General features: G+C 44.6%; 54 protein-coding genes and 6 tRNA genes (1 of these 60 running past the window's edge). 38 read left to right on the forward strand and 22 right to left on the reverse strand.

What is annotated here, in order from left to right; genetic code table 11:
• Window positions 1–10: 10 nt before the first annotated feature.
• Window positions 11–103: transfer RNA gene (locus tag O3A65_06330), tRNA-Ser, on the reverse strand.
• Between the two features lie 76 nt (window positions 104–179).
• Window positions 180–1,421: an aspartate kinase gene (locus O3A65_06335; GenBank protein ID MDA1332087.1), complete on the reverse strand. Its 1,242-nt coding sequence runs from the start codon at window positions 1,419–1,421 to the stop codon at window positions 180–182.
• A gap of 114 nt (window positions 1,422–1,535) precedes the next feature.
• On the opposite strand from O3A65_06335, the gene O3A65_06340 reads away from it, so the two are divergent.
• Window positions 1,536–1,612 (forward strand) — tRNA-Arg (locus tag O3A65_06340).
• 37 nt (window positions 1,613–1,649) lie between these two features.
• On the opposite strand, the gene O3A65_06345 is transcribed toward O3A65_06340, so the two are convergent.
• A complete protein-coding gene (locus tag O3A65_06345) occupies window positions 1,650–1,922 on the reverse strand; it encodes a hypothetical protein (GenBank protein MDA1332088.1) in 273 nt (90 codons plus the stop codon).
• Window positions 1,923–2,104: 182 nt separating this feature from the next.
• Between O3A65_06345 and O3A65_06350 the strand changes: the two genes are divergently transcribed.
• A tRNA-Arg gene (locus tag O3A65_06350) sits at window positions 2,105–2,181 on the forward strand.
• 9 nt (window positions 2,182–2,190) lie between these two features.
• Window positions 2,191–2,511, forward strand: a complete 321-nt coding sequence (locus O3A65_06355) for a hypothetical protein (GenBank protein MDA1332089.1) — start codon at window positions 2,191–2,193, stop codon at window positions 2,509–2,511.
• Window positions 2,512–2,526: 15 nt separating this feature from the next.
• Here the strand turns inward: O3A65_06355 and O3A65_06360 are convergent, their stop codons facing one another.
• Entirely contained in the window at window positions 2,527–2,913 is a 387-nt protein-coding gene (locus tag O3A65_06360) for a VOC family protein (protein ID MDA1332090.1), read from the reverse strand.
• A 105-nt stretch (window positions 2,914–3,018) separates the two neighbouring features.
• Between O3A65_06360 and O3A65_06365 the strand changes: the two genes are divergently transcribed.
• Window positions 3,019–3,570: a thermonuclease family protein gene (locus O3A65_06365; protein ID MDA1332091.1), complete on the forward strand. Its 552-nt coding sequence runs from the start codon at window positions 3,019–3,021 to the stop codon at window positions 3,568–3,570.
• Window positions 3,571–3,612: 42 nt separating this feature from the next.
• Window positions 3,613–3,948 (forward strand): hypothetical protein, encoded by a 336-nt coding sequence (locus O3A65_06370; GenBank protein MDA1332092.1) that lies wholly within the window; start codon window positions 3,613–3,615, stop codon window positions 3,946–3,948.
• Between the two features lie 7 nt (window positions 3,949–3,955).
• On the opposite strand, the gene O3A65_06375 is transcribed toward O3A65_06370, so the two are convergent.
• From O3A65_06375 to lexA, 5 genes are read right to left on the reverse strand one after another with little or no spacing between them, the layout of a single operon-like run.
• Window positions 3,956–5,098 (reverse strand): PatB family C-S lyase, encoded by a 1,143-nt coding sequence (locus O3A65_06375; GenBank protein MDA1332093.1) that lies wholly within the window; start codon window positions 5,096–5,098, stop codon window positions 3,956–3,958.
• 5 nt (window positions 5,099–5,103) lie between these two features.
• On the reverse strand, window positions 5,104–8,205 hold the full coding sequence (locus O3A65_06380) for an error-prone DNA polymerase (protein ID MDA1332094.1): 3,102 nt from the start codon (window positions 8,203–8,205) through the stop codon (window positions 5,104–5,106).
• Window positions 8,202–9,626, reverse strand: a complete 1,425-nt coding sequence (locus O3A65_06385; protein ID MDA1332095.1) for a DNA polymerase Y family protein — start codon at window positions 9,624–9,626, stop codon at window positions 8,202–8,204. Before O3A65_06385 ends, O3A65_06380 begins: the two co-directional genes overlap by 4 nt.
• Window positions 9,608–10,246, reverse strand: a complete 639-nt coding sequence (gene imuA / locus O3A65_06390) for a translesion DNA synthesis-associated protein ImuA (protein MDA1332096.1) — start codon at window positions 10,244–10,246, stop codon at window positions 9,608–9,610. The genes O3A65_06385 and imuA overlap by 19 nt, the downstream gene beginning before the upstream one ends.
• A 14-nt stretch (window positions 10,247–10,260) precedes the next feature.
• Complete coding sequence (gene lexA, locus O3A65_06395; GenBank protein MDA1332097.1) at window positions 10,261–10,863, reverse strand: transcriptional repressor LexA; 603 nt, start codon at window positions 10,861–10,863, stop codon at window positions 10,261–10,263.
• Window positions 10,864–11,178: 315 nt separating this feature from the next.
• Here lexA and O3A65_06400 point away from each other — a divergent pair, with 315 nt between their 5' ends.
• The 5 genes from O3A65_06400 (at window position 11,179) to O3A65_06420 (ending at window position 17,114) form a co-directional block, all read left to right on the forward strand.
• The gene (locus tag O3A65_06400) at window positions 11,179–12,021 is read left to right on the forward strand and encodes a methyltransferase (GenBank protein ID MDA1332098.1); all 843 of its coding nucleotides are present in this window, start codon (window positions 11,179–11,181) and stop codon (window positions 12,019–12,021) included.
• Window positions 12,022–12,067: 46 nt separating this feature from the next.
• On the forward strand, window positions 12,068–13,744 hold the full coding sequence (locus tag O3A65_06405; GenBank protein MDA1332099.1) for a formate--tetrahydrofolate ligase: 1,677 nt from the start codon (window positions 12,068–12,070) through the stop codon (window positions 13,742–13,744).
• Between the two features lies 1 nt (window position 13,745).
• Window positions 13,746–15,551, forward strand: coding sequence for an FAD-dependent oxidoreductase (locus O3A65_06410; GenBank protein MDA1332100.1), 1,806 nt, complete (start codon window positions 13,746–13,748; stop codon window positions 15,549–15,551).
• Between the two features lie 132 nt (window positions 15,552–15,683).
• Window positions 15,684–16,244: an HNH endonuclease gene (locus O3A65_06415; GenBank protein ID MDA1332101.1), complete on the forward strand. Its 561-nt coding sequence runs from the start codon at window positions 15,684–15,686 to the stop codon at window positions 16,242–16,244.
• A 36-nt stretch (window positions 16,245–16,280) separates the two neighbouring features.
• Window positions 16,281–17,114 (forward strand): M48 family metallopeptidase, encoded by an 834-nt coding sequence (locus tag O3A65_06420; GenBank protein MDA1332102.1) that lies wholly within the window; start codon window positions 16,281–16,283, stop codon window positions 17,112–17,114.
• 227 nt (window positions 17,115–17,341) lie between these two features.
• Here the strand turns inward: O3A65_06420 and O3A65_06425 are convergent, their stop codons facing one another.
• The 5 genes from O3A65_06425 to O3A65_06445 all read right to left on the reverse strand — a co-directional run bounded on the left by O3A65_06425 (window position 17,342) and on the right by O3A65_06445 (window position 22,851).
• Window positions 17,342–18,490, reverse strand: a complete 1,149-nt coding sequence (locus O3A65_06425) for an acyl-CoA dehydrogenase family protein (GenBank protein ID MDA1332103.1) — start codon at window positions 18,488–18,490, stop codon at window positions 17,342–17,344.
• Window positions 18,491–18,495: 5 nt separating this feature from the next.
• Window positions 18,496–19,683: an acetyl-CoA C-acetyltransferase gene (locus tag O3A65_06430; protein ID MDA1332104.1), complete on the reverse strand. Its 1,188-nt coding sequence runs from the start codon at window positions 19,681–19,683 to the stop codon at window positions 18,496–18,498.
• 118 nt (window positions 19,684–19,801) lie between these two features.
• Entirely contained in the window at window positions 19,802–20,872 is a 1,071-nt protein-coding gene (locus O3A65_06435) for a COX15/CtaA family protein (protein MDA1332105.1), read from the reverse strand.
• A gap of 2 nt (window positions 20,873–20,874) precedes the next feature.
• Window positions 20,875–21,801, reverse strand: a complete 927-nt coding sequence (locus tag O3A65_06440) for a 3-keto-5-aminohexanoate cleavage protein (protein MDA1332106.1) — start codon at window positions 21,799–21,801, stop codon at window positions 20,875–20,877.
• A gap of 114 nt (window positions 21,802–21,915) precedes the next feature.
• A complete protein-coding gene (locus tag O3A65_06445; GenBank protein ID MDA1332107.1) occupies window positions 21,916–22,851 on the reverse strand; it encodes a 3-hydroxyacyl-CoA dehydrogenase in 936 nt (311 codons plus the stop codon).
• 293 nt (window positions 22,852–23,144) lie between these two features.
• On the opposite strand from O3A65_06445, the gene tsaB reads away from it, so the two are divergent.
• The 10 genes from tsaB (at window position 23,145) to O3A65_06495 (ending at window position 33,148) form a co-directional block, all read left to right on the forward strand.
• Window positions 23,145–23,831, forward strand: coding sequence for a tRNA (adenosine(37)-N6)-threonylcarbamoyltransferase complex dimerization subunit type 1 TsaB (gene tsaB / locus O3A65_06450; GenBank protein ID MDA1332108.1), 687 nt, complete (start codon window positions 23,145–23,147; stop codon window positions 23,829–23,831).
• On the forward strand, window positions 23,812–24,276 hold the full coding sequence (gene rimI / locus O3A65_06455) for a ribosomal protein S18-alanine N-acetyltransferase (protein ID MDA1332109.1): 465 nt from the start codon (window positions 23,812–23,814) through the stop codon (window positions 24,274–24,276). The genes tsaB and rimI overlap by 20 nt, the downstream gene beginning before the upstream one ends.
• Window positions 24,273–24,998 (forward strand): uracil-DNA glycosylase, encoded by a 726-nt coding sequence (locus O3A65_06460; protein ID MDA1332110.1) that lies wholly within the window; start codon window positions 24,273–24,275, stop codon window positions 24,996–24,998. Before rimI ends, O3A65_06460 begins: the two co-directional genes overlap by 4 nt.
• Window positions 24,995–26,074, forward strand: a complete 1,080-nt coding sequence (alr, locus tag O3A65_06465; protein ID MDA1332111.1) for an alanine racemase — start codon at window positions 24,995–24,997, stop codon at window positions 26,072–26,074. Before O3A65_06460 ends, alr begins: the two co-directional genes overlap by 4 nt.
• A gap of 38 nt (window positions 26,075–26,112) precedes the next feature.
• Entirely contained in the window at window positions 26,113–27,462 is a 1,350-nt protein-coding gene (radA, locus tag O3A65_06470) for a DNA repair protein RadA (GenBank protein ID MDA1332112.1), read from the forward strand.
• A 48-nt stretch (window positions 27,463–27,510) separates the two neighbouring features.
• Window positions 27,511–29,142: an acyl-CoA synthetase gene (locus O3A65_06475; GenBank protein ID MDA1332113.1), complete on the forward strand. Its 1,632-nt coding sequence runs from the start codon at window positions 27,511–27,513 to the stop codon at window positions 29,140–29,142.
• A gap of 96 nt (window positions 29,143–29,238) precedes the next feature.
• Window positions 29,239–29,988, forward strand: a complete 750-nt coding sequence (locus O3A65_06480) for an electron transfer flavoprotein subunit beta/FixA family protein (protein ID MDA1332114.1) — start codon at window positions 29,239–29,241, stop codon at window positions 29,986–29,988.
• Window positions 29,988–30,917, forward strand: a complete 930-nt coding sequence (locus O3A65_06485; GenBank protein MDA1332115.1) for an FAD-binding protein — start codon at window positions 29,988–29,990, stop codon at window positions 30,915–30,917. The genes O3A65_06480 and O3A65_06485 overlap by 1 nt, the downstream gene beginning before the upstream one ends.
• 36 nt (window positions 30,918–30,953) lie before the next feature.
• A complete protein-coding gene (locus O3A65_06490) occupies window positions 30,954–32,750 on the forward strand; it encodes an acyl-CoA dehydrogenase (protein MDA1332116.1) in 1,797 nt (598 codons plus the stop codon).
• Complete coding sequence (locus tag O3A65_06495; protein MDA1332117.1) at window positions 32,750–33,148, forward strand: acyl-CoA thioesterase; 399 nt, start codon at window positions 32,750–32,752, stop codon at window positions 33,146–33,148. The genes O3A65_06490 and O3A65_06495 overlap by 1 nt, the downstream gene beginning before the upstream one ends.
• A 148-nt stretch (window positions 33,149–33,296) precedes the next feature.
• Here the strand turns inward: O3A65_06495 and O3A65_06500 are convergent, their stop codons facing one another.
• The gene (locus O3A65_06500) at window positions 33,297–34,907 is read right to left on the reverse strand and encodes an electron transfer flavoprotein-ubiquinone oxidoreductase (protein ID MDA1332118.1); all 1,611 of its coding nucleotides are present in this window, start codon (window positions 34,905–34,907) and stop codon (window positions 33,297–33,299) included.
• Window positions 34,908–35,034: 127 nt separating this feature from the next.
• Between O3A65_06500 and O3A65_06505 the strand changes: the two genes are divergently transcribed.
• Window positions 35,035–35,460: a thioesterase family protein gene (locus tag O3A65_06505; GenBank protein MDA1332119.1), complete on the forward strand. Its 426-nt coding sequence runs from the start codon at window positions 35,035–35,037 to the stop codon at window positions 35,458–35,460.
• Here the strand turns inward: O3A65_06505 and O3A65_06510 are convergent.
• Genes O3A65_06510 through hpnC form a run of 4 tightly spaced genes read right to left on the reverse strand, consistent with a single transcriptional unit; the run spans window position 35,448 to window position 39,134 of the window.
• Window positions 35,448–36,200, reverse strand: coding sequence for an SDR family NAD(P)-dependent oxidoreductase (locus O3A65_06510; protein ID MDA1332120.1), 753 nt, complete (start codon window positions 36,198–36,200; stop codon window positions 35,448–35,450). The two genes, O3A65_06505 and O3A65_06510, sit on opposite strands and share 13 nt — an antisense overlap.
• Complete coding sequence (hpnE, locus tag O3A65_06515; protein ID MDA1332121.1) at window positions 36,197–37,483, reverse strand: hydroxysqualene dehydroxylase HpnE; 1,287 nt, start codon at window positions 37,481–37,483, stop codon at window positions 36,197–36,199. Before hpnE ends, O3A65_06510 begins: the two co-directional genes overlap by 4 nt.
• Window positions 37,484–37,488: 5 nt before the next feature.
• A complete protein-coding gene (gene hpnD / locus O3A65_06520) occupies window positions 37,489–38,322 on the reverse strand; it encodes a presqualene diphosphate synthase HpnD (GenBank protein MDA1332122.1) in 834 nt (277 codons plus the stop codon).
• Window positions 38,322–39,134 (reverse strand): squalene synthase HpnC, encoded by an 813-nt coding sequence (hpnC, locus tag O3A65_06525; protein ID MDA1332123.1) that lies wholly within the window; start codon window positions 39,132–39,134, stop codon window positions 38,322–38,324. Before hpnC ends, hpnD begins: the two co-directional genes overlap by 1 nt.
• 105 nt (window positions 39,135–39,239) lie before the next feature.
• Between hpnC and O3A65_06530 the strand changes: the two genes are divergently transcribed.
• From O3A65_06530 to O3A65_06570, 9 genes are all read left to right on the forward strand, one after another.
• Window positions 39,240–39,324: transfer RNA gene (locus O3A65_06530), tRNA-Leu, on the forward strand.
• A 94-nt stretch (window positions 39,325–39,418) separates the two neighbouring features.
• Entirely contained in the window at window positions 39,419–40,726 is a 1,308-nt protein-coding gene (gene tig / locus O3A65_06535) for a trigger factor (GenBank protein MDA1332124.1), read from the forward strand.
• Entirely contained in the window at window positions 40,723–41,346 is a 624-nt protein-coding gene (clpP, locus tag O3A65_06540) for an ATP-dependent Clp endopeptidase proteolytic subunit ClpP (GenBank protein MDA1332125.1), read from the forward strand. Before tig ends, clpP begins: the two co-directional genes overlap by 4 nt.
• Window positions 41,347–41,419: 73 nt before the next feature.
• Window positions 41,420–42,703: an ATP-dependent Clp protease ATP-binding subunit ClpX gene (gene clpX / locus O3A65_06545; GenBank protein MDA1332126.1), complete on the forward strand. Its 1,284-nt coding sequence runs from the start codon at window positions 41,420–41,422 to the stop codon at window positions 42,701–42,703.
• Window positions 42,704–42,777: 74 nt separating this feature from the next.
• On the forward strand, window positions 42,778–45,195 hold the full coding sequence (lon, locus tag O3A65_06550) for an endopeptidase La (protein MDA1332127.1): 2,418 nt from the start codon (window positions 42,778–42,780) through the stop codon (window positions 45,193–45,195).
• A 213-nt stretch (window positions 45,196–45,408) separates the two neighbouring features.
• Window positions 45,409–45,681, forward strand: coding sequence for an HU family DNA-binding protein (locus O3A65_06555; GenBank protein ID MDA1332128.1), 273 nt, complete (start codon window positions 45,409–45,411; stop codon window positions 45,679–45,681).
• 63 nt (window positions 45,682–45,744) lie between these two features.
• A tRNA-Val gene (locus tag O3A65_06560) sits at window positions 45,745–45,820 on the forward strand.
• 12 nt (window positions 45,821–45,832) lie between these two features.
• Window positions 45,833–45,909 (forward strand) — tRNA-Asp (locus O3A65_06565).
• Between the two features lie 83 nt (window positions 45,910–45,992).
• Window positions 45,993–47,909, forward strand: a complete 1,917-nt coding sequence (locus O3A65_06570; GenBank protein ID MDA1332129.1) for a SurA N-terminal domain-containing protein — start codon at window positions 45,993–45,995, stop codon at window positions 47,907–47,909.
• Between the two features lie 13 nt (window positions 47,910–47,922).
• Here O3A65_06570 and O3A65_06575 read toward each other — a convergent pair whose 3' ends face one another.
• From O3A65_06575 to gloB, 3 genes are all read right to left on the reverse strand, one after another.
• Entirely contained in the window at window positions 47,923–48,711 is a 789-nt protein-coding gene (locus O3A65_06575; GenBank protein MDA1332130.1) for an SDR family oxidoreductase, read from the reverse strand.
• Between the two features lie 221 nt (window positions 48,712–48,932).
• The gene (locus tag O3A65_06580; protein MDA1332131.1) at window positions 48,933–50,342 is read right to left on the reverse strand and encodes a transglycosylase SLT domain-containing protein; all 1,410 of its coding nucleotides are present in this window, start codon (window positions 50,340–50,342) and stop codon (window positions 48,933–48,935) included.
• A gap of 33 nt (window positions 50,343–50,375) precedes the next feature.
• The gene (gene gloB, locus O3A65_06585) at window positions 50,376–51,146 is read right to left on the reverse strand and encodes a hydroxyacylglutathione hydrolase (protein ID MDA1332132.1); all 771 of its coding nucleotides are present in this window, start codon (window positions 51,144–51,146) and stop codon (window positions 50,376–50,378) included.
• Window positions 51,147–51,176: 30 nt separating this feature from the next.
• Here gloB and O3A65_06590 point away from each other — a divergent pair, with 30 nt between their 5' ends.
• The 8 genes from O3A65_06590 to gltX form a co-directional block, all read left to right on the forward strand.
• Complete coding sequence (locus O3A65_06590; protein ID MDA1332133.1) at window positions 51,177–51,932, forward strand: methyltransferase domain-containing protein; 756 nt, start codon at window positions 51,177–51,179, stop codon at window positions 51,930–51,932.
• A 5-nt stretch (window positions 51,933–51,937) separates the two neighbouring features.
• Window positions 51,938–52,372: a ribonuclease HI gene (rnhA, locus tag O3A65_06595; GenBank protein ID MDA1332134.1), complete on the forward strand. Its 435-nt coding sequence runs from the start codon at window positions 51,938–51,940 to the stop codon at window positions 52,370–52,372.
• A 28-nt stretch (window positions 52,373–52,400) separates the two neighbouring features.
• Entirely contained in the window at window positions 52,401–53,108 is a 708-nt protein-coding gene (dnaQ, locus tag O3A65_06600) for a DNA polymerase III subunit epsilon (GenBank protein ID MDA1332135.1), read from the forward strand.
• The gene (locus O3A65_06605; GenBank protein ID MDA1332136.1) at window positions 53,109–53,279 is read left to right on the forward strand and encodes a DUF2256 domain-containing protein; all 171 of its coding nucleotides are present in this window, start codon (window positions 53,109–53,111) and stop codon (window positions 53,277–53,279) included.
• 233 nt (window positions 53,280–53,512) lie between these two features.
• Window positions 53,513–53,857 (forward strand): hypothetical protein, encoded by a 345-nt coding sequence (locus O3A65_06610; protein MDA1332137.1) that lies wholly within the window; start codon window positions 53,513–53,515, stop codon window positions 53,855–53,857.
• 397 nt (window positions 53,858–54,254) lie between these two features.
• The gene (locus tag O3A65_06615; GenBank protein MDA1332138.1) at window positions 54,255–55,685 is read left to right on the forward strand and encodes an aldehyde dehydrogenase family protein; all 1,431 of its coding nucleotides are present in this window, start codon (window positions 54,255–54,257) and stop codon (window positions 55,683–55,685) included.
• Between the two features lie 9 nt (window positions 55,686–55,694).
• Entirely contained in the window at window positions 55,695–56,162 is a 468-nt protein-coding gene (locus tag O3A65_06620) for a DUF3429 domain-containing protein (protein MDA1332139.1), read from the forward strand.
• 247 nt (window positions 56,163–56,409) lie between these two features.
• Window positions 56,410–57,671, forward strand: the 5' portion of a protein-coding gene (gene gltX / locus O3A65_06625; protein MDA1332140.1) for a glutamate--tRNA ligase. Its footprint extends 133 nt past the window's final position; only the first 1,262 of its 1,395 coding nucleotides appear in the window; its start codon is at window positions 56,410–56,412; its stop codon lies beyond the right edge, outside the window.

The following is a 57,671-nucleotide window of genomic DNA, read 5'->3' on the forward strand; positions in this document are numbered from 1 at the left end:
AAAAATAGGGTGGCGGAGAGTGAGGGATTCGAACCCTCGATAGGGTTCTACACCCTATACTCCCTTAGCAGGGGAGCGCCTTCAGCCGCTCGGCCAACTCTCCGTTCGGCGACGCGAAGAGCAAGAGCGTGCCGAGAGAGTGTATTCTAGTTGAAACTGCTTTCGGTATCTAGGCTCTGTTATTCCAGCTCGAAGGCTTGGTGGAGCGCACGCACGGCAAGTTCCATGTATTTCTCGTCAATGACGGCTGTGATCTTTATTTCCGAGGTTGAGACCATCTGTATGTTCACACCCTCATTAGCTAGTGCACCAAACATTTTACTTGCTACACCCACATGAGAACGCATTCCAACACCCACTAGTCCTATCTTACAAATCTTATCGTCCCCGACTAAATCTCGAGCTCCGATAACTGCTTGGACTGGCTTTAAAATATCAAGGGTTTTGTTTAAGTCGTTACGATGCACCGTGAACGAGAAATCTGTTTTTTTATCTGTACTGATATTCTGTACGATGACATCAACCTCAATATTAGCTTTTGCAATTGGATCGAGAATCTTGAAAGCGATGCCTGGTGTATCGGGAACCCCACGCATGGTGACTTTTGCTTCATCACGATTAAAAGCTATACCAGAAACTAGAGCGGCTTCCATAGTTCCATCATCCTCAAATGTAATTAATGTTCCTGATTGCGATTCTTCGTCAATCGAAATGTCGGGGTCAGTTAGACTGGATAGCACGCGTAATCTTACGCGATACTTCCCCGCAAACTCTACCGAGCGAATTTGTAATATCTTTGAACCTAAGCTAGCCATCTCGAGCATTTCCTCAAAGGTGACCGTTTTTAATCGGCGCGCATTTGGTACCACTCGAGGGTCTGTGGTGTATACCCCATCGACGTCCGTATAAATTTGACACTCTTGTGCGCCAAGCACTGCTGCAATAGCTACCCCAGATGTGTCAGATCCACCACGACCTAATGTGGTGATGTTACCCTCTGCGTCTACGCCTTGAAAACCCGCAACGACGAGGACTTTTCCTGATTTTAGATCGTCTTGTATTCGATTTTTGTCGATGTCTAGGATACGTGCTTTAGTGTGTGCATCATCAGTAAGGACGCGTATCTGTGCGCCATTATAAGATTTTGCAGGGACACCTAGTTCGATTAAGGCCATGGATAAGAGGCCGATAGTCACTTGTTCTCCAGTCGAACAGACAACGTCTAATTCTCTGCGGTCCGGTCTAGATTGAATGGACTTGGCTAAATCGATGAGACGATTGGTCTCACCAGACATGGCGGATACCACTACAACGATGTCATGGCCTGCATTTTTCCATTTCGCAACACGTCGGGCGACTTTTTTGATGCGGTCTGTCGAGCCTACCGAGGTTCCGCCGTATTTTTGTACAATTAAAGCCATATTAAATTCAAATTGAGTCTAGCGAGCAGGCATTTTAACGCAAGTTAGCCATGGTATTTTCATTTTGGTCGTTACGCTTAATACTGATTTTGTTATAATTTCTCACTCCATTATGCGCCCGTAGCTCAGTTGGATAGAGTACATGCCTACGAAGCATGGGGTCGCACGTTCGAATCGTGCCGGGCGCGCCACTTTTTTTTGGGCTTTTCAGCTCAAATTTTTTGGGTCTCAAACGAAGGCGTCCGCTCCGGATGAGTCTGAGTAAATTTTTTCTTCATTGTCTCGATCGACTAACCCAATGCTGGTCAGCGCCGTCATCAATGTGTTGATCCGGTTGAATGGGACTTTAGCTTCGTTGCAAATTTGTGCCGAACTTTTTGGGCTTTCAGCTAGTTTAGTAAAGACCTCGATATGTAAACCTGCAAATAGTGCTTTCGATGCCAAAAATCCAAGTGTAATTTTAGAAACATCTTCCGTGGTCGCTATTAAACTATTTTCCAATTGAGATTAAATCTCAAATATTCTTATTTTTTCAAAAGGCAGTCTACCACGCGTATTTTTTAATAGGCAGGAAGGAAAATAATGGAGTTAAACTTCATTCGCTAATAATTGTTATGAAGAGCTGATACGAGTTTAATTTTAGCGGTTTGCTGATAGAATGATGACGATGTTATATGCTCTACGCGCCCGTAGCTCAGTTGGATAGAGTACTTGGCTTCGAACCAAGGGGTCGGGAGTTCGAATCTCTCCGGGCGTGCCACTTCCTTGATTGCGTGGGCTAGGTGATGTTGCCCTTACGCTAGATGCTGCAAATTGCATTGAATTATTTGAGGAATTGCATGTGCCTATCTTCTTTGACCGACTTATCTTAGTTTGCTTTTTGGTCTTTCTATTTGGACCATTGGAGCAGGTCCATGCAGGGGACGCAGCAATTGAAATTCAAGAAGGTAACATCCACAACTGGATCAGGTACTACGAAAAAGAACTTGGCATTGAGATAGAGGATCCAGTACCTCAGGTTTTTGAAGCAGAGCGTATTGAGGTAGAACTTGAGCCTCAAGAAGCTTCGACGGACTCAACACAAAATTAGTCTCAATAAGATTTCTTACTGATTGGGTGTAGGCTCGGTCGGTGGGTAGTCGAGTTCGACCTTGGCGCCAGAAGGGTCGCAGAAAAACAGTTGCCAAGGATCTGTCTTCCTGACTTGCCGCAGAGAATGGTCAATTTTGTGTTGCTTTAGTTTATCGACGGTCTCTATTAGGCCAGTTGCGCTGAACGCAATGTGATCAATCACACCTTCTGGTGGTTCTGGAAGTGTTTTGCCGGCAATGACATGTAAAACTGCAGTCTTTCCAGCATAAAGCCACGCACCTGGAAATTTAAGTGGAGGTCGTTCACCAGGTTCTAAACCTAAAAATTCTTGATAAAAGGTGACCGTTGCATCAAGGTCATCCGTCAAAATTGTAAAGTGATTCATTGAGGTTGCTGGCATCCATCATTCCTTTGTTGAGGCGCGGTTATTAGACTTAAGCTTGACAGTAACAGTATTCTATCGATTATCGTACTCAATGTCGTACCAAACTCCTGGACATTCTTTATGCAGAATTGTAACGGTACTGTTTTTTTTAATAGGTGGCGTCTTCTTGCTCCGGTCTTGATCGTATTTATTGGTTTTTGTTTTGAGATTCCGCTTTCTCAATCAGAAGTTTTTCGTGGTGAGGTGGTTCGGATTGCAGACGGGGACACCATCACCGTCTTAATCAACGGTGACCGAAAAATAAAAGTGCGGTTTATCGGTATTGATTCACCAGAGCTGGATCAACCGTTTGGCGTAAAAGCTCGTGATCGCTTGACTCAGCTGATTCAGGGGCAGTCGATTATTTGTGATTGCGTGAAGCGGGACCGTTACAAGCGTTGGGTCTGCAGGGTTTTTTTTGATGATCTGGACGTCAACTGGGCATTGATCCGGGATGGATTAGCATGGTGGTATCGTGACTATCAGCAGGAGCAGGCACCAGAGGATCGTGTTCGCTATAAAGAGGCTGAAGCGTTGGCTAAGCAACAGAGAATTGGTTTGTGGGCTGACGACGCTTATCTACCGCCGTGGGAGTGGCGGCGTCAGGCGCGCGTGAAGCGTAACACGAAGTAATCGGTTAATCTTAGGGCTGTTTGATCTTGGGCTTATAGCGATATGAAATTAATACTGCTTGCTATTCTTGCGGTCGTTTTAGCGGCCAATAAACCCAGTGAAAACGATTTTGAACAATACGTTGGTGACAAAATAGCTAAGAGCGAAATCGCCAAAAAATTGCTGTCTCAAGACGGAGGCATCCTAAAGGCGATTATTGAGAAGTTAGATGGTGTGCCGTGTCTTTTGGAGGAACCCTTTACGCAGGAATATGAAAATTATTTTGTGTTCAGTCTCTACACAATCGACTTACAATGTTTTGCAGGACCTAAGGTGACGTTATTGGGAGTGGCAGGTCAAATCTTTCCCATTGAGACTATAGAGGCAACGTCCAATTAGTGCTTCGCTAGGTTAGTGCCTCTATTCCCTTGGTGATGCGTTTGAGCGCTTCACTCAGTACGGAGCGTGGGCACGCAAAGTTGAGCCTTAGGAACCCTGGAGCTCCAAATGGTGCACCGTCATAAATGCCGATTCCGAATTGCTCGAAGTACGTCGACGGGTTGTCAACGTTCATTCTGCGTGCGTCGATCCAGGTTAGGTATGTAGCTTCTGAGTGATATACCGTCAATTGATCGTGAGTCGACAAGTTAGCTTCAACGTGGTCTCGATTCAGTCGTAAGTAGTTAACCAGTGCGGCTTGCCACGGTTTACCTTCTTTGTATGCGGCGAGGGTGGCGGTGTAGCCTAGAGCCCCGACATGATGAACGATACCGTTCATCACTTTTTTTAGTTTATTTCTTAACGTTGGATCTTTTACAACAGCATACGCACAACCTAATCCTGGTATATTAAAAGTCTTACTCGCAGATAAGAGTGTTACTGAAATATCAGCGGCCTCGGGTAGGTTTGCAGTTACCGTATGGGTTTTGTCTTGGTCCAAGATTAGACTCGCATGGATCTCATCGGAAATTAAAGTCAGATTATGTTTGTGGCAAAAAGCGACTAACTTGTTCAGCTCCTCAATATCCCAAACACGTCCAGTTGGGTTGTGTGGGCTGCAGAATAAAAAAGCTTTTGTGTTGTGTGTAACTGTTTTTTTTAGCGCATCAAAATCCATCACCCACTTTGTTCCGCTCCAAGCTAGAGGGGCGGTAATTGTTTTTCGATTGCCATAATTTGGCGCAGATAGAAAAGGTGGGTATATCGGTGTATTCGAAAGAATCTCATCACCTTCTTCGGCGAATGCGCGGCTCACAACGTTGAGTCCAACCACCAAGCTCGGTAACCAGATAATCCAATCTGTATCGATGGCCCAATTAAATTCGGTTTTTAGGTAGGCTGCAACAGTTGGAGGCAGTTCTGCAGGTGGTTGGGTGTACCCATAGATACCGTGGTTTACGCGTTCCATTAGTGCGGATTTAATGCACGGTGCCGTTTCGAAGTCCATATCAGCAACCCACATGGGTATGATATCCGGGCGATCATATTTGTTCCATTTGGTGCTGAACGTATCCGTTCTATTAATAATTTTGTCGAATTCAAAGGTCATGGTTCTTAATGAAAATCTCTTGATGTTGTGTTGAGTTTACCAAGAAGAGGTGAGTAATCGATTAATTTTTTTGCAATGAGGTGAATGACATCACCATCTCTTTCGATATGCCCGGAAACACCCATTAAGTGAGCATTCGTCAGTACTTGACGTTGTTCGGCGGCAATTCGGTTCCAAATCACCACATTGGTATACCCCGTTTCATCCTCTAAGGTGACAAACACCACGCCGCTGGATGTGTTGGGACGTTGTCGGGACGTAACGATTCCTGCCGTGCGGACCGATTGTCCACTTCGAAGTGCTTTGATCTTCTCAGCTGTTAGTGTTTTCCTTTTGTTGAGTTCTGGTCTGAGTAAGCACAGTGGATGTTTCCGCAAGGTGAGTCCTAGACTCCTATAGTCAGCAACAATATTTTCACCCTCTGTCGGTGCGGGTAATTTCAGGGGTTCCTGCGTGCTTGGTAGATGGCGAAATATCTCGGGTGGGTTTAGGTCCAGTCCGCGTGCCCACCAATTTGCTTGATGTCTATCTCCTATAGCACTTAATAAAGCATCGGCGCGGGCGAGTGCGTGTAAGTCTTTTTTATTTAATTCCGCGAGCCTTACAATTTGATCTACCTTTAAATGTTCCGCTCGATGAGCTACAATTCTGTGTGCCGCATCTCTGGAGAGTCCCTTAATCATATTGAAGCCCAATTGAATAGCTGGCTTATCCGTATTGGGAGTGTGAGCCAAACGACAATCATGATGACTGAGTAGTATATCTACGGGTAGGATCATCACTTCATGGCGTTGTGCGTCTTGAATCAGTTGGGATGGAGCATAAAATCCCATCGGTTGGCTGTTGAGTAGTGCGCACGTGAATGCTGCTGGTTCGTGGCGCTTAAGCCAGCTGGAGACATACACCAGTAGGGCGAAGCTCGCTGAGTGGGATTCGGGAAATCCATACTGTCCAAAACCGAGAATTTGTTGAAATATTTGTTCGGCAAATTCTTTGCTGTATCCACGAAGTTGCATCCCTTGTATGAGTTTTTGCTCAAGGTGACCTAGGCCGCCTTGACGTTTCCAAGTTGCCATGGACCTCCTGAGTTGATCGGCTTCGCCAGGTGTAAATCCTGCGGTCACAATGGCGAGTTGCATCACTTGTTCTTGAAATATGGGTACCCCTAATGTTCGTTCTAAAACTTTTTTAACCTCAGGAGAGGGGTAGGTAACGGGCTTTTTTCCTTGACGACGTTCCAGGTATGGATGTACCATGCCGCCTTGAATAGGCCCAGGCCGTACGATGGCGACTTCAATTACTAAATCATAAAAGCACTTTGGTTTCAGTCGAGGCAGCATCGACATTTGCGCTCGGGATTCGATTTGGAAAACGCCAATAGTATCTGCCTTAGATATCATTTCGTATACTTTTGGGTCTTCTGGGGGGATGTCAGATATGGTGAAGGGTTTGTGGTGCCACTCTTCAATAAGGCGTAGTGAGCGACGAATAGCAGAGAGCATACCCAGTGCTAATACATCAATTTTAAGCAATCCCAGTGCATCTAGATCATCTTTGTCCCACTGTATTACTGTACGGTTTTTCATTACCGCATTCTCAACGGGGACTAATTGAGTCAGAGGGCCTTGTGAAATTAAAAATCCACCAACATGCTGAGATAAATGTCGAGGAAATCCGGATAATTCCTGAGTAATATAGATGAGTTGTCTGATCACTTTGGTGTTTGTATTAAAACCAGCTTCCTTGAGTCGCTCAGACCGACTCGATTTTTGGTCCCACCAGCTGAAATTCTTAGAAATACGGTTAATTTGTTCTATATTTAATCCCAGTGCTTTGCCAACATCTCTGAATGCACTTTTAGGTCGATAAGTGACGACCGTTGCGGTTAGCGCTGCTCGATCTCGACCATACTTGTTGTAGATATACTGAATCACCTCTTCTCGACGATCATTTTCAAAGTCGACATCAATATCAGGTGGTTCGTGTCGTTCTTTAGATATAAATCGTTCGAATAACATTTCTGAGCGATTGGGGTCTACTTCTGTGATACCTAATACATAACAAACTGCAGAGTTTGCCGCGCTACCTCTACCCTGGAATAGAATGCCTTGGGATCTGGCGTAGTTGGTGATATCAAATACGGTTAAAAAATACGGTTCATAGTTCAGTTCGTGAATGATGCTGAGCTCCCGCTCAACCAGTAATTGGACCTTCTCGGGAATGGTTTGAGGAAACCTCCAGGTGAGCCCTTTTTGAGTGAGTTTACGTAGATGTTCAGTTGTACTCATTCCATCCGGTGTGATTTCCTTGGGATACTCATATTTGAGTGTACTGAGATCAAAGTTACACTGGTTGGCGATCACGAGAGTTTCGGCAATGAGTTGAGACGGATATAAGCGTTCGATTGTTTCAATGCTGCGTAGGTAACTTTCCCCGTTTTGGGGTAATTCAAAACCACTGTTTTTAAGAGTTTTCCTTATTCGAATTGCGTGGATGGTGTCTCTTAGCATGCGACGCTCCGGTATGTGCATGTGTGCGCTACCAATTGCGACGAGAGAGGTCATCATGAGTTGTGACAAGCGTTGAAGCGTCAGTATTTGTTTTGTTTCTTGATTGAGAAGAAGCTGCGCCATGCCAATCCAAACTTCGTTTTTGAAATGATGTTTTAACCAAGCGAGGTCTTTTATCTGACTCTCCTCTGATAAATCAGTGTTTGGTAGCCATATCACGATGCAGTTTATTTCGATGTCTTTAAAGTGTTTTTGACTTAGGTAGTATTCACCTTTAGATGCGCTACGACGTGCGGTACTGATGAGGTTACACATATAACCATAGCCGTTACGATTTTTGGCAATTAGGATAAATCTAGTTCCTTCTTCAAGTCTAAATTCAGATCCAATCAGTAATTTAATATCTGCCGCTTGCGCGGCCATATGAGCGCGGACAGCACCAGCAACAGAGCACTCATCTGTAATCGCAATGGCGTGATACCCAAGTTTTTTGGCTTGCTCTACGAGTTCCTTAGGGTGTGAGGCGCCCTTAAGAAAACTAAAATTACTGATGCAGTGAAGTTCTGCATAGGAGGACACAACGGATGCCGTCTTCATGCGAAAATACCGTGCAAGAACCAGTTTCTACTGACTGTATCTTTATATATCCACACTTGTGAATGGTCTTGGGTTAAGGCTATAAAGTAATCTCGTTTGATGTCTTGATCATCCCACCATCCTGTTTCGATACGTTCGGGTCCGTCAATGATGGTTAATGGTCCACGTAGGTGGGGGATGTCCGATGTCGATGTTAATGCTTTGGGTGTGCGCAGTAACCAAGAGGGTCGATGATTGAGTTTTGTACGATGTTGATGTTCCCCTGGAATAGTTTCTCGCCAGGTTTTTTCTGGGCGGTGGTCTGAACATACAGTGATCCCATAGACAGATTTTTCTCCTACTCTGGCTTGTAATTGGTCAATTAAATGACTGCGACTCAATTCACTCTGTTCTTCGTGAGGAAGTAGCGAATGACTGGATGGAATTAAGGGTAGCTCTTGTATGGACCGTATGTGAATCGACTCAATTCTAGAAGAAATGTTTTCTCGGTTGAGTCGTTCTTGAGCTAGATGAGTCAGGTGTTTTGGATTTCGAGTAGGTACTAAAAGTTTAAACTTGAAGTCATGACGTAGTTTTTGTTCATTGACGATACTAAGTTCAAATTGTGTAACCCCCCTTTGTTTAAACTGTAGGTAAGTGGCCATGCTTTGAATTATTCGATGAATGCCAAATAGGAGTTCCTCTACTGAAGAGGCGGGAAGGTTGAGTGATATCTCAGAATTAAAATATTCTGGTAATGAAAACGGTGGTTGAGGATCCGGCTTTTTGCCGAAAGCTCGGTCTAATTGATCCAGTGCATGGGTTCCCCAGCGTTGGGTTACGGCGAATCTGGGAATGCGTGCTAATTGACCAATAGTTTTAATCCCAACATCATGCAGCTTTATGCCTGAGGTATTCTCAGGTTCAATGATTGATGTGGGTAATGGATCAATGTATTGAGATAAATCGCTTATCGTAAAGGCTGTGGCGTCTATCTTGTAGCGTGATAACCATATGGCAGCTAAGGGTGTGGGGGATACAGCAGTGTGCGCATGAAGTCCTAAATCAGTAATCGTTTGTAATATCTGATTTCTGAGGTGTTGTGTGCTGTAAAATAGTTTGATGCTGGCTCCAATTTCAACGAGAACTGAGTTCGGTAGTCGAATGCTTATTTGAGATGAATACTTGAAAAGAGACGTGGCAACTTCTTCGAGTTTTTTGATTTCTTGATTTTTTTTTCGGTGCTTAATTTGGATAAAGTTTGATAGCACAAAGGCCGCGGATAGCGCCATGCCATTTTGGATGCCTAGTTGCTGAGACGTGTTGTTGCTTGCAATGATCGTATTCGTTGATTCTACGATCACCACGGGCTCTTTAGTCTCCTCTCCAATAGAAAAAATATCGATAGGTAGATTGGGGAAGTTTAGGCAGAGCCACAGCATGTTTGGTGCAATAAGTTAGAGATTGATATTGCGCTAATGGGCCCTCCACCTCGTCGTTTTTGGATGTCTATTAGCGTTTCATTGTTGGCTTGCCTGACTATGATTCTCCACGGTGTAGGATTGTTTTTATAGCTTGTCATTGGCTTTGTAAAAAAAACACCCAACACTTTTTTTTCTTCTAATGACAGTTGTAGTCGGCGAATCATTTTTTCTGTTATCTGTGGGAACCAACCGATGACCGCACTACAAGAGTTCGATCGTAACCCTTGTTCCATGCACCATCCCGCGTCATTAATGTTTTGTGCTTGAGTGATGATGACTTTGCTGGTATCGACACCCATTCTGGATAGAAAAGGCGCATAGGGAATATGGGGAGGACAGACTAATAAGATCCAGCGTGAATCTTGAGAGAGCTGAGCAAGTGCCGGAAGTAATATCGAAAACTCACCGATTCCAATTTGATGAGGTACGATTTCAATGAGTGTGCCAAGAGGCCATCCGTGGATCCTGTCGTCGATATTGGTGAAGCCTGAAGGTACGTGTCCAAGCGGGTTGAGTTTGTGCTCTTTCCCTCTCCAGATGTGAGAAGGGAGCATGGATTGAAGGAGGGTGGATTCCATAAGTGAATTGATCACTAATTGATTTTTCCGTTACGGATGATGCCAACCGCGATGCCTTCGATAGCAAACTCATCCCGTTCGCCGTTCACATAGATAGGCTGAAAATCAGGGTTTTCTGCTTCTAGCCATATTTCTTTGTTTTTTCGTTTGAAGCGTTTGACCGTGACCTCTTGGTTAATGCGTGCCACGATGATTTGTCCAGACCGCGCTTCTGATGAGGCATGGACGGCGAGTAAGTCCCCTTCATGGATGCCAACATCGCGCATGCTGCTTCCCCGCACTTTGAGTAGATAATCTGCGGCAGGTCTAAATAAAGACTGCTCAACTTGGACTCTATTCTGGATGTGTTCCTCAGACAGTATGGGTTGCCCAGCTGCGACTCGACCCACAATGGGTAGCCCGGAGTTTTTAAGTAGTTGTATCCCTCTTGACGTGCCACGTGTGAGTTTGATGTGTCCTTTCTTTTCTAGTGCCTTGAGATGGTCTTCGGCCGCATTTGCAGATTTGAAGCTCAGTGCTCGGGCGATATCTGATCGTGTAGGAGGGAAGCCAGTATTCTCAACAAAGCTTTGAATAAGGTTAAGAATTTCAGTTTGTCTTTGGGTGAGCGGTTTCATTTCGATGACGGTTAAATATTAATACTGTAATTATATACAGTACTGGATATTTTCCAAGGTAATATTTTTTATAAAATGGTCGCACCATTGTGGTGCGCTAATTCTGACTCCTTGTCGTACGATGACAGACGATTTATTTTCAGTAACTTGAAAAATTGCTTTCAAGGTCAGTCCAAATAACTAAGTTAGTTGTTAAGTAAGGCGTGCTTGTGGCGATAACAACGTGTTTAGCGTTAAAAATTTAGCATCATCACTGTCATGAAAGTTTGGGATGGTCGTAGTACTATCTTGATATCTTAAATTAGGAGGATGCTAATGATCGATATTAAGTGTTTCAAACGGTTTCTCGTTCCTTTTTTTGCAGTATTGTTCTTGTCCATTGGTGGTAACGGTAAGGCCGCGCTTGAGCCAGATATTACTCAGCTTCTTGACGATGCCTTACTAGCCGAACATCGCACTCCGGCCTACATTGAACGAGATGTGTTTCGACATCCAAAAGAGACGCTGCTCTTCTTCGGTTTGAAACCTGAAAGTTCTGTAGTTGAAATTACACCCAGTATGGGTTGGTACACTGAGATTTTGGCTCCTGTCCTTCACGACAATGGACAGTATTATTACGCTTCGTATCGTTTGCATGATGATATTAATCCCGTTTTCGTCAAACTAGAAAATAATTTTAAAGAAAAAATTGAATCTAACGCTGATGTCTACGGGAATCTCAAATGGATTCGTTTTGATCCGAATGAGCCTGAGTTCGCACCGGACGGTCCAGTTGATATGGTTTTAACGTTTAGAAATGTTCATAACTGGGCAAAGGCTGGTACTGCAGAGTCGATGTTTGACGGTTTTGCTCTAGCGCTAAAACAGGGGGGTGTCCTTGGTATCGTAGAACACAGAGCTAAGCCTGGAACACCATTTGAAAAGCAAATCGGTAGTGGCTATATGACGGTTGAATATGTTGTTCAGCTAGCAGAGGATGCAGGATTTCGTTTAGATGCCTCTTCAGAAATCAATGCAAACTCTAAGGATACTGCCGATCATCCAGGCGGTGTTTGGAATCTATTGCCTAATTTAAGAAATGTAGCCGATGAGGATAAAGCTGCGATTATTGCAATTGGCGAGTCAGACCGAATGACCCTGAGGTTTGTAAAAGAGTAAATTGGATGAGCATTATTTTTCGTAACGTGAAATTGAATGATAGAAGATGCAAACTGATATAGCTATTGCTCAACAGGCTAAGTTAAAACGGATCACTGAGATTGCAACGAAACGGTTGGGTATTCCTGAGGAACATGTGGAGCCTTATGGGCATTACAAAGCTAAATTGACCAATGAATTTGTCGCGAGTTTAAAAGATAAGCCGGACGGTAAATTAATTTTGGTTACAGCCATCAGTCCGACTCCAGCGGGCGAAGGAAAAACGACTACAACAGTAGGGCTCGGCGATGCTATGAACGCTATCGGCAAGGATGCGTTGATTTGTTTAAGAGAGCCGAGTCTGGGGCCTGTTTTCGGAGTAAAAGGTGGTGCTGCCGGTGGTGGGTTCGCGCAAATTGTACCGATGGAGGATATCAACCTTCACTTCACGGGTGACTTTAATGCTATTCAGTTAGCGAATAATTTGTTGGCAGCGATGCTCGATAATCATATCCATCATGGGAATGCTTTAGGGATTGATGTACGTCGCATCACATGGAGACGTGTATTAGATATGAATGATAGGGCGCTCCGGTCCATAGTCGTCTCCCTGGGTGGGGCGGGAAACGGATATCCGCGTGAAGATGGGTTCGACATAGTAGTAGCATCTGAAGTGATGGCGATTCTATGCCTCGCAGAATCTATGAAGGACTTAAAAGAACGTCTGGGTCGCATTGTTGTGGCGTATACACGAGATAAAAAACCGGTTCTTGCTGCTGAGCTTGAGGCGGATGGCGCTATGGCTGTTTTATTAAAAGATGCGGTTAAGCCAAATTTGGTTCAAACCTTAGAAAATAATCCAGCGATTATTCATGGTGGGCCATTCGCTAATATCGCTCATGGCTGTAATTCGGTGATTGCGACGAGAACATCACTGAAGTTAGCTGATTACGTGATTACAGAAGCGGGTTTCGGTGCGGATCTCGGCGCAGAGAAATTTATTGATATCAAGTGTCGAAAATCTGGATTGCGACCTGATGTGGTGGTCCTTGTGGCTACGATTCGAGCGTTAAAATTTCATGGTGGTATAGCTTTAGCTGATTTAAACCAAGAAAATCTAAAAGCGCTTGAGGTAGGTTTTGCAAATTTGGAACGTCATGTCAATAACATGCGTAACGTCTTCAATCTTCCCTGTGTGGTGTCAATCAATCACTTTACCCATGACTCGGATGCTGAAATAGCATTGCTTCAAAAGCGATGCGATGTGCTTGGTGTGTCGGCGGTTGTATCGAAGCACTGGGCAGAGGGTGGTAAAGGTGCGCGAGCGCTGGCGCTTAAAGTTGTCGATATTATTGAAAATGAAAAAGCTGAGCTTAGATTTGCTTATGAAGATGAGGATAGTCTTGAGAAAAAAATAGAATCAATTGCAAAAAAGATTTATGGAGCTGCTGAAGTTAAGTTTGATACGAAAGCAAAAACCAGACTTGCTGAGCTTGAGCAGGAAGGCCATGGCGCATTGCCAGTCTGTATCGCCAAAACACAGTATTCTTTTTCCAGTGATCCTAGCCTGAAGGGTGCGCCGACTGGGCATACTCTAACTGTGCGCGAGATTCGTCTATCTGCAGGTGCAGGGTTTGTCGTCGTCGTATGCGGAGACATCATGACTATGCCTGGTTTGCCAAAGGTGCCTGCAGCTAGTCGCATTGATTTGAACGCAGGTGGGAAGGTTGTGGGATTGTTTTGATGTGTCGCTTGATATCGGATCGAGAGCCGTTACGATGAGCGCGCCTGCAATTACTGCGCTCACACGGCCCGAGGGGGTCACTAGTCACGCAAGAGATATTGCTTGGGTTGAGGCGAACATTCCATGTCAGGTCGCGTGTCCTGCGGGAACCGATATTCCTGGGTATATTGAAGCGATCAATAGTGGAAAATTAGACGAAGCCTATTCCATCAATTTTAGAGATAACGTTTTTCCGGGCGTTCTTGGACGTGTGTGCTCAAGGCCATGTGAAAGTGCGTGTAGGCATGGCCGACCCGGCCTTGGACAGTCTGTAGCTATCTGTGCGCTCAAAAGGTCTTCAGCTGACCTGGGTGGCGTACTCACTATTCGACCAAAAATAAAAGCACCGACTGGCTATAGTGTAGCAGTTGTTGGTGCTGGTGTTGCTGGACTTGCCGCTGCACGAGACCTCGCTTTGGAGGGGCACAAGGTTATTGTTTTTGAAAAGCACCGTCGCCCGGGAGGTATGATGGTGCAAGGGATTCCGTCGTTTCGATTGCCGAGAGATGTGGTGCAGCATGAGATTAATCAGGTTCTATCGCTCGGTATTGAGCTCAAATGCGGTGTCAGTATTGGTGATGATGAAAGTCTCGATGTACTTGTCGACTCACATGATGCGGTCGTTCTGGCTGCGGGGACGTTAAGTGGTAATCGTTTAAATATTCCTGGAGGCAACCTATCTGGAGTTGAGCACGGCCTAGAGTTTCTGATGATGGTTAATGAGCAAGGCCGACAACGCGTAGGAACTAACGTTGTGGTTATCGGCGGTGGATATACGGCAATGGACTGTGCCCGTACTGCTACAAGATTAGGGGCGGATACTGCTGTGTACTATCGTCGCGGTCCTCAGGATATGGTTGTTTTATCTGGTGAGGTTCAAGAGTTGTTGAATGAGAATGGGTCAATGAATTACTTCATGGCGCCGAGTAAATTTCGTGGTGAGCAATCTATCCGTCAAGTTACTTTGGCAAAGACGAGTATTCATATGGAAGGCGGGAAACCATTCATCCATATAGATTCGGATAGTGCGACTGATATTGATGTGGATAGTGTAATTTTAGCTACAGGTCAAACCGCAGATACAGACTGGATTTCAGGGTGTGTCAGAGAATCTATCTTGAATGAGCAAGGTGACGTGTTGGTAGCCCAAGGCGCGCTCACGCCAAATCCAAAAGTATTTGTGGCGGGAGATTTTGCTACCGGTGCCACAACGCTGATCGATGCAATAGCCCATGGGCGGAAAACTGCTTCGCTGGTCACGCGGTTTCTCACGGGGGGGGAGATATCCAGCAAGAAGGTTCAAATTGAAAAAAAACGTTATGGCGTTGATTTTGAAGGAGGCCAATTTTTCAGAACACAAGAAATGAACGTGATTCCGATTTGTCCGGTACCAACGCTTGATTTGTCAGATAGGCAAGGCAGTAAGGAAGTTGAACTTGGATATGACTATGGGACCAGCAAAGAAGCCGCTAAGCGATGCTACTTATGTCATTACAAGTTTGAAATTGACAATAGGTTATGTGTGCTTTGCGATGAGTGCATAAAGGTAAAACCTACAGAGGGTTGTATCTTACCCGTATCGCATCTAGAGGTTGACGATGGCGGGACAGTGATCACGTATAAGCATCTGCAGAAAGGCCAATCGGATTCTCTTTACTATAATCAGCTTTGGATTGATCAAGATAAGTGTATCCGTTGTGGGCAATGTGAGGCTGTATGCCCGGTAGGTGCCATATCAATACAAAAGGTGAGTTTTATTAAAGTGTAGCGACGATACTTTTCTTTCGGTTTGTTACGATCTATACTAATTTGGTTATACGCGAGCTCACCCCATTAATTCCATTAATTGGTGTGTCGGTTCCAGAAACACGAATTTCATCCATAACGATGGAGGTAGGGCGTGGCATTTGTATTAGCACTTGATGCGACTGGTGTTCCAAGTCGATGGCTACATTTAGAGAATGCGATCACTTATCATGCTCGAGGTATGGTGGCCTGGTCGCTGGGTGATGCGATAGCCACATTTCGTGGTGGAGTGTCGCGTCTAACTGGTGAGCGATCTGAGATTCAGACCCACAGTATTATTGCGATTAAGGGCGCCGTGGATCGATTTACAGGCAATCCACATCCGTCATTGACGAACAGTGCTTTGTTTTCTCGTGATCGCAAAGTTTGCGCATATTGCGGTGACCAGTATCGAGAAAGAGAACTCTCGCGCGATCACATCACCCCCGTTCATGCCGGTGGTGAAGATAAATGGATGAATGTGGTGACGGCCTGTCGACCTTGTAACATTCAAAAGGGTGGGCGTAATCCGGATCAGGCGAAAATGCCGTTGTTGTTTTTGCCATATATTCCGAATAGGTACGAGCATTTAATTTTACAAAATAGAAAAATATTGCAAGATCAGGCTGAATATTTAATGGCAAAGGTACCGAAGTATAGTCGTCTGCATGGCTAGGGTAAATATAGGGATGTTATTGAGGTAGGTGAATTCTTGGGAAAAATTATATCTATAGTTCTTGTTTTTGTGGTCTTGGTCGGCTGTAAATCTAATCCAATTTCTGGTCGCACGCAGTTTATGTTGGTGCCAGAGGATATGGCGATTAGTGAGTCAAATAAGGCTTACAAAGCTATGCTCACGCCAATTAAGAAAGAAGGAAAGCTTAATGCCGATCCCGTTATGCTTAAACGGGTGCAAAATATCACCAGTCGCTTGGTGGCGCAGGCAGTTATTTACCGGCCTGATGCAAGAAATTGGAAATGGTCTGTGCAAGTTATTGATGAGCCAGAGATCGTAAATGCGTGGTGTATGGCTGGTGGAAGGATGGCAATCTATTCAGGGCTCATTACGAAACTTGATGCGACCGATGATGAAATTGCTCAAGTGATGGGCCATGAAATCTCACATGCGTTGTTGTCGCACACCCGTGAGCGTATGTCGCGTGCTTTAGCCATGCAACTAGGTATTACAACGTTGTCGATTGTGTTGGCAGACGATGACTACGGTGATATTGCTGTGCAGGGAACAGCGCTGGCGGCTATTGTTGCATTGGAGCTACCTAATAGTCGAACGGCAGAGGGAGAGAGCGACCGAGTGGGTATTGAAATCGCGGCGAAAGCTGGTTTTGATCCAAGAGCCGCTGTTACATTATGGAAAAAAATGGCTGATGATAGTGGTCAAAAGGATTCGCGTTTTGATTTCCTTTCTACACATCCTGCTCCTGTTAAGCGTATGGAAGAGCTGGAAATATTAACTCAGACAATGATGCCCTACTATGAAGACATGTCTCCAAAGGCTGTCCATCCTGTGAGTGTAGGCGACATCTAAAGTTTCGTCATAAACCTCTCACTCAAATTCGGTGTATTGAGGTGGCGACTTGTTGATTATTAGAATAGAAAATAAGACATCAAAAGGAGCCTCTAAAACCCTCATGAGTAATCTCATATCAATGTTATCGAGGAACGTGTAAGCTGCCGGGCTTGAGGAAACCGGTAATACATATTTTATGGACTAGCGGGGGATAAGAAGGTTCTGGAACACTGATGATGATGTTTTTAAAGTCTTCGGCTGATGATTTCTTTCATGATCTCATCAGTCCCGCCATAAATACGCTGTACCCGTGCGTCGGAAAACATACGACCAATGAGATATTCGTCCATGAATCCATAACCACCGTGGAGTTGGACGCAATCATCAATCAGTAGATTCTGCTGTTGGGTTAACCATAGTTTCGCCGCCGAAGCGGTTTCCGTATCTAGAGTTCCGCAGAGTATCTTGTTGATGCAATCGTCTACAAACGCTCGGGCTACTTTCAACGTCGTAACCATATTGGCTAGAACAAATCTCGAGTTTTGTTTGTTGATTAAGGGTTCTCCAAATACTTTTCTATTCCTGACGTAATCCACTGTAAGTTGATAGGCACCTTCCATAGCGCCCATAGCCATATCAGCAATTAACAAACGCTCGTAGGGAAGGTCTGCCATGAGTTGGTAAAGCCCCTGACCTGCAGTGCCGCCTAGAATGTCACTATTACTAAGATTAATGTTATCAAAAAAAAGTTCTGAGGTATCTTGGGCTTTGAGGCCAATTTTTTTTAGTCGATTCCCAACCGAATAGCCAGAGTGCTTTTTAGTTTCAACGATGAAAACAGAGAATTTTCCACTATCTTCTGGGCTTTCCATTTTTGCAAATACTAAAACTAATTCCGCTAAATAACCATTAGTGATGAACGTTTTTGACCCATTGAGCGTGAATTGATTACCGCTTGATGTTGCTCGAGTACGAATTCCCCTGAGGTCTGAACCTGCATCAGGCTCGGACATCGCGATTGCGCCAACGAGTTCTCCTTGAGCCAGCTTGGGTAAATAGTGCTGTTTCTGTATTTCGGTGCCATGATTAAGAAAATAGTGCGCAACGATACTGTGAACGGAGGGGCTCATTCCCGTTAGACCGCGATGCCCCATTGCTTCATAAAGAATGGCTTCATGTCTAAAATCACCACCACCACCACCATACTCAATTGGTATATCTGTACAGAGGATGCCAATCTGACCAGCTCGTCTCCAGATGTCATGGCCAACATGTCCTCGTTCCCTTGATTCCTCATCGAAAGGAACCATTTCGGTATCTAGGAAACGCTCGACCGTTTTCTTATATGTTGTTAATTCGTCGTTGAGCCAAGATGGTTGAAAATCGTACGGCATGATGATCAGTAGGTCTCGCAATTTTCGAAAATGGTGACATTGGCCATACCACCACCTTCACACATTGTTTGAAGACCTAATTTTCTCTGTTTTGTTTTGAGGGCATGTATCAGCGTCGTGGCTAGTTTCGTTCCGGAACTCCCCAAAGGGTGCCCAAGAGCGATGGCTCCACCGTGAACGTTTAGCTTTCTTGGATCCACTTGAGTCGCCTTAAGCCAAGCTAATGGTACTGAGGCAAAGGCTTCATTCACTTCAAACAAGTCGATATCCTCTGCAGACAGTTTTGATTTTTTCAGCGCATGATCTGTTGCGGGAATCGGTGCTTCGAGCATGATGATGGGATCATGTCCAATTACCGATATGTGACGTATTCGAACCAGTGGTTCGACCCCAAGAAGCTTCAATCCTTTATCGTTACATACAATCACGCCACTCGCACCATCACAAATTTGACTAGCTGTAGCGGCAGTGAGTTTTCCATTATCGAGAATTGGACGCACAGCAGCAATGCCTTCAAGCGTTGCGTCAAACCTAATTCCCTGATCGGTGTCATGAGTTCCCTCAGTCAAGTTCCCCATGGCGTCTTTAACTTTGATGGGTACGATTTCTCGCTTGAAGGCATCATGCCTGACGGCTTCTATTGCTCGCCTGTGGCTCTCTAGGGCATACTCATCCAGTTCGTGTTTCGATATCCCGTATTGCTCAACTAACATTTCAGCGCCATTAAATTGGCTGAATTCAACGTTGGGATAGCGTTTTTGAAGGTTCTGACTCATGTAGTGACCCATGCCGTTGTTCTTAGGCAGCGTGACCGTTGAAAACATGGGAGTCCGAGTCATGCTTTCAACCCCGCCTGCGATGACCACGTCCATGGTGCCTGACATGACAGCCTGAGCGGCAAAATGAAGTGCTTGTTGGGATGAACCACATTGTCGATCGACACTCGTGGCGGGAACCGACTCTGGTAGATGCGATGCCAGAACTATATTTCGAGCGACGTTCATTGCTTGCTCTCCGATTTGGCTCACACTCCCCATAATGACGTCTTCAATCACATCTGGAGGACAATCAATCTTTTTTAATAGCGCATTAATAACATGAGCGCCCAGATCAACGGGATGCCAATTCGCCAGATGACCTCCGCGACGGCCACCTGCAGTTCTAAGAGCGGCTACAACGTATGCGTTATTCATAAACGTTTCTTCTTTCTTAAAGTGTCGTACTTATTGCGGAACAAATAATCTTAACAATATATTTTAGGCTGCTTTGGAATTATCTTCGCATTGAAATGCGAGCCAATCACGAAGCCATTTAGATCAATCCTTTCCGAGAAGAGATTGAATGAGTAACGGCAAGGCTTGTTATAAATAGCAACGAACCGATTGCCTGATGAGCCACGCCAAGAATTACGGGGACCCCTGAAACTAGGGTAGATATACCAAGGATGATTTGTGCAATGAATAGGCACAGCATTAAGCTAGAAAATTTCTTGGCATAGCTTGGTACGTCTATTTGTCGTAGTTTGAACCAAAATATGGGGATTAAAAGTGCGAGAATGTAGGCAATGACTCGATGATCGAACTGTACCGTGGTCATATTCTCAACGAAATTAGTCCAGAAGGGTGAGAGTATGAAAAGATCGGGCGGAATAAAACTATCTCCCATTAGCGGCCAGGTGTTGTAAATTAGTCCTGCTCTCAATCCGGCTACGAACCCGCCGGATAAAACCATAATGAATAACACCAGGTTAATCATTATTGAAAATTTGTACATGCTCTTCGCTGGAATATTTAAATTGGCCTTTGAGGGATAGACTACTGATAAAGCTGTCCAAGTGATTGCCCCAAAAATTAGAAACGCGATTGCGAGGTGAGCTGTTAGGCGATAGTGACTGACATTTGGATCATCGATGAGTCCGCTTGCGACCATGTACCAACCCATGCCTCCTTGAAGTCCACCCAGCGCAAATATACCTAGCAGACGGGCGATTAAACCGCTATTGAGGCGCCTCGTAAGCGAGAAGTAAGCGAATGGTATAAAAAAGACTAGGCCAATGAGGCGTCCTAGCAGTCTATGGAAATACTCCCACCAAAAGATCACTTTGAATTCATCAAGTGACATGTCGTAGTTGACTAGCTGGTACTCTGGACTGCCTTTATATTCATCAAAAACCTTGACCCAGTCGACATAATTGAGCGGTGGAATTGTACCAACAAGCGGCTCCCATTCGACGATAGATAACCCTGAGTGGGTGAGGCGTGTTGCACCACCAACAATGATCATGCAAAACACCAGGAACCCGCAGATAGCCAACCAGCTGATGACTTGTTTTTGATGAGGTGCCGAAATTTTTCCTACACCGTTTATTTGAAGTATATTCATTGTCAGAAATTGACTTGATCTCTGCCTTTTAGTTTTAGCATCGACCGAGCTTCGTCTGGGGTTGCAGTTTGGAGTCCTAGATCTTCCATAATTCTTTTGATTTTGGTAACTTGTTCAGCATTGGATGTCGCGAGTTTTCCTTTGCCGCCCCATAAGCTATCCTCCAGACCTACTCGTACGTTACCACCCATGACTGCAGACTGCGCCGCAACGTACATCTGATTGCTGCCACCGCCGAGTACTGACCATAAGTAACTGTCCCCAAACAGTCGGTCCGCTGTGCGTTTCATATGCATCACGTCTTCGGCATGAGGACCGATACCACCTCGTACGCCAAACACAGATTGAATAAGGAATGGAGGTTTAATCAGACCGCGATCAATGAAGTGTGCCGCAGTGTATAGATGTCCAATATCATAGCACTCAATCTCGAATCTAGTGTTATTGTTGCCACAAGATTCTAAAATGAAAGCAATATCTTTAAATGTATTTTTAAAAATACGATCGTCAGATTCTTCTAGATACGGTCGCTCCCAATCATATTTAAAATCTTTGAAACGGTTCAGCATTTCGTAGAGCCCAAAGTTCATGGAGCCCATGTTTAGAGAGGCTACTTCTGGTTTTAGTTGCATTGCCGGCTGCAGTCTCTCCTCGATACTCATGTTCGGTGCTCCACCTGTCGTGATGTTGATGACAACATCGCTATTTTTAGCAATTGTCGGCAAAAATTTACGAAACATGTCAGGATCCTGAGTTGGCTTGCCATTTTTCGGATCCCTGGCATGTAAGTGAACGATGGCTGCTCCAGCCTCAGCGGCACCTATCGCGGCCTCAGCAATTTCCTCTGGGGTAACTGGGAGATAGCGTGACATTGATGGCGTGTGGATTGCGCCCGTCACAGCACACGTGATAATTACTTTATTGGCCATATTGTTCCTTCGATACAAGTTGTTGTTTATAAAATCGTGTTAATTCGCTCAATGTTTAAACGGATAACTTGACCGTAGTTGAAAAAAGACTACCATAAAAAATAAGCCTTTTAGCTAATTATGTAATTTGTTGTTTCGTTTGTGGGCAATGAGCGCCATCAAATGTTGATCTCTCCAGGATTCTCTTTCATGATGTTCTGAAAATGGCATGATCTTTCTTCGCTCAGACTCCACCTTTTTTACTAACTCTACAGTCCAATTGGGATAGTTGATGTTGCTCATCATTTCTGAATAGGCACCGCCAAAGCGAACTGCGTAATCGGCAATTCCGCCGGGGGCATTGAGGTCTATGGTCTCAAAAGGCCCCATAAATGCCCACCTGAGTCCTAAGCCGTCTTTCATTGTTTTGTCCAAGTCTTCTACTGAAACATAATCTTCTTGGACAAGACGCCAGGCTTCTCGTAATAATGCCGCTTGTAGCCTGTTGAGAACAAAACCTGCCACCTCCTTTTTGACAATAATCGGTACTTGTCCGACTTGTTGATGAAGGTCATACGTTTTTTGAGTAACCTCAGGGCTGGTCCACTGCGCCGGCGAGATTTCGACGATCGGTACAATGTGTGGCGGATTAACGGGGTGAGCCACAAGACACCGGTGCCGACCCTTTAAGTGTTCACTGAACAGAGATGTTTGTATGGTCGATGTCGAACTTGCAAGGATGCAATGGTCAGGTGCGAGCTGGTCTAGTGTGCTGAATACCTCTTTTTTGATGTCAAGATTCTCTGAGGTGTTCTCTTGTACATAATCGGCCTTTGATACTGCTTCCTCAAGCGATTGGGCATGTGTGATACGACTGAGAATTGTTATGGGATCCTCATCGATCAAGCCATATTTTTTGAGATCAGCAAGTCCGTGGCCAATCAACTCAATTGCTTGCCTGACCGCGCCGTTGGCGTTGTCGTATAGCATGACTGGATAGTTCGCCCTCGCGAACACTATGGACCATGCGCGCCCGATGAGCCCTGAACCGATGATGGCAATATTTTTCATCTGTGTCCTGTTGAAATAATGAGTATTAGTCGACTTGTAGAACCTTATTTGGATACTTTATTTTAATTTATGTCTGCAAAATGATACTCGTTTTAGATATTTCAAGATTGTATTTTTTGTGTTGCATCACACCGATTTCGTCCTAATACAAGGTATGATCTATTGTGCGTTATTTGGCGCAGAGTATTTTTCGGTGGGCTACCAGTGAGTGAACGTTCAGGCGTGTGATTAAAAGTTGTCAAATTGAGAATAAATTTAATTTTGAGTCAGCAAAAATGGATAAAAAGAATCGAATGGTGAATATCCTGGCGATTGAAACATCCACAGATTTGTGTTCAGTTGCGTTGTCAGTCAGTGGGGAACTGCTCATCTTAGAAAAACGTGTTGGTCAGAGGCATTCAGAAGAGATATTGCCGATGATTGATCAGCTGATTCTTAAGTCAGGTATCAGTCTCAATCAAATAGATGTCATTGCCTTCGGCGCTGGGCCAGGCTCCTTCACGGGTGTGCGTCTAGCTTGTGGTGTTGCTCAGGGACTCGCCTTTGGCGTTGATGTGCCGGTAGTGCCGGTATCTTCTCTAGAGGCGCTAGCTCAGGCAACAAATTATGACAAAGTGTTGATATGTCAAGATGCGCGGATGAGTCAGGTGTATTCCGCTTCATACAAGCGAAAAGATAAGAGTTGGATACAGTTTACGGAGCCGTGCGTGTGTGATCCCCAAGAAGTTAATGTTCCGTTAGGGGACGGATGGATCGCATGCGGCAGTGGATTTATTTCTTATGCGCAGGAGTTCAAACCTTATTTTGGCTTATCGGGGCTTGTGGTGGACGTAGATTACGCTAGTCCTTCAGCGAAAGAGGTCCTACTCATTGCTGAACGTGAATTTAAAAATGGGCAATGTGTTGCAGCGGAAAATGCGGCTCCAATCTATGTTCGAAATAAAGTAGCACTTACGTTAGATGAACAAGTTTCTCGATAAGTCAAATCTATTCGTCAGAGCGATGTTGGAAGCGGATCTGCCCTCGGTTCTGGAAGTAGAGAAAGCGAGTTATGCTTACCCCTGGACGTTATTAAACTTTACCGATTGTTTGAATTCTGGATATCGATGCTATGTTTTGATCTGCGATGGCGCGCTTATCGCCTATGCAGTCCAGATGGCAATTTTGGATGAAATTCATCTGCTTAATTTGACCGTGTCTATTGATTTTCAAAAAAAAGGGGTCGGTCGTTATCTTTTAGATTCGCTAGTTAGTGACGCGCTTGCACTGCAGGCAGTTAAGATTATTTTGGAGGTAAGGCGTTCTAATTTCGCCGCTATATTTTTGTATCAGTCGTTAGATTTTAAGCAGATTGGATTGCGCAAGAATTATTATCCAGGCCAAGTGGGTAGAGAAGATGCAATTGTGATGGAGATGTTGCTGTGAGTACGAGAGAAGAAATTTTGAAGGAGCTTGGTGTAACGCCTATCTGGAGGTTAGGTAAGGGTTCTTATGCTGGCTTTAGTACTGTAGCTGAGGATAATGGGGCTTCACGCCTCGAGGTTAAGGGTGGAGTGCGCGAAAAGGTTGGTCAATTGGGCAAAGGCGCGGTAAGTATAGGTAAATCTTGTGTTTTGTTGAATTCGGGTAGTCATGTTGTTATGGGTTCGGGCGACCGCCAAGCGGACTGGTTGTTTGTTGGGGAGGCGTTAGGAGCAGAAGACAATATATCTGACGAGTCTTTTCCTGGAGAGTTAGGAGAACTTCTCGATAACATGTTGTCCGCAATGCATTTACGCCGCGATAACAAAGTCTATTTTTTGAATGTCGTGCAGTGTCGACTTACAAATGACCAAGGTCTTGATCCTCGAGAGAGCGCGTCTTGCACTCAGTTTCTTAGACAACAGATCCAAATTATTCAACCCTCAATCATTGTGACGCTGGGTAGTCTTTCTTCCGAGCGTTTAATCGGACTCAATCAAGACTTGTCGGAATACCGTCAAGTGCAGCATGAATGCTGGGGGGTGAATCTTGTGGCGACTTATCATCCACAGGATTTGCTAGAGAATCCGTTAGATAAAGCGAATGCGTGGAAGGATCTTTGTTTTGCTATCAATATGAAGAATAGAATTGAGCGTGCAAAAGCAACTGTGAGCGCAGATCAATGATGAATGCAAGACCTATTCAAGCCATAATTAACCTAGAGGCGATGCGTCACAATGTCGCTATAATTAAAAAGCTAGCGGGAACTTCGAGAGTCTTTGGCGTGGTCAAGGCTGATGGATACGGGCATGGATTGAGTCGTATTTATTCTGCGCTTTCTCATATTGATGGATTCGCAGTTATTGAGATGGATGCGGCCGCCTATCTAAGAGCACAGGATGCTCGTCGGCCTATATTATTGCTTGAAGGTGTTTTTAGTTTGCAAGAACTGAGTTGTGCAGCGGATCTTAAGCTTGATTTAGTTGTTCATAATATTGAGCAGATTGCTTTGCTTGAAAAATGCAGATCATTACATTCTTTTCATGTGTTTTTAAAAATAAACACTGGCATGAATCGCCTTGGTATCAAGGCTGATCAAGCGATTCAATGTCATGAAGCGCTTTGTAGGTTGCCTGTGGTTGAGCGGGTGACTGCGATGACGCATTATGCTGAAGCTGACGGCCCTAGAGGAATTGATTGGCAGAATATACAATTTGCACAAGCGATTGGATCTCTGGATATCCCCGTCTCTAAGAGTAATTCTGCGGCATTATTTCGTTTTGGTGCGAACGAGGAGAGTTGGGTAAGGCCTGGCATAGTGCTCTATGGCGCATCGCCAATGACGGATGTCCCTGCGAGTTCCTTAGGGCTGAAACCTGTCATGACACTTAAATCCGGAATAATTGGGGTGCAAGAGATTAGCGCCGGTGATCGGGTAGGGTACGGTGGTACGTATGTAGCGAATCGAAAAATGAAAATCGGAATTGTCGCAGGGGGATATGGCGACGGTTACCCCCGATCGATGCCCAACGGTAGCCCGGTGATTGTTAATGACATTCGAACTACAACGGTAGGACGGGTGTCGATGGACACGTTTGCGGTCGACTTGACTGACGTCCCTGCAGCAGGTGTCGGGTCAACCGTGGTGCTTTGGGGTGAGGGATTACCTGTTGACGAGGTCGCTCAGCAGATTGGGACCATCGGTTACGAACTATTGACCCGGGTAACTACTCGAGTCCCTTTTGTTGTGTGTTCTGACTGAAATAGTGATTACCAATTCGTGCATCGATATAATTGGGTATGAGCAAATCTAAGACAGTATTTTTGTGTTCCAGTTGTGGCGGACAGACCCAAAAGTGGGCCGGGCAGTGCCCTCATTGTCATGAGTGGAATGTCCTTAAAGAAACGATGGTAAATCGAGGTGGAGATCGGTATCAGTCTTTAAGTATCACTGATGCGCTGATACCTATAGGCGCGATCAAGGCTTCAGAGGAGGCAAGGTTTTCCACTCATAGCAGCGAGTTGGACCGGGTGCTCGGTGGCGGTCTTGTGAGAGGTGGCGTGGTTCTTATCGGCGGCGACCCAGGAATCGGAAAGTCGACATTATTGCTCCAAGCCATGAGTGCGATGAGTGAACACCATAAGGCCATTTATGTCAGCGGTGAGGAGTCATCGCAACAGATTGGACTCAGAGCGCAGCGGTTAGATTTGAAATCGGAAAAGTTGCTGCTGCTATCGGAAATCCAAATCAACAGAATTCTTGAAACCTTAAATCGAGAAAAGCCTGATGTTGTGGTCATCGATTCAATTCAGACGGTCTATTCCGAGGACATACAGCCTGCGCCAGGTAGCGTGTCCCAGGTGCGAGAGTGCGCAGCGCAACTGACGCGCTTTGCTAAAGCGAATGGCACAACATTGTTGTTGGTCGGTCATGTGACGAAAGAGGGCGCTATTGCCGGACCTCGTGTGCTTGAACATATCGTTGATACGGTTTTGTACTTCGAGGGAGATGCTTACTCGAGTTTTCGTTTGGTTCGTTCGATTAAAAATCGATTTGGAGCGGCTAATGAGCTGGGTGTTTTTGCGATGACAGATCGAGGTTTACGTGGTGTGGCTAACCCATCTGCGTTATTTTTGTCACAGCACGGAAAAGAAGTTGCTGGTTGTTGTGTCATGGTGACGCAAGAAGGTAGTCGTCCTCTTTTAGTGGAGCTACAGGCGCTTGTTGACACCTCCCATTTGGCTAACTCACGACGACTTACCGTTGGGCTGGAGCAAAATCGATTGGCTATGTTGCTTGCGGTTTTGCATCGACATGCAGGCATAGCAGCGTTCGATCAGGATATTTTTGTTAATGCGGTTGGCGGTGTCAGAATCAATGAGCCGGCATCAGATTTGCCGGTCCTTTTGGCTATTGTGTCATCATTGAGAGGAAAAGTGGTTGGTGGTAAAACTGTAGCGTTCGGCGAGATCGGCCTATCTGGTGAGGTCAGAGCGGTACAGCGTGGTCAGGATCGTTTAAAAGAAGCACTCAAGCTTGGCTTTGATCGAGCCATTATACCCGTAGCAAATGCTCCTAAAACCATTTTAAAGGGTATCGAGTTAATCAAGGTAGAGCACATTAGCCAAGCCATTGATGCGGTGTTTTAGATGAATTGTTAGGGTATAAAAGTACTCAATGAAAAGGTGTGATAGGCGATGCGTGACGCGTTTAATCGAGAGCTAAAAAAACTCAAAGGAAATTATGCGTCTTTATCTCCGATTTCTCTTATGTCGTGGGCTGCAGATGTTTATCCAGACCGTCTGGCGGTTGTCTATGGAGGACAGAAGCAAACATGGAAAGAAACTTATACGCGATGTAGGCAGTTCGCCTCCGCGTTAGTGAGGCTTGGTTTGGAGTATGGCGATACGGTCGCGATTATGGCACCCAATACGCCCGCAATGTTTGAGGCCCATTTCGGGATACCAATGGCGGGTGGCATTATTAATGCGTTGAATACGCGTTTAGATTCTGGAGCGATTGCGTTTATGCTTCAACATGGAGGTGCCAAGGTTTTGTTGGTCGATCGAGAGTATCACGCCGTGGTCAATGCCGCGTTGTCAACGTTGAAGCAAAAACCGCTATTGATTGATATCGCCGATGCGAACTTTGCTGAGTTACCGCCGGCGAGTGATATTGAATATGAAGCGTTCATTGCAAGTGGGGATTCGTTTTTTAAGCAGAAATTGCCGGAGGATGAGTGGGATGCGATTGCCTTGTCCTATACGTCTGGAACCACTGGTGACCCCAAGGGCGTTGTGACGCATCATCGAGGCGCTTATTTGAACGCTCTTGGTAATGTGGTGACATGGACTATGCCCTATTTTTCAAGATACTTGTGGACGCTACCAATGTTTCACTGTAACGGTTGGTGTTTTCCTTGGACGTTGGCAGCTGTTGCTGGAACAAGTATTTGCCTTCGGCGAGTTGAGTCTGATGTCATCTTCGATTTAATGCGAGACCATGATGTCACGCATATGTGCGGCGCACCGGTGGTTTATAACACCTTGATAAACGCCTCAGCCGGTGGAGGTCAAAAGCTCAAATCACGAGTCAAGGGGATGATTGCAGGCGCAGCTCCTCCAAGATCGGTCATTGAGGGTGCGGAGCTTTTGGGTGTGGACTTGACCCATGTGTATGGCTTGACCGAAGTGTATGGCCCAGCTGCGGTGTGCGCTCAGCACCCTGAGTGGGAGGATCTCTCATTGGAGGAGCGTGCTCAAAAAAATGGTCGGCAGGGTGTGCGGTATGTCGTGCAAGAAGGAATGGATGTATTGGATATCGAAACAATGCTTCCCGTCGCCCGTGACGGGAAGACCATGGGGGAAATTTGTTTTCGCGGCAACATCACAATGAAAGGGTACTTGAAAAACCCGAATGCTACGCAATCCGCATTCAATGGAGGTTGGTTCCATACCGGTGATTTGGCCATCATTGATACGTTTGGTTACGTTACGATTAAAGATCGATCCAAAGATATCATCATATCAGGAGGTGAAAACATATCAACGATCGAGATTGAGGATGTTCTTTGTCAGGACAGTCGTATCCTTGAGGCGGCAGTTGTGGCTCAGGCTGATGAGAAGTGGGGTGAAGTTCCTTGCGCTTTCGTTACCTTGAAGTCAGCGGAAGAGGTGCTGACTGAGGACGATGTGATTGCGTTTTGTCGAAAACGCCTTGCTCATTATAAATGCCCGAAAAGGGTGATTTTCGGTTTACTGCCAAAGACGTCAACGGGAAAGATTCAAAAGGCGGCACTCAGGGAGCGGCTACGAGAAGTAGATCAGTAACGGTTGTTTTGTCCGAGTTCGCATCAGATGATCCTGTTGTGGTACGCTAAAAAACAACTGTTGTGTTTAAATTTTTTAGTGAGAAGGCGAAATTTGATGAAGGTTTTAATTCCAGTAAAGCGGGTTGTTGACTACAACGTCAAGATTAGGGTTAAGGCAGACCAAAGCGGAGTCGAAATGGCTAACGTGAAAATGTCAATGAATCCTTTTGATGAAATTGCTGTTGAAGAGGCGATGCGTCTTAAAGAGGCAGGGCTTGTTACCGAAATTGTTGCTGTGTCTATAGGGCCAACGGCTTGCCAAGAGACACTTCGCACGGCGCTTGCGCTTGGCGCAGATCGTGCGATCCATGTTGAGACGGATCAAGAAACACAACCTTTGGGGGTTGCTAAAGTTCTAGCAAAGTTGGTGGATAGAGAAGCGCCTAGAGCAGTTATTATGGGTAAACAAGCTATTGATGATGACTTCAATCAAACCGGTCAAATGCTTGCAGCAAAGCTCGGATGGTCGCAGGCTACGTTTGCTTCAAAAGTAGAGATAGAAGGTGATGCGGCGTTAGTAACGCGCGAGATTGATGGTGGACTGGAAACGATTAAGGTAACGCTCCCTACGGTAATCACAACTGACTTAAGACTCAATGAGCCCAGATATGTGACGCTACCCAATATTATGAAGGCTAAAAAGAAAGTCATAGATAAAGTGACGCCTGAGGAACTTGGAGTGGATATAGCTCCGAGACTTAAAACGATCAAAGTGACTGAGCCTCCACAGCGCATTGCAGGTCAGAAGGTTGGCTCTATTGAAGAGCTATTGGATAAACTTAAAAATGAAGCGAAGGTGATTTGATGGCCACACTGATTATTGCGGAACACGATAACATGGCAATTAAAGGAGCCGTGCTCAATACGGTTACTGCTGGACAAAAATTAGGTAAAGAGATTCATATCTTGGTGGCGGGTTTTGAATGTGCGTTAGTCGCTGAGGCTGCGTCTAAACTAGCTGGTGTTACCAAAGTATTGTTAGCTGATGCCGAATATTTTAAAAATGGTTTGGCAGAAGACGTGGCTGACATTGTGGTGACTGTAGCTGAGAATTATTCTCATATTCTTGCGCCAGCTACGAGTTTTGGAAAAAATGTGATGCCTCGTGTTGCTGCACTTCTTGATGTGGCACAAATTTCTGATGTTGTAGTAGTGCAGAGCGAAGACACGTTTATAAGGCCAATTTATGCTGGAAACGCCTTAGCTACGTTGGTAGCATCCGATTCGATCAAGGTGATTACTGTTAGAACAACAGGATTTGATGTTTGTGCTGCTGAAGGTGGAAGTGGCATAGTTGAGTCCATTGATGTGTTGAGGAGTAAAAATTTGAGCTCATTAATCAGGCAAGAATTGACGAAATCAGCCAGGCCTGAGTTAATTGCTGCAAGAGTCATTGTTTCTGGCGGACGAGGTATGGGAAGTGCGGAAAATTTTTCACTCTTAGAAGCGCTTGCAGATAAATTAGGGGCCGCCGTTGGAGCATCTCGGGCCGCAGTTGATTCTGGGTTTGTGCCCAATGATTATCAAGTGGGGCAAACTGGAAAAATAGTTGCACCTGAACTCTACATTGCAGTTGGTATTTCTGGAGCCATTCAACATTTAGCAGGAATGAAAGATAGCAAGATCATTGTGGCAATCAATAAAGATGAGGAGGCGCCTATTTTTCAAGTGGCTGACTACGGTTTCGTTGGGGACCTATTTGAAGCTGTTCCAGAGCTTACGAACTTAATTTAGCTGGCCTCTATTTAATTTCAATAAAGGAATGTAATAATGTCCGTCTATCAAGCACCTGCAGCTGACATGGAGTTCGTTGTTAACGAACTGGTTGGGTTGGCACCAATACAAGCGCTACCAGGTAATGAAGAGATTAACGCTGAGTTAGTAAGCTTCATCATTGAGGAGGCGGGTAAGTTTGCCACTGGCGTGTTGGACCCGTTAAATTGGACCGGTGATCGGGAGGGGGCGAAACTTGAAAACCACGTTGTAACTCCTGCTGCAGGTTTCTCCGAGGCATACAAAGCATTTTGTGATGGTGGGTGGGGTGGACTTGCAAATGATCCTCAATGGGGTGGGCAAGGATTGCCTCATATAATCGCGGCACTTACGGCAGAGATGTGGAACGCCTCCTGCATGTCGTTTGCACTATGCCCTATGCTTACAGCCGGAGCAATCCAAGCGATTAAAAGACATGGATCAGATGAGCTGAAGGGGGTCTTCCTAAATAAATTAGTCAGTGGCGAGTGGTCGGGAACAATGAATCTTACAGAGCCTCAGGCAGGTTCTGACTTATCAGCGGTTCGAGCAAAGGCGATTCCTGACGGTGATCTCTATCGAATTTTTGGTACTAAAATTTATATTACGTGGGGGGAGCATACGATGGCAGATAACATCGTCCATCTCGTTCTTGCGCGTACCCCAGATGCTCCCGAAGGGGTCAAGGGGATTTCTTTATTCGTGGTTCCTAAATTTTTGGTAAACGCTGATGGCTCAATTGGTGAAAGAAATGATGTGAAGTGTGTATCGATCGAAGAAAAGCTTGGTATTCACGCAAGTCCTACTTGTGTAATGGCCTACGGTGATGACGATGGAGCTGTTGGGTACCTTGTTGGGGCAGAGAATCGTGGGCTTCAGTATATGTTTACGATGATGAATTTTGCGCGTTTGGAAGTAGGGATTGAAGGTGTGGCAATCTCTGAGCGTTCGTATCAGCGTGCCGCTGAATTTGCCAAGGGACGTATACAGGGGCGGAGTATCGGTGCTGGCTCTGGGGAGCGAGTTTCAATCATCCATCATCCTGATGTGAGGCGGATGCTCCTCACCATGAAATCCCAAGTGGAAGCAATGCGTGCTTTAGCACTTCAAACTTGTTCTTATCTTGATCGGGCGCTTCATCATGAAGACGAGACAGAGCGAGCGAACTACCAGAGTATGTTTGACCTTTTAACTCCCGTCGTCAAGGGTTGGTGTACTGAGCAGTCGATAGAGATAACTTCAATGGGTGTGCAGGTTCATGGAGGTATGGGTTTTGTAGAAGAAACAGGTGCGGCGCAGTATCTACGTGACGCAAGAATCACGCCGATATATGAGGGGACGACTGGGATTCAAGCTAACGATTTAATTGGTCGTAAAGTCGCGACAGAGCGCGGAATAACTGCATTTCAGTTAATTGGTCAGATGCGTCAAACAATTCAAGATTTTGATGAATTTAAGGATCATTCCGGTTTATCCATGATCAGAGATAAATTTCAAATTTCCGTAGAGGCGCTTGAAGAGTCAGTTAAATGGGTTCTCAATATTTATTCTAAAGATCCTCAGACGGCTTATGCCGGATCTGTCCCACTACTGAAACTCTTCGGCACAGTTGCTGGTGGTTGGATGCTTGCGCGGTCTGCAATAATCGCGAAGAAGGGGTTAGATGCAGAGAGTCCAAACGCAAAATTTTATAGAGGTAAACTTGCGACTAGTCGCTTTTATGCAGAGAATATATTGCCATTAGCCGGAGTGCTTAAAGACCAAGTCGTGGCTGGCCATAAAACGATCATGTCACTTGATGAGTCTTACTTCTGATGGCCGTAAATTTAGATAAGGTGTTACCAGTGGACCGTGACCCAACTTTGCGAGTGGTTCCTATGCCTTCTGATGCGAACTACAGTGGTGATATTTTTGGCGGTTGGATTATGTCACAAGTAGATATCGCAGGAAGTATTCCAGCGGCGCTTTTAGCTAAAGGAAGAATCGTTACGATTGCAGTGAACTCTTTTGTGTTTAAGCAACCAGTCCATATTGGTGATGTAGTCAGTTTTTATGCGTCAGTTTCTAAGGTTGGAAAAACGTCAATTACGGTTGATGTTGAGGTTTATGCCCAAAGGCGCTCTTTAGAAGCAACGGTAAAAGTCACGGATGCAACGCTTACTTATGTCTCGGTTGATGATGAACGTAAGCCTCGTGCGATTGATGGAAGTTGACACTCTAGTTGGCAAACCTTCTAACTTGATTATGTAGATACACTCAATATGCAAGGAGATCCGGTTATATAGTCAATAGTAATTCTGTGGGTCTTGTTGAGCCAAGTTAGCCATGTACCTATTTTGCTGATGGCTGGAGTTGATCGGCTTACATATTTGGATAATTGGGTCCGCCGCCCCCTTCTGGTGGGACCCAGTTAATATTCTGCGTAGGATCTTTAATGTCGCACGTTTTGCAGTGAACACAGTTTTGTGCGTTGATTTGCAGTTTAGGAATATTCTGCTCCGTAACAATTTCATAGACACCAGCTGGGCAATAGTATTGCTCTGGGGAGCCATAATCGGTCAAGTTGATTGTGATCGGCGTTGATTCGTTTTTCAGTTGCAAATGACATTTTTGATTTTCTTCGTGGTTGGTGTTTGAAATAAACACTGAGGTTAATCGATCAAAAGTTAATATGCCATCTGGCTTAGGGTAGTTTATTTTTTTCGCCTTGCTTGCTAAAGTGAGTTGCTTATGATCTTCATGGTGCTTCAGTGTCCAAGGCGCTTTTCCACGAAGTATGTAGGTGTCAATAGCGGAGTAGAGCATACCAATCCAGAACCCCCACTTAAACGATGGTCGAATATTCCGAACTTGTTTGAGTTCTGTCCATAGCCATGAGTTTGATAGTCGATAAGTGTAATCCAGGGTTGCTCTAGTATTGCTTGAGTTTAGAGAGCTCATGAGCGATTCCGCAGCCACTATTCCGGACTTCATAGCGGTATGAGAGCCTTTGATTTTTGGTACGTTCAGAAAGCCGGCCGCATCTCCGATGAGCAGTCCACCAGGGAATGAGAGCCGAGGGATTGATTGGTAGCCACCCTCTGAGATAGCTCTAGCCCCAAAGGAGATTCGTCGACCTTTTTCAAAAGTTTTACAGATATCTGGGTGGGTTTTAAATCTTTGGAATTCCTCAAAGGGAGATAGAAATGGGTTCTTGTAATCAAGCCCGACGACGAATCCGACGGCAACTTGATTGTTCTCGAGGTGATATACAAATGAACCGCCATAGGTTTTCTGGTCAAGCGGCCATCCCGTTGTGTGGATGACGAGTCCCTCTTGGTGGTTTTCTGGAGACACCTCCCAAAGTTCTTTGATGCCGATGCCATAGGTTTGTGGTTCAACACCTTTTCTTAGATCGAAACGTTCTATAGCTGCTTTTGTCAATGATCCGCGACAGCCTTCTGCGAAGATGGTTTGTTTTGCATAAAGCTCTATTCCTTGCTGGTAACCGTCGGTACGTTCTCCGTCTTTTCCAACGCCCATATCCCCAGTTGCAACTCCTTTTACGGACCCATCTTTGTTGAAAAGTATTTCAGTAGCGGCAAAACCTGGATAAATTTCAACACCTAATCCTTCTGCTTGTTGTCCGAGCCAACGTACGACATTGCCTAAACTCACGATATAGTTTCCGTGGTTATTCATATACGAGGGTGTTGGTAAAGTATAGGATTTAGAGGCTGTTAAATATAGAAGACGATCTTCAGTGACTAAAGTATGTAAGGGCGCTCCTAAGTTTTTCCAATCAGGTATGAGCTCATCTAGCGCTCGAGTTTCAATCACCGCACCTGATAAAGTATGCGCACCAACCTCTGAACCCTTTTCAACGATGCAGGCAGTTAGATCCTTTCCGGAATCATTCGCTAATTGTTTTAGTTTGATGGCGCATGCTAACCCTGCAGGTCCTGCGCCGATAATAACAACGTCATACTCCATTGACTCTCGTTCTGACAAAACCAACTCCTACGATCTCAGGGATTCCCTGCGTTAAGTCTGTTATATTCCGAAGGATAAATATTAATTCATTTATGACATATTTTCATCTGATTAGAGATCAAAAAAAATGGATACTTCGTTAAAAAATTCGATGCGATTAGTTAGAACTGATCGTATGAGTATGCGCTGGGGTGAGATGGATAGCCTTGCGCATATGAACAATGTTGCTTACTTGAGGTACTTTGAGGAATGTCGCGTCGCTTGGTTTGAGGAGTTAGGGGTTGATTACAACTCCAAGTCAGAGGGCCCTATTTTAGGAACAATCACCTGTCGTTATTTAAAGCCTGCTGTGTATCCGGCTGCATTTTCTGTAACGAGTTACGTTGGAAGATTAAGTAGAAGTAGTTTCGCCATATATCACCAACTTATAAATTGTTGTGATGAGTCAGAGATTTTCGCTGAGGCTGAGGCGATTATGGTTTGGGCCGATATTTCGGTAGGAAAGTCCAAACAGGTACCTGATTGGTTTCGTGCCGTAATTCAAGGTGAGTAACCAAAATTTTCACCACTGACATGACTGCTCGAGTCACTTAATAGATAGATGTAGGTTGATAATAGAGAATCTATCGATCTCAGAAGGTTACGATCTTCGCCGGGGTGTGTTTTTGATCGCAAAGGGGAGTTAATAGGTCCGGGCGTGATCACATTTACCCTATACGGTCTTTCATTTTTCCACTCATTCGATTGTAATTTCGCATAAGCATTAAGAGCCGATTTTGATACAGCGTAACCACCCCAGTATGCATCCAGAGATAATGCATGGGTGTCGGACGTGAGAACGACTGACCCCGACCCGGAGGCTTCGAATAGAGGTTCGCAGGCTTGTATCAAAAGTGCGGGGGCAATGACATTGACTTTAAGAAGACTTTGCCATGCAGAAAGTCCTAAGTTTCGGATAGGTCCAAGTTCTGTAATGTGGGTCGCGCAATGAACAAGCCCATGAAGAGGCCCAATATTTGCTTTGATGACTCTATTGATATTCTCAAATTCTATTTCGGTTGCCTTGCAGAGGTCGAGTTCTAAGGTGGCCGGCTCGTGATTGCCCTTTGATTTGATCAGGTCATAGGTTTCATTGAGGGCATTTACGTTTCTGCCGCTCAATAATACGGTTGCACCGAGATCAGCGCATGAAAGCGCTAGGGCACGTCCAATTCCACCGGATGCACCAGTAATCAAAATGGATTTGTCATCTAATCGGATTCCTGTTTCGAGAGTCTCAATTAAAGGTTTCATAATGATTTAATGATAATGTCTGAGGCTTTCATACCGCTTCGAACTGCAGCTTCAAGTGTAGCTGGATAGCGTTGATAGGTGTAGTCACCAGCGAGAATAATGCCATTTTTATCAGTGATTTGCGTGGGTCGTTTAAGTCCTGGCGTACAAGAGAAGGTAGCTCGTTTTTCAGCAAGTACCTGGCTCCATAATGGGGTTCCAAAGCCGAAATTGTCATTAAGGACGTTTGCAGACTTACTAGCTAATTGCTCATTCGTTAAGTTTTGGTGCAGGCCTGACCCGCTGATAATAACGCCAATGAGGCCTAAATCTTGGTGAGTTATCCCTCGGTCGAACACCCAATGAGCGTAGGGTGAGTTGAGTCCTATCATTCGATCATTAGTTGATGTATTTTTTTTGTATTGATGATAAACGGTGTAAATGGGTTCGTAAGTAAATTGGTCGATTAGGTTGAGTGATGATCGAATCATTGATGATTCTTCAAATACGTTTCTTACGTTATGAGGAGATGTTGCCACCACAATATGAGAGAATGATTCATTAGAATCTTTTATTGTTAACTCGTTATTTTTGCCTTGAGTAATTTTTGCTCGATATCCCAAACGAAGTATTCCTTCATGTTTTTCAATATATCTTCCCGCTCGTGATGCAAAAAGAGATGTTAAGTCACTTTTGGGGAACAACATATCACTACTTCCTTTTGGCCCAAGTAAGGCATCTGAAATTACGTTGGTGAATACGGAGGCGCAGCCCCGTTCGCATTGGATATTCAGCGCTGAGATGCAAATCGGATTCCACAGTAGCTCTATTAAGGTATCTGTTTGTTGGTGACGTAAGAGCAAGTTTTGCACCGATTCGAATGGTCGCACTGCCAGCTTCTCAGCTTTAATTAGCTGTAAAAATTTAAGGGCTGCAAGTTTGTCGGTTAAGTTTAGTCCACGTGCAAATAAGAATCCTAGTAACTGTTTTGCGGGGAAGGGGAGGCGTGGGGTGTTGATTCGCAGTGGACCATAGGAATATTTAAAAGGCTGACGGTCTATATCGAGAGGCTCTAAGGGTATTTGTATTTGGCTTAGTAGTGCTAATGTTGCTGTGTAGGCTCCCGACAGCAGGTGTATACCGTTGTCGATTATTTGTTCGTTAATTGTGATCTGGCGAGCGCGCCCCCCGAGAACGTGTGAAGATTCAAATAATGTTGTCGGCACGCCAGCATCCACCAGCGTTACGCCAGCGGAGAGTCCAGCCCAACCAGCTCCGATAATAGCAACGTTTAGGGCTGGCATATTTTTTACAGTTTTGCCCAAACTTTGCACGCAATCCAAAATTTTTCAATCGGCGTCAGTGATTGACGTTTAAGAAATATTTGAGAGGGTTTGGATGCGATTTTTTGAAGAAGTTTGCGGTAAATGGCGCTCATGATTAAGCCGGCTTTTTGAGACTGCCGATCATCTGGGTGCAAATGCGAATGAGCAGAATCGAAAAGATCGTAAGCAATATTGACTTGATTCGTGATTAATGCGTCGAAGGGCTTCGTCCCTACCGCGCTTAGAAGTGTTTCTCTATTCAACCCTGCTTTTTTCAACTCGTCTAGCGGTATGTATATCCTGGCACGCTGAAGGTCTTCATTTATGTCTCTTAAAATATTCGTTAACTGAAGAGCAAGCCCTAATTGCTCCGCATAGATGAGTGTGCTTGGGTTTGAGTAGCCAAAAATATTTGCTGAGAGGATACCAACGGCGCCTGCGGAGCGATAACAGTATTGAGTTAGCTGCTCCATATTCTGATACTCCGTTTTATCAAGATCCATCAACATCCCTTCGATAATGAGTTTGAAGTATTTTTTCTCCAGTTTATAGGGTTCAATAAAGCGGCTGAGTGCTTGTGTGACTGGGTGCTGAGGGGAGCCCGACCACATGGCGTCTAGCTCATGGTTCCACCAACCTAGCGTTGATCTCGCAACGTGTTCATCGGATGGTTTATCTACGATGTCGTCAACCTCTCGACAAAACGCGTAAAGGGCAGTAATGGCTTCACGTTTATTTTTTTTGAGAAATAAGAAGCTATAGTAGAAGCTTGATCCACTCTGTGCAGTTTTTTGGTTGCAGTACTCTTGCGGTGTCATTATTTACGAAAAACTGTTTGGAATAAAATGGACACAAAGTCCAATGAGTTAATTTTATGGGGCTTAGCGAAAACATTGCCTCGAGAAGCAGCGAGCTTGTTGGTGACCTGTAATCCTGATTTGACAATTGTTTTTATTTCCATACCAATTCTGCCAGGTAGCTTCTCGTAAAGTGCGGCGCCATCAACCAGATATTGCCGTGCGCGATTAGTTTGAAAGTCCATAAAATTTAACCAATTCAGATCAAATACTTTATTCTTAATGTGATGTTCGGTGACGCTAAAGGAGTCCATCTCATCTTGGGGAAAATAAATTCTTCCTATTGCATAGTCATCAGTGACGTCTTGCAGAAAATTAATAATTTGAAGACCGGTGCAAATAGAATCTGACCACTGAAGGTAGTTATTGTGAGTATGGCAAAACAAGTGCAGCAGAATACGACCGATTGGATTAGCTGATCGATCGCAATACAGTTTAAGCTGTGTAAAGTTTTCGTATCGTCTGGTTGTGAGATCCTGCTCGAAAGCATCGAGCAATTGAAAAAACAAAGTTATAGGCAGGTTATGATGAGTGATCAAAGTCCCAAGTTCAGAGAAAAGCAGAGTGAGTGGCGATTGGTCAGATTGGATTCTCTTCAGTTCTTCGTGGAAAAACCCTAAACGCTCTTTTTTGAAAGGGGCTGGTAGCTCGCTGTGGTCTGCTATATCATCTGCTGTCCGCGCAAAGTTATATATTGTTTCGATAGGAGCCCTTAGATATTTGGGCAACATTATCGAGGCGATAGGAAAGTTTTCGTATTGGTCAACGGGCAAAGCGAGATATCCATTAATTAAAGCGAGTTTATAGGCAGTTGAGTACGCTAAAAATTTTAGGCTCAAATAACCGAGATATTGGGATTATAGTAGAATGCCCTGTGTGCGAATGTGGCGGAATTGGTAGACGCACCAGATTTAGGTTCTGGCGCCGAGAGGTGTGAGAGTTCGAGTCTCTCCTTTCGCACCAAATTTATGTAGTAGTTAGATGTTTTGGCTGCGATATTTTAATATAACCACTCTCTAATCGGGTGAGGGTGTACGCATTATTTTTTGGGATTAGTATGGACGCAACACTAGAGACAATCAGCAGCTTAGAAAGAAGAATCTCAATTTCTGTGCCAATGGCCGAGATAAACAGTGAGGTGGTTTCCCGTATAAGTCGATTGTCCAAGACTGTCAGAGTCGCTGGGTTCAGACCCGGCAAGGTTCCAGTGAAGATTGTTGAGCGACAACATGGTGGTCAAGTGCGAAGTGAAGTTATGAGTGACGTCATAGGCAAGAATCTTGGGGACGCTTTAGCGCAAAAAGAGTTGAAAATAGCAGGGCTTCCTAAAATCGATGTCCAAGCGAAGAAGGAAGAAGACGACAACTTTGTTTTCATCGCTACCTTCGAGGTGTATCCTGCAATCGCGATAAAGGATATTGCGAATTGCTCAATCGATAAGCCAACAGTCAGTGTTGGCGATGCAGAAGTTGATTCAACCCTTGGCATCATGCAAAAACAAAGAGCTAATTTCGTGGTTAAGGACAAAGTCGCAGAGATTGGGGATCAAATAAAATTAGATTTTAAAGGCTCGGTCGACGGGGAACTCTTTGAAGGGGGTGCTGGCGAGGGTGTAATGATGCCACTTGGAGAGGGCCGATTACTTGCTGATTTTGAAAATGCGTTGACGGGATTAAGGGCTACTGATGAGAAGTCTTTTGATGTCCAGTTTCCTGATGATTATCCCAGCAAGGATTTAGCGGGGAAGAAGGCGCAGTTCGAAGTTAAGATCCACGAGGTTTTGGGTGCCGTTTTGCCTGAAATTAATGCCGATTTTGCTAAGCAGCTAGGTTTTGAGGATGGTGATGTAGGCAAGCTTCGTGTTGATGTTAAGAAAAACGTCGATTCTGAGGTTCGCAAGCGATTGGCGTCGCGTCAAAAGGATCTCGTCATGAAGGCGCTGCTTGATCAGGAAGAGTTTGACGTGCCGCAAGCATTGATCGATGAAGAGGGGCAGAGGCTTGCTGAGCGAATGAAGCAGAACATGGAATCGCGCGGCTTGAAAGTTGGGGAGGTTACTCTTCCCAAAGAGATGTTCGTCGAAGAAGCCACGCGTCGCGTTAAACTGGGGTTAATCATTGCGTATATCGCAGAAAAAAATGAATTGCAGCCTAAGCCCTATCAACTTAAAGAAGAGGTTGAGGAAATGGCGACTGGATATGAAAAACCCCAGGAAATTCGAGATTGGTACTACAAAAACCCTCAGCGATTGAGAGAGTTAGAATCGTTCGTGGTTGAGAAGAATGTGGTGACTTGGGCTTTAGAAAAAGCGCAGGTAAAGGAAGTTAAATTGAGCTTTGACGAACTCATGGGTATAGATCAATGACGATGAATGGTAGTGATTATCTAGCGCCCGCTGCGCTTGGGATGGTGCCGATGGTCATTGAGCAAAGTGGCCGAGGAGAGAGAGCCTACGACATTTACTCACGTCTTTTGAAAGAGCGAGTTATCTTTTTGGTAGGGCCGGTAAATGAGTTAACCGCCAATTTGGTGGTTGCGCAGCTTCTGTTTCTCGAGTCTGAGAACCCTGATAAGGACATTTCATTCTATATCAACTCTCCAGGTGGTGTTGTCTCAGCAGGTATGGCCATCTATGACACCATGCAGTTTATTAAGCCCGACGTAAGTACGTTGTGTATCGGCCAGGCAGCGAGTATGGGAGCATTTTTACTGACAGCGGGCCAAAAAGGTAAGCGATTTGTGCTTCCAAACTCTCGCGTAATGATTCATCAACCACTTGGTGGCTTTCAAGGGCAAGCGTCTGATATTGAAATTCACGCAAAAGAGATCCTTTATCTTAAGGATCGCTTGAACCGGTTGTTGTCCGAACATACTGGGCAATCCATTGAATCGATAAAAAAAGATACCGATCGAGATAATTTTCTCGGTGCTGAAGAAGCGGTAACTTACGGCTTAGTTGATGAGATACTGTCTAAGAGAAGTTAGAACTTGATGTATTTAATCGTGTCAAAATTTCTGTTATCAATATTTAAATATGAAAGATAATGAATAGGGTTTCATGACTGAAAATAGCGACAGCAATACGGAAAAGCTTCTTTACTGCTCCTTCTGCGGTAAGAGTCAACAAGAGGTGAAGAAGTTAGTAGCAGGACCTTCTGTATTCATCTGTGATGAATGTATTGAGCTGTGTAACGATATCATTTTAGAAGAAGCTCTGGCTGAGACGCGCTCAGAGGAAAAGTTATCGTCGTTACCTGTTCCTAAGGAAATTAGGGAGAGTCTTGACGACTACGTTATTGGACAGGAGTTGGCAAAACGTATTTTGTCGGTCGCGGTTTATAACCACTATCGACGTTTGCACGAGACCACTGACGATGGTGTTGAGCTGTCCAAGTCCAATATTTTGTTGGTTGGTCCAACTGGTTCAGGCAAAACACTACTTGCTCAAACGCTTGCGCGTTTGTTGAATGTGCCATTCGTGATGGCTGATGCTACGACCCTTACTGAAGCTGGCTATGTGGGCGAAGATGTAGAAAATATCATCCAAAAGCTTCTGCAGAAGTGTGACTACGATGTTGACCGCGCTCAAAGAGGTATCGTCTATATAGACGAAATTGATAAGATTTCACGAAAAACTGATAATCCGTCCATCACCCGGGATGTTTCAGGGGAGGGCGTGCAGCAAGCACTCTTGAAGCTCATTGAGGGAACCATTGCATCGGTGCCGCCTCAGGGTGGACGTAAACATCCAAATCAAGATTTTGTACAAGTAAATACCAGTAATATTCTGTTTATCTGTGGTGGTGCGTTTGATGGGCTTGAAAAAATTATACGAGATCGTTCTGATAAAAGTGGTATCGGTTTTGGTGCTGAAGTGAAACCTAAGAATGCCGCCCGCGATATTGGTAACGTGTTGAAGAGTGTGCAGCCAGGGGATCTCATTAAGTTTGGATTGATCCCTGAGTTCGTTGGAAGGCTTCCCGTGCTGGCGACTCTGGAGGAGTTGGATGAAAATTCTCTGATCCAAATTCTAACAGAGCCTAAAAATTCACTGCTCAAACAGTACAAAAAAATGTTTGCGATGGAAGGGGCTGTTCTGGATATTAGATCTGATGCACTTTCCGTGATTGCCAAAAAATCAGTCGAGAGAAAAACGGGAGCACGAGGCCTTAGATCCATCATTGAGAGCGTGCTGCTTGATGTTATGTATGAGCTTCCATCATTGAAAAATGTTGAGAAGGTCGTTGTTGACGGAACTACTGTGTTGGAAGGAACGAAGCCGCTTTTGATTTACTCCGATCAGGATTATGCGGTTTCTCGCTCATTGGCATCAAACGCATAATGTTTCGTTGGTCTTGAATTTTTGTAATTAGTCTCCATGTATTGAGGTAGTCTGATAATGCTAAAGGTACAAACATGAGTGAGAAACTTCAGGGAAACGAGACAAATAGTACGTATCCTCTAATTCCTCTTAGAGATGTCGTTGTTTTTCCTCACATGGTGATACCGCTCTTCGTTGGGCGGGTAAAATCAAATAAAGCCTTGGAAGTCGCGATGGAAGCAGGGAAGCATGTCATGCTTGTTGCTCAAAAAACTGCAACCAAAGATGATCCTGATGCTTCCGACTTGTATCAAGTGGGCAGCGTTGCGAACATCCTACAAATGCTTAGGCTGCCAGATGGGACGGTTAAGGTCTTAGTTGAGGGAGTTAAACGAGCTCGGGTGGAACATGTGTTGGACGAGGGAACGCATCTAAGCTGCGATATCCAAGAAATGGAGTCAACTCCTGGCGATTCATCAAAGCTGGAGGGAATGCGCAGAGCTCTGGTTACTCAATTCGAGCAGTACGTTAAAGTTAATAAGAAGATACCTCCAGAGATCCTGAACTCTTTGGCGGGCGTTGATGAGGCCGGTAGATTAGCAGATACAGTAGCGGCTCACTTGCCATTAAAGATTGGTCAGAAACAAGAGGTGTTGGAGTTGACGGATGTAAAAGCGCGCCTCGAACACTTGTTAGGTTTGTTAGAGTCTGAGTTAGATATTATGCAAGTCGAGCGTCGTATTCGGGGTCGTGTAAAGCGTCAAATGGAGAAGAGTCAGCGAGAGTACTATCTCAATGAGCAAGTTAGGGCAATTCAAAAAGAGCTTGGTGATTCAGAGGATGGAGCAGACATAGAGGAGCTTGAGAAAAAAATCAAATTAGCTCGTATGTCTAAAGAGGCAAAAAGTAAGGCTGATGGGGAGTTGAAAAAATTAAAATTGATGTCACCTATGTCTGCCGAGGCATCCGTTGTTAGGAACTATATAGAGACTTTAATTGGTTTACCTTGGAAGAAAAAAAGTAAGGTTTCGGCTGATCTTAAGGCCGCCGAAAAAATTCTTAACGAAGATCATTATGGACTAGATAAAGTCAAAGAACGAATCATTGAGTATCTTGCTGTCCAGCAGCGTGTAGACAAGCTCAAAGCTCCGATACTTTGTCTTGTCGGGCCTCCGGGAGTTGGTAAGACCTCATTGGGTCAGTCAATCGCCAAAGCGACTAATCGTTTGTTCACTCGAATGTCTCTAGGTGGTGTTCGAGATGAGGCTGAGATTCGCGGGCATAGAAGGACATATATCGGCTCGATGCCCGGTAAGATTCTGCAAAATATGGGCAAAATTGGAGTGCGAAATCCATTATTTCTCCTCGATGAGGTTGATAAAATGGGCATGGATTTTCGTGGAGATCCGTCCTCAGCACTTCTTGAAGTCTTAGATCCAGAGCAAAACGATAAATTTGCAGACCACTACGTAGAGGTCGACTACGACTTGTCAGATGTCATGTTCGTGGCAACTGCTAATTCGATGAATATTCCTAATCCTTTATTGGACCGGATGGAGGTTATTCGTCTGGCCGGTTATACGGAAGACGAAAAAATAAATATTGCAATACGCTATCTGTTGCCAAAACAGCTAAAGAACAATGGCGTTGAGAAACATGAGATCTCAATTTCGGATGGCGCCATCAGGGATATTGTTAGGTACTACACGCGAGAGGCCGGTGTGCGTTCTTTGGAAAGAGAAATCTCAAAGATCTGCCGCAAAGTAGTAACCGCTATTTCGGTAAACAAGATATCTGAAAAAATAAGTGTCACAGCTAAGAACTTAGATAAATATCTTGGCGTACGCAAATTTAGTTTTGGACTTGCTGAAAAGAGAAATCAAATTGGCCAGGTTACCGGTTTGGCGTGGACTGAAGTAGGAGGGGAGCTGTTGACCATTGAGTCGGTCATCCTTCCTGGAAAAGGAAACATACTGCGCACTGGTTCTCTTGGTGATGTGATGAAGGAGTCGGTTGAGGCTGCCCGCTCAGTTGTGCGCTCGAGAGCCCATGTTTTAGGTATTCCTGATGATGTTTTTGAGAAGCATGATATTCACGTTCATGTGCCAGAGGGTGCCACGCCAAAAGATGGGCCATCTGCTGGCGTCGCGATGACTATTGCACTAGTCTCGTCGATCACCAAGATACCAGTGCGATGCGATGTCGCGATGACGGGAGAAATTACTCTTAGGGGGGAAGTGCTTGCTATTGGAGGTTTAAAGGAAAAATTATTAGCAGCTCATAGAGGAGGCATCAAGACAGTTCTAATACCCCAGGAAAATATCAAAGATTTGGTCGACATTCCTGATAATATAAAAGGTAGAATAGATATTCGTCCTGTAAAGTGGATAGACGAAGCACTCGATATTGCTCTAGAACATCGACCAATCTCGCTGCCAGTAGATCAATCAGACGAGGTACCTATTCCATCTGTCGAAACTAATGTTGGGAAATCTACCCGAGTCAAGCACTAAAAAGAGCCAGCAAGGCTAATAATCTAGTCTTTGCTCCACTGTGTATCGGTTCATGTTTACTACCTTATAGTTTGCAGTTGTTATAAATGAAGTGGAATTTAATAGCGTCAAGAGGAGGAGTTTAGATATATCCCGTTGACGACAGATACAAACGTGCGGGCTAGGTGAATGGCCCGGTAACAAAATTGGAAAATTAAAAGGAAAGGATTTCATGTGAATAAATCAGAATTAGTAGAGGCAATGGCCGTCGCCGCCGACATGTCCAAAGCATCCGCAGAGCGAGCCTTAGACGGAGCAACATCAGCAATTGCCAAAGCGCTTAAGCACGGAGATCAAGTTACTATTGTTGGATTTGGCAGTTTTCTAGTTGGCGAAAGAGGTGAGCGTATAGGAAGGAACCCTCGTACAGGTGAAAGTATTAAAATTAAAGCGTCTAAGTCTCCTAAATTTCGGGCTGGTAAAGCGCTAAAGGATGCAGTAAACTAGCGCGCTTTTCAACATTAGCGCGGTGTAGTTTCTCGAAACTTAAGTTCAGTCTTAAGATACTTCGGGTGCTTAGCTCAGCTGGTAGAGCGTCGCCCTTACAAGGCGAATGTCGGGAGTTCGAGCCTCTCAGCACCCACCAGACCGTTGTTAAGGAGTGGTAGTTCAGTTGGTTAGAATACCGGCCTGTCACGCCGGGGGTCGCGGGTTCGAGTCCCGTCCACTCCGCCAATATGAAAAAGGCTAACGTATTTTCGCCTTTTTTGTTAATCTATACCCTTCGATAATCTGAGACAGTTTGTTAGGTCCTCCACATGTTTGACTTCTTAAGTAAGAACAAAATAATCTCCCAGGTGATACTGGGTTTAATTGTTTTGACGTTCGGGTTTTTTGGTGTTAGTTCTTATTTTAACTCTGGCAATTCAGAGCAGATTATTGCGGAAGTTGGCAAATCTATAATTTCACAGCAGGAATTAGCCCAGATGGTCAGCCGGGAGCAAGATCGGCTCCGTTCCCAGACGCAAGCAAATCCGCAGGCTGCTGAGTTTCTTCAAACTGCTGAATTTAAGACTTCCGTATTAAATAACATGATCGAGCGTCGTCTGTTATTAAATCAGGCAAGAAGTATGGGCATGGTGGTATCTCCTGAGGAACTGAAAGAGGTGATTCAAGGCGTTCCTGCATTCTTTGATGATTCAGGTGTTTTTTCTGTGGAAAAATATGAGCGACTCTTAAGTGCGCAAAATTTAGCGCCTGCCGAATTTGAGTCGCAAATAGAGGAAGACCTATTGGTGGGACGTCTACAAAACGTCATCTCAAAAAGTGCGATCGTTACAGACTCAGTAGTGAGTCGATTAGTGAAGCAACGCGGCCAACAGCGTGAAGTAAGCCAGTTAATTTTTTCTCCTGCGAGCTATCGAGAGTCGATCGTTGTAACTGATGAAGAGGTGCGAAAGTACTTTGACGAGAACACAGATCTTTTCAAGCTCCCCGAGCGAGCAAAGGTTGAATATATAGTGCTCAATGAAGAGTCAGCGGCATCTTCGATCTCCATATCTGAGGAGGAATTACGTCAGGCCTATAAGGATCGCATTGCGGAATTCAAAGGTGTTGAAGAGCGTAGGGCTAGCCATATTTTAATTTCTGTCATAGAAGATGGGTCTGATGCCGAAAAATCTGCGGCTCGTGCACGGACGGAAGAATTACTTCAAATCGTAAAAAAGGATCCGTCTCAATTTGGAGTGTTAGCTAAAAAGTTCTCAAATGACCCTGGGTCAGCCGAAAATGACGGTGACCTCGGTTTTCTTCGTCGTGGTCTTATGGTTGAGTCTTTTGATAAAGCTTTGTTTGAATCTAAGAAGGGCTCAATCGTAGGTCCGATTAAGACTCAATACGGTTATCACATCATTCGCGTCGATGATGTCAAAGTAGTTAATACAACATCCTTTAAAGACGCGAGGGACGATATTGAAAAAGCAGTGCGTCAGTCTAAAGTTGAGGAGACGTATCTCAGGGCATCGCAAACATTTAGCGATCGAGTGTATACGGATTATGACAGCTTCTCTCCGGTTGCTGAAGAGTTGGGTCTTACGATTCAAACCAGTGATTGGGTGAGCCGTGATAGCGCTGGTTATAACACGCTACTTGAGAAACCTGAACTGCTCCAAGCTATATTTTCTGCAGAGTCGCTTGAAGAGAAACGTAATACCGAGGCTTTCGAAGTGCAACCTAAAACATTGGTGGCAGCGCGTGTGATTGAGCATGCGGTCGAACAAGCTATGAATTTTAAGGATGTTTCGAGTGAGATCAAAGACTTTCTTAAATCGCAAGGATCGCTCGAAAAAGCAGTTGCAAAAGGTGAGTCTGCGCTCGCTGCCTTTAAATCTGGGAAGAACGTGACGGTTGGAGAATGGTCGAAGCCTGGCATGGTGACGCTGGTTAAGCGGCAGGGACTTCATCCAGAAGGCTTAAGAGCCATTTTCGGTGTCTCCAAAGAGGATCTGCCAGCGCATGTAGGGATGACCATTGACGATGGCCGCTATGTCATTTTTCGGGTAACCAAGGTTGTTGATTTGGACGAGGTGACAGAAAACGATTTGATTACTGCTAAACAGCAGTTAGAGCAGATGCTCATGCAGCAACAGATGAACGCATACATTGCGAGCCTGCGAGAAAACGCGAATGTCCGTATTAAAAGTGACAAGGCTGACAAGGAGAGTCTCAGTAATTAAATTGGTCGTCAGATTAGTCTAATGGGGCTACTCCGGATGTGTTGAAACCTGCATCTACGTAAGTAATTTCACCGGTGATACCGCTCGCTAAATCACTCAGAAGAAAAGCGGCGGCATTCCCAACTTCCTCGATCGTAACGTTCCGTTTTAATGGCGCAGTTTTTGCTGCAAATGACAGTAACTTGGAGAAGCCTCCAATTCCTGCGGCGGCAAGCGTTTTGATCGGGCCCGCAGAAATCGCGTTGACCCGAATGTTGTCAGAGCCGAGGCTATGGGCCATATAGCGAACATTGGCTTCAAGACTGGCCTTTGCTAGGCCCATGACGTTGTAATTGGGAAAAGCTCGTTGAGACCCGAGGTACGTCAATGCCAACAGGGAGGCATTGCGCCCCACCATCAACGGGTGAGCCGCTTGAGCCAGCGCTGAGAAGCTGTAGGAGCTGATGTCGTGGGCAATTTGAAATGTTTCTCTTGTCACGGAATCAAGATAGTTACCGCTTAGGGATTCTCTTGGCGCAAATGCGATTGAGTGTACAAGTCCATCGAGATGTCCCCACTCAGTTTTTAATGATGCACAAAGTGCATGTATTTCTTCGTCGTTTCCGACATCACAGGGGATTACGAGATTGGTCTCAAAGTCCTGAGCAAGTTCTCTAACTCTTTTCTCTATTTTCTCCCCGCCTGCGTAACTAAACGCTAGGGTCGCCCCCTCGCGCATAGCTGCTTGAGCAATACCATAGGCAATCGACCGGTTACTTAGAAGCCCAGTAATTAATAATTTTTTATCTGCAAGGAGTCCCATTGATCTACCATTTTATGATTATAGTGGTCATTTTAACGTCAAAGTATCTGAGAGACACTCGGAATTGCAAGGTTTTTATAAATCAATAATTTTTGATGTACTTGAACCTATAGATCCATTCACCGTACTTCAGTCTTGGAGGGTCCTGGTGGATACCTCGTAAAGTTTAGCAATATCAGATAGTGTTTCTGCTGGATTCACGTGACAAATGATCTCTTTTTTTAAATTGAACTGGGTTGAGAAAACTCAGGAAGTTGCCAAGTTTGGTTCAGGTTTGACGCCTCTGTGGAGGAGGGCAAAGGTACGAGTATTGATTGACCAACTTGCATCGGGAAATGTGGTTTTAAACCATTGACGGCGAGAAGTTTGTCGAGGCTGATACTAAATTGTTGAGCCGTCCGTGAGAGGGTATCTCCTTCCCTTAATTGGTAGGTCCCCCAACTTACTAACGGACCATTATGTTTCTTTAAGTTGTCTTGAAATCTACCCACCCGATCGCTTGGAATGAGCATTAAGCCCATCCCGTTTGTCGTAAAAACTGGGCGATTATGTGATGGATTCAGCATTTTAAATTCCTCTATATCAATCTCTGCAAGTTCAGCTGCTAATTTGATATCTATGAGATGAGGAACGTGTACTGGTTGGAAATATGCATAGTCCGCGACGTGAGGCAAATTGAGCATGCCCGTATGCGCTTCGCGGATAATGTTTTTAATGGCTTGCAATTTGGGAACATAATTTCTCGTCTCTTCTGGCATCTTTAGGTCGAAGAACGTTATTCCTTCCCCTCGATTTTTATTTTTTTTAATCGCTCGCGCCAGTCCATTTTCTCCCCAATTATATGCCGCTAAAACAAGCTGCCAGTCATTAAATATGGCATATAGCGTTTGAAGGTAATCAAGTGCTGCCGTAGTTGATGCAATGACATCTAGACGCTCATCATGCCACCAGGTCTGCTCGAGACCGTAATTCATTCCAGTGGACGGTATAAATTGCCAAAGGCCTGCAGCATGTGCTCGGGAGTGGGCAACTGGGTAGTAGGCACTTTCGATCATGGGTAATAAAGCCAATTCAGTTGGCATATTTCTTTTTTCTATTTCACCCAAAATAAAGTGTATGTACTTCTGACTGCGGTTAAAGATACGTGTTAGATAATCAATCTTATTTTTATAGTAATTTTCGAAATTTCGTACATGATTGCCTCGATCATTTTTATGAATGAATAATTTTTGATCTATCCGTATTACGGATCCGTTTAATTTATTCCAGGTTTCTAGCTCCTTCATGGAGACTCCATATTGTTCGGAAACGCCATAGAGTGTGTCACCACTTATTACTTGGTGGACGATCTCTCTTTTGTTATAAACGATATCAGGAATGCCAAAACCGTCGATGATGCGAGGCCAAATGCTGGGGATTGAGTCTAGTGGCGTATGCGGTGGTACGTTGTTTGAATTGCGGTCGATATAGTTAAAGGACCAAAAGCTTACCGTTTTTATATCATACTCATTAAGAAATTTATGAATAGTTTCTTGGTCATCTGTAGCTTGAGATGTGTTTGCGCTTGCAGTATTGAAAAGAAGACAACCAACAATGGCAGCTAATAACGGCAATATATTTTGGATACACATAACTGAAATGCTTTTCAAATATTGATTTTGAGCCTAAAAATCATTTTTCCATTTTCTTATTGCAGTAAAAACTTCTATGGGATTAGAGAGAGTTTCTTGCGCTTTGGTTTGTGCGGTACTGATAACTGTTGGCTCGTCACATCGTAGGAACGGGTTTACAGATTTTTCGAGCCCAATCGAAGTCGGGAGAGAAATTTGTTGGTTAGATAATTTGGAAGTAATGAGATGCTCGTAATTTGACAGTATAGTGTTATTCGGCTCTACGGCGCGAGCAAATTTAATATTGGATAACGTGTACTCATGTGTGCAGTATACCTCAGTAGAATCAGATAGACGCGCAAGCTTTTGCAGGGATCGAAACATTTGTGGTGGAGTTCCTTCAAAGATTCTACCGCAACCACATGAGAATAGGGTGTCGCCAGAAAACACCCTTTGTTCGTCAAAATAGGCGATGTGTCCTGACGTGTGGCCAGGTATATCAAGGATATTAAACATGAGACCTAATTCGTCTAACTTCACTTCGTCGCCTTCAACGAGTCTGTGAGAAATATTAGGAATATCTTCGGTCTTAGGCCCATAAACAGGCACATTATAATTATCAATGATATTAGCGATCCCTCCGATGTGATCGGCGTGATGATGCGTGATCAGAATGGCAGACAGGATGAGATCATTATAGGTTAAGAAGTCCAGAACTGGCTTCGAGTCCCCTGGATCAACAATCACTGCGTGCGTTTGATTATGAATTGTCCAAATGTAATTGTCTTGGAAGGCCTTAACCGGATAGACTTGCGTATTATTCATGTACTCTTATCTTTAATGGCAATGGGTTAAATGTCAACACGTAAGGATAAAATAAATTTAGTAGATTGTTTTTCTGGGTCGTTAGGAAAAGATTTGCTGGGTTTAGAACGACTAATCATTGACGGGATGATCTCGGATGTATTTGGATTTAATGCAGTGCAAATTGGATCCCCTGAGTACGATTTTTTGGCTAATAGTCGTATTCCTAATAAATTTGTGATGTCTGAAGTGTCCTCCAGTCAGATCCGGGGTCTTCCACATCAAAATCCCATAAAATCGAACTCAATAGACCTTGTAGTATTACCGCATGGTCTAGATTTCAGCATAAACCCACACAGCGTTGTCAGCGAGATTGAGAGAATTCTGGTGCCTGGTGGGTCTTTAGTGTTATCAGCATTTAACCCTGTGAGTTTTTGGGGTGCGCGCCACTTCTTAAGAAAATACATGTTTAAAAAAAATAGTACCCCACCAGATTTATTAAGTTTGTGGCGAGTTAAAGATTGGTTAAAGTTGCTGAGCATTGAGATTGAGGCTGGACGGTGGGGTTTTTATCGACCACCCATTCAATCTGAAAAATGGCGCAAACATTTTTTATTTCTGGAGTCTGCGGGTGATCGATGGTGGCCTATTTTTGGTGGGATTTATATACTGAAAGGCGTTAAAAAAGTCCGAGGTATGCGTTTATCAATAGATCGTTGGTCTTCGTATCGATCGGTTCGACCAGCAGTCAGATCGACACATAAGGAAATGGCTAAAGTGATAGAGCTTTGTGTGGCTGATGAATGACGGACATTAGAATAATCGACATCTATACTGATGGTGCGTGTAAGGGAAATCCTGGTCCTGGTGGTTGGGGCGTGTATCTGATTTCAGGCGCACATGAAAAGGAAATATTTGGTGGTGAGACTGTAACTACTAACAATAGGATGGAGTTGACAGCGGTAATTGAAGCGTTACGAATTCTCGAGAGTACGTCAAGAATTCGTTTATTTATTGATTCGCAGTATGTTAAAAATGGTATCAATCTGTGGATTGAAAACTGGAAAAAGACAGGTTGGAAAACCAGTAATAAAAAACCAGTAAAAAATGTTGATTTATGGATGATGCTTGATGATCTCGTCCCGCGGCACGACATCGAATGGATATGGGTAAAGGGGCATGCTGGAAATTTAGGTAATGAACGTGCTGATGCCCTGGCAAATCGAGGCGTTCCGATTTCAACTTAGTGAATAGTCTTAAATTAAGGAGTATTGCGTGCGCTACGTCATTTTAGACACGGAGACGACGGGTCTTAGCCCGGCTAATGGTCATCGGATTATTGAAATCGCTGCGATCGAAGTTGAGGGGCGAAATGTCACTAATAATGTCTTTCAGGTTTATGTGAATCCCCAGCGTCTCGTAGAACCACAGGCATTTCAAGTTCACGGGTTGAGTGACGAGTTTTTAGCAGACAAACCGATATTTAGAACCGTTGTTGATGACTTGTTAACATTTGTTAAAGACAGTCAGGTTGTGATTCACAATGCCCCTTTTGATATTGAGTTTTTGAATATGGAGCTAGATAAATTGGGGCTTGGTGTGTTTACAAAGTATTGTGATGGGGTTATCGATTCTCTAGTTCTGGCTCGACGATTACACCCTGGGCGGAGAAATTCACTCGATGCGTTGTGTGAGCGATATTCCGTAGATCGCTCGTCCCGAACATTTCACGGTGCAGTGATTGATATTCGGTTACTCGCCGAAGTCTACTTAGCTATGACTAGGGGGCAGGATAGTTTGTTAAGCGATGATGCTAATGAAGTCCAATCGGTATCATTATTAGATCAAGGATCTGAAGGTCTTGAGAGTCATGTTTTTGTTATTAAAGCATCAGAAGAAGAGCTACGTGCCCATGCTAAATATTTAGATAAATTAGAACACACTGAGAATATTAAACCAATTTGGACAACTGCACCCGAATAGATGGGTCAGCCAGCCAAGATTAAGTTGTCGAGTTATACAAAGCGCACTCTGCCTTCCAAAGAGTGCATCATTTGCCAGAAGCTATTTTTGTGGCGTAAGAAATGGGAAAGAGACTGGGGGCAGGTCAAGTACTGCTCGGAGCGGTGCCGGCGATCAAAAGATTTGAAGTAAATATTTAAAGTGTTCCCTTTATATTTTGACCTCTGTCTCATTGTCGATGAATTAAGTGGTTTTCGATGAAATTTAGAGATTGGTCAGCAATTGGGGGGCAAGATCGAAATCAGTTGAAGTAAGTGACGGGTATGGAGTCGTGCTAAGGTGTTATGGGAGTTGGTTGAAGTCTGTGACCGGCTAGGTTGATTGAGGTTGCTTCTGATTTTCTGGGTATTGTTTGAGGTGTGTATATGAGGTTTTGGTGTAAAAGCTTATTGATTCTGGTAGGGCTTATGCCGTGCCAGGTAGCGGTTGCTTGGAGTAATGACGTTCGGGCTTCTGGTTCGTTCAAAGCCACCGTCGCTTATGAAACTCAAAATACCTATCAGGTTCATTTGTCTCCAGTGTCGAACTTGCATTGGATGACTACAGAGGCGTGCGAGTTAAAATTGCTGTTTGACGATGTTGTTGTTGAAATTTACGAAAAAAATGGTCAGCGTTTTGGTGCTGTTTTGCGGCTCGTGACAGAGAATAGTGCTCAAGAAGATTGGCCCACTTGCACGGTAATAGGCTTACATAGTGAACAGCCCAATTGATATGTCTCTAGATGGTTATGATTGATCTTAGATTTTTTTAGTCCAATTCACATTGATACGATGCTTGACTAATATGCTCAACATGGAGTTTCTTGTAAGTAATTTTAAAGGGACTGCCTATGGCATGCGTTTAGTTGTGTCTGTGTGCGGGTGATCGATGTGTTAGAGGCGCTGGCTATTGCTGAAAGACATCTTCCCAATCAGTTTGCCATTAAATGTTCTAGCAATTTAGTGAGAGTTTCTTATGATGAAAGCTGTGCCGTTTTGGATGAAATAAAGTTTGATATAAAAAGATTTGGGCCTTCAGCGTTCGCTTTGGTATTGATTTGATAGACTCTTGATTGGTTTTATTCTAATTGAATTATTTACATCATGATATTTTACACGAGGTGTATTAATGCGAGATACAACAGAATTCTTCATCGGTGGTGCTTGGGTAAAACCTAATTCTGAACGAACTTTATCTGTAGTTAATCCATCTACGGAGGAATCAATCGCAGTAATTACGCTAGGTAATAAGGCAGATTTAAATCGAGCTGTAATGGCTGCGAAAAATGCGCAAGAGGCGTGGTCTGAGACTTCTGTGGAAGAGAGAAAATCCTTGCTTGAGGCGTTATTAGGGATTTATAAATCGAAGATGAATGAGATGGCTGCAGTCATCTCGTCGGAAATGGGTGCACCACTATCAATGGCACAAACTGCACAATCTGGAGCCGGATACACTCACCTCAGGCAGACGATTAAAACCTTGGAGACTTTTAATTTTGTGACTGAAGTTGCAAAGAAAGAAGGGGTGGATCACGTATTTCATGAACCCATAGGTGTGGTCGGGTTAATCACACCTTGGAACTGGCCTATGAATCAAGTGATGCTGAAGGTTGCCCCAGCACTGGCTTCGGGATGTTCGGTAATTTTAAAACCTAGTGAAATAGCACCCTTATCATCTATGTTGCTTGCCGATATGATTCTAGAAGCTAATTTTCCGAAGGGTGTATTCAATCTCATTAACGGCGATGGAGCCGGTGTTGGAACCTGGTTAACTGAGCATCAAGACGTAGCTGCTATTTCTTTTACGGGATCAACCCGTGCTGGGAGATTAATTATGAGTTCGGCCAGCGAGCAGGTGAAACCTATCTGTCTGGAATTGGGCGGGAAAGGAGCAAATATTATTTTTGCAGATGCTGATGAGAAGGCAGTTGGACGCGGTGTGCGTCAATGTTTCTTAAATAGCGGGCAATCGTGTAATGCGCCTTCAAGGATGCTCGTTGAGGAATCAATTTATGACAGGGCTGTTGAAGAGGCGTATGGTATGGCTATCAAGACGACGGTGGGTTATGCTCATGACGAGGGCCGGCATATAGGACCTGTCGCGTCAGCGGCACAGTTTGAAAAAGTGCAAGCACTCATCCGAACGGGAATTCAGCAAGGAGCTAAGCTTGTTTGTGGTGGAGAAGGTAGACCAGAGGGTTTAGAGAAAGGTTATTTTGTTAAACCCACCGTTTTTGCTGATGTAACGCCTGACATGGATATATTTAAGGAAGAAATATTTGGCCCGGTACTTTCAATCACCTCATTTAAGAATCAGGATCATGCCATAGAGCTTGCAAATGACACTCCATATGGTTTGACCAATTACGTGCAAACTGCCGATGTTTCTCGGGCACGTCATTTAGCTCGAAAACTACGATCGGGTATGGTTGAGGTGAACGGACAGCTTTTGAGTCCAGCAACGCCTTTTGGTGGATTGGGGCTATCCGGTGTGGGTCGCGAGGGTGGAGCTTGGGGCCTAGAAGAATTCCTATACACGAAAGCGGTTAGTGGCATCTAGTATTTTGCATTGAATAAAGCGTACGTAAATAAAAAACAAATACAGGTCCTAGGCTATGGGGGGCTCATTCCTTTTTATGGGTGTGTTCTTGCGGTGTATTATTCAAATAATCCAGATTTTTGGATCTTCGCACTTCATAGTTACGCCGTAGTGATTGCCGCTTTTTTGGGGGCGATCTCTTGGGGCGTTGTTCTTGAGTCCGAACAAATATCCGTGGGTAAACAACAAGGGCTTTTGCTTTGGGGTGTGATCCCTGCACTTCTGGGGTGGGTGTGTGTGCTGTTGCCTCAGTCAATACGCGCGGGTCCGCTCGTTGCTCTTTTTTTACTCATCTTAGTATTTGACGCTGTTCTTTATACGAAAAAAGGAATATCTGATTTTTGGTTGAAATTGAGAATTTTTCTAACGTTCGGTGTTGTCGCTGCTTTAATAACCGCTGAGTTTTTTCGTTATCTATTTAGTGTTTCTAAAATGTGAACGACTGGTTTTTTTAGAGAATGGCAATTTGTTCTTCGAAGAGTCCTGGCAGCTTGAACGAAAGATCTGTCAGTGAGGTAAACTTTACATACTGGGTGGGGTAATACTTCCAGCCCCCCGCTGATGAGAGACCTTAGGCGTCAGATCGGATTCCGATTGGATATGTCGTTCAACCACTAAGCCTTGGTCTTAGTTTTTTTGATCGTTGTCACGTAGAATAAAGCCTTTATCCGTTTGGTTGATATCTATGATTCGTACCCGTTTTGCACCCAGTCCGACAGGATATTTACATATTGGTGGAGCCCGCACAGCACTGTATGCATGGGCCTATGCAAGGAAGCATGGTGGCCAGTTTATATTGCGTGTTGAGGATACCGATCAAGAAAGGTCCTCCGATACGTCTGTGCAAGCGATACTTGATTCGATGACTTGGTTGGGTCTCGATTGGGATGAGGGGCCTATTTTTCAAATGGATCGTCTTTCTCGTTATCGAGAAGTCGCTGACATATTGGTTGAGTCCGGAAATGCCTACTGGTGTTATGCAACACAGGAGGAGTTGACCGAGATGCGCGAAGGGCAACGAAAAGCTGGCTTGAAGCCTCGATATGATGGTCGATGGCGTCCGGCGAATGCAGCAGGTCAAGTCCCGCCTGCAGGCGTGACGGCAGTGCTGCGGTTTATAAATCCAGATGTTGGACGGGTGTCTTGGGATGATCTGGTTAAGGGCGTTATTACGGTTTCAAATACGGAACTGGATGATTTTGTTTTACTTCGCGGGGACGGAACGCCCACCTATAATTTTGGGGTTGTTGTCGATGATCATGACATGAATATCACTCACGTCATACGAGGCGATGATCATGTGAACAATACGCCTAGACAAATTAACGTTTATAGAGCATTGAATTATAAATTACCTGATTTCGGGCATGTTCCTATGATTTTAGGCGATGATGGCGAGCGCCTTTCCAAGCGGCATGGTGCGGTCAGTGTCACGCATTACAGAGATCAAGGATTTTTGCCTGATGCTGTTTTGAACTATTTAGCACGCTTAGGTTGGTCCCACGGGGATGATGAGATTTTTACGCGCGATCAGTTTGTGGAATGGTTTGATCTTGAGCACGTCAACCGATCTCCTGCGAAATTTGATGCCACGAAACTCAGTTGGACCAATGGGGAGCACATTAAGCTATTAGACGATAAGTCGCTTGCAGATTTAGTCCGCGTAAGTCATGGTGACAACGATATAAATTGGCAGGAGGGTCCTGATTTATCCGACTTAATTAAGTTATTGAAAGATCGAGCAACATCGATTAATGAGTTGGCTGACTCTGCCTTAGTGTATTTTCGAGACGTGCAGATTAGTCAGGACGACCGACTTAAATTCTTAACACCGGATATAAAGCCTGCCTTAATTCATTTTGTCGAATTACTGCGGGCCGTTGCATGGGAGCGCCAACAAATTGCCGGCTGCATTAGGGTGAGTCTCAATGAGTTTCAACTTAAGAT

The sequence above is a fragment of the Pseudomonadota bacterium genome, assembly GCA_027624715.1.
Lineage (GTDB): Bacteria > Pseudomonadota > Gammaproteobacteria > Burkholderiales > Eutrophovitaceae > Eutrophovita.

Bases quoted from the DNA above. Each gene is read 5' to 3' on its own strand.
- tig (MDA1332124.1), top strand. From the start codon at position 39,419: ATGGACGCAACACTAGAGACAATCAGCAGCTTAGAAAGAAGAATCTCA.
- O3A65_06435 (MDA1332105.1), bottom strand. From the start codon at position 20,872: ATGAATATACTTCAAATAAACGGTGTAGGAAAAATTTCGGCACCTCAT.
- O3A65_06480 (MDA1332114.1), top strand. From the start codon at position 29,239: ATGAAGGTTTTAATTCCAGTAAAGCGGGTTGTTGACTACAACGTCAAG.
- gloB (MDA1332132.1), bottom strand. From the start codon at position 51,146: ATGAATAATACGCAAGTCTATCCGGTTAAGGCCTTCCAAGACAATTAC.
- O3A65_06365 (MDA1332091.1), top strand. From the start codon at position 3,019: ATGCAGAATTGTAACGGTACTGTTTTTTTTAATAGGTGGCGTCTTCTT.
- O3A65_06375 (MDA1332093.1), bottom strand. From the start codon at position 5,098: ATGACCTTTGAATTCGACAAAATTATTAATAGAACGGATACGTTCAGC.
- O3A65_06615 (MDA1332138.1), top strand. From the start codon at position 54,255: ATGCGAGATACAACAGAATTCTTCATCGGTGGTGCTTGGGTAAAACCT.
- O3A65_06570 (MDA1332129.1), top strand. From the start codon at position 45,993: ATGTTTGACTTCTTAAGTAAGAACAAAATAATCTCCCAGGTGATACTG.
- O3A65_06510 (MDA1332120.1), bottom strand. From the start codon at position 36,200: ATGAAACCTTTAATTGAGACTCTCGAAACAGGAATCCGATTAGATGAC.
- hpnE (MDA1332121.1), bottom strand. From the start codon at position 37,483: ATGCCAGCCCTAAACGTTGCTATTATCGGAGCTGGTTGGGCTGGACTC.
- O3A65_06500 (MDA1332118.1), bottom strand. From the start codon at position 34,907: ATGGAGTATGACGTTGTTATTATCGGCGCAGGACCTGCAGGGTTAGCA.
- alr (MDA1332111.1), top strand. From the start codon at position 24,995: ATGATGAATGCAAGACCTATTCAAGCCATAATTAACCTAGAGGCGATG.
- O3A65_06475 (MDA1332113.1), top strand. From the start codon at position 27,511: ATGCGTGACGCGTTTAATCGAGAGCTAAAAAAACTCAAAGGAAATTAT.
- hpnD (MDA1332122.1), bottom strand. From the start codon at position 38,322: ATGACACCGCAAGAGTACTGCAACCAAAAAACTGCACAGAGTGGATCA.
- O3A65_06385 (MDA1332095.1), bottom strand. From the start codon at position 9,626: ATGCTGTGGCTCTGCCTAAACTTCCCCAATCTACCTATCGATATTTTT.
- O3A65_06360 (MDA1332090.1), bottom strand. From the start codon at position 2,913: ATGCCAGCAACCTCAATGAATCACTTTACAATTTTGACGGATGACCTT.
- radA (MDA1332112.1), top strand. From the start codon at position 26,113: ATGAGCAAATCTAAGACAGTATTTTTGTGTTCCAGTTGTGGCGGACAG.
- O3A65_06335 (MDA1332087.1), bottom strand. From the start codon at position 1,421: ATGGCTTTAATTGTACAAAAATACGGCGGAACCTCGGTAGGCTCGACA.
- O3A65_06610 (MDA1332137.1), top strand. From the start codon at position 53,513: ATGAGGTTTTGGTGTAAAAGCTTATTGATTCTGGTAGGGCTTATGCCG.
- O3A65_06430 (MDA1332104.1), bottom strand. From the start codon at position 19,683: ATGAATAACGCATACGTTGTAGCCGCTCTTAGAACTGCAGGTGGCCGT.
- O3A65_06490 (MDA1332116.1), top strand. From the start codon at position 30,954: ATGTCCGTCTATCAAGCACCTGCAGCTGACATGGAGTTCGTTGTTAAC.
- rimI (MDA1332109.1), top strand. From the start codon at position 23,812: ATGAACAAGTTTCTCGATAAGTCAAATCTATTCGTCAGAGCGATGTTG.
- clpX (MDA1332126.1), top strand. From the start codon at position 41,420: ATGACTGAAAATAGCGACAGCAATACGGAAAAGCTTCTTTACTGCTCC.
- clpP (MDA1332125.1), top strand. From the start codon at position 40,723: ATGACGATGAATGGTAGTGATTATCTAGCGCCCGCTGCGCTTGGGATG.
- O3A65_06605 (MDA1332136.1), top strand. From the start codon at position 53,109: ATGGGTCAGCCAGCCAAGATTAAGTTGTCGAGTTATACAAAGCGCACT.
- O3A65_06495 (MDA1332117.1), top strand. From the start codon at position 32,750: ATGGCCGTAAATTTAGATAAGGTGTTACCAGTGGACCGTGACCCAACT.
- O3A65_06400 (MDA1332098.1), top strand. From the start codon at position 11,179: ATGATCGATATTAAGTGTTTCAAACGGTTTCTCGTTCCTTTTTTTGCA.
- O3A65_06405 (MDA1332099.1), top strand. From the start codon at position 12,068: ATGCAAACTGATATAGCTATTGCTCAACAGGCTAAGTTAAAACGGATC.
- lexA (MDA1332097.1), bottom strand. From the start codon at position 10,863: ATGAAACCGCTCACCCAAAGACAAACTGAAATTCTTAACCTTATTCAA.
- O3A65_06425 (MDA1332103.1), bottom strand. From the start codon at position 18,490: ATGCCGTACGATTTTCAACCATCTTGGCTCAACGACGAATTAACAACA.
- O3A65_06440 (MDA1332106.1), bottom strand. From the start codon at position 21,801: ATGGCCAATAAAGTAATTATCACGTGTGCTGTGACGGGCGCAATCCAC.
- O3A65_06485 (MDA1332115.1), top strand. From the start codon at position 29,988: ATGGCCACACTGATTATTGCGGAACACGATAACATGGCAATTAAAGGA.
- O3A65_06505 (MDA1332119.1), top strand. From the start codon at position 35,035: ATGGATACTTCGTTAAAAAATTCGATGCGATTAGTTAGAACTGATCGT.
- O3A65_06380 (MDA1332094.1), bottom strand. From the start codon at position 8,205: ATGAAGACGGCATCCGTTGTGTCCTCCTATGCAGAACTTCACTGCATC.
- O3A65_06575 (MDA1332130.1), bottom strand. From the start codon at position 48,711: ATGGGACTCCTTGCAGATAAAAAATTATTAATTACTGGGCTTCTAAGT.
- O3A65_06580 (MDA1332131.1), bottom strand. From the start codon at position 50,342: ATGTGTATCCAAAATATATTGCCGTTATTAGCTGCCATTGTTGGTTGT.
- imuA (MDA1332096.1), bottom strand. From the start codon at position 10,246: ATGGAATCCACCCTCCTTCAATCCATGCTCCCTTCTCACATCTGGAGA.
- tsaB (MDA1332108.1), top strand. From the start codon at position 23,145: ATGGTGAATATCCTGGCGATTGAAACATCCACAGATTTGTGTTCAGTT.
- lon (MDA1332127.1), top strand. From the start codon at position 42,778: ATGAGTGAGAAACTTCAGGGAAACGAGACAAATAGTACGTATCCTCTA.
- O3A65_06445 (MDA1332107.1), bottom strand. From the start codon at position 22,851: ATGAAAAATATTGCCATCATCGGTTCAGGGCTCATCGGGCGCGCATGG.
- O3A65_06590 (MDA1332133.1), top strand. From the start codon at position 51,177: ATGTCAACACGTAAGGATAAAATAAATTTAGTAGATTGTTTTTCTGGG.
- O3A65_06370 (MDA1332092.1), top strand. From the start codon at position 3,613: ATGAAATTAATACTGCTTGCTATTCTTGCGGTCGTTTTAGCGGCCAAT.